General features: G+C 58.0%; 43 protein-coding genes and 1 tRNA gene (2 of these 44 only partly in view). 20 read left to right on the forward strand and 24 right to left on the reverse strand.

From position 1 onward, the window contains the following. From Q362_RS0111620 to Q362_RS24855, 4 genes are all read right to left on the reverse strand, one after another. Positions 1-2,288, reverse strand: partial view of a translocation/assembly module TamB domain-containing protein gene (locus tag Q362_RS0111620; protein WP_028318831.1) — the 5' portion only. It extends 1,174 nt beyond the left edge of the window; the window shows 2,288 of its 3,462 coding nt (coding positions 1-2,288); the start codon lies at positions 2,286-2,288; the stop codon falls past the left edge of the window. Further along, a complete protein-coding gene (locus Q362_RS0111625) occupies positions 2,288-4,045 on the reverse strand; it encodes an autotransporter assembly complex protein TamA (RefSeq protein ID WP_169737414.1) in 1,758 nt (585 codons plus the stop codon). The genes Q362_RS0111620 and Q362_RS0111625 overlap by 1 nt, the downstream gene beginning before the upstream one ends. Positions 4,046-4,310: 265 nt before the next feature. Further along, positions 4,311-6,902, reverse strand: coding sequence for an ATP-dependent chaperone ClpB (gene clpB / locus Q362_RS0111630; RefSeq protein WP_028318833.1), 2,592 nt, complete (start codon positions 6,900-6,902; stop codon positions 4,311-4,313). A 194-nt stretch (positions 6,903-7,096) separates the two neighbouring features. After that, complete coding sequence (locus tag Q362_RS24855) at positions 7,097-7,429, reverse strand: IscA/HesB family protein (protein ID WP_342670239.1); 333 nt, start codon at positions 7,427-7,429, stop codon at positions 7,097-7,099. A gap of 330 nt (positions 7,430-7,759) precedes the next feature. On the opposite strand from Q362_RS24855, the gene Q362_RS0111645 reads away from it, so the two are divergent. Both Q362_RS0111645 and Q362_RS0111650 read left to right on the forward strand, forming a co-directional pair. Next, complete coding sequence (locus tag Q362_RS0111645) at positions 7,760-8,848, forward strand: 6-phosphofructokinase (protein ID WP_028318836.1); 1,089 nt, start codon at positions 7,760-7,762, stop codon at positions 8,846-8,848. Positions 8,849-8,865: 17 nt separating this feature from the next. Further along, positions 8,866-9,510 carry an endonuclease III domain-containing protein gene (locus Q362_RS0111650; RefSeq protein ID WP_028318837.1) on the forward strand — a complete coding sequence of 215 codons (645 nt, stop codon included), beginning with the start codon at positions 8,866-8,868 and terminating at the stop codon, positions 9,508-9,510. An 11-nt stretch (positions 9,511-9,521) separates the two neighbouring features. On the opposite strand, the gene Q362_RS0111655 is transcribed toward Q362_RS0111650, so the two are convergent. The 3 genes from Q362_RS0111655 to rnr form a co-directional block, all read right to left on the reverse strand. Beyond that, positions 9,522-10,313, reverse strand: coding sequence for an RNA methyltransferase (locus tag Q362_RS0111655; protein ID WP_028318838.1), 792 nt, complete (start codon positions 10,311-10,313; stop codon positions 9,522-9,524). A 22-nt stretch (positions 10,314-10,335) separates the two neighbouring features. Next, positions 10,336-10,839 carry a hypothetical protein gene (locus Q362_RS0111660; RefSeq protein ID WP_028318839.1) on the reverse strand — a complete coding sequence of 168 codons (504 nt, stop codon included), beginning with the start codon at positions 10,837-10,839 and terminating at the stop codon, positions 10,336-10,338. A gap of 168 nt (positions 10,840-11,007) precedes the next feature. Further along, positions 11,008-13,203: a ribonuclease R gene (gene rnr / locus Q362_RS20365; RefSeq protein WP_051554195.1), complete on the reverse strand. Its 2,196-nt coding sequence runs from the start codon at positions 13,201-13,203 to the stop codon at positions 11,008-11,010. 172 nt (positions 13,204-13,375) lie between these two features. On the opposite strand from rnr, the gene Q362_RS0111670 reads away from it, so the two are divergent. After that, positions 13,376-15,481: a RelA/SpoT family protein gene (locus Q362_RS0111670; RefSeq protein ID WP_028318840.1), complete on the forward strand. Its 2,106-nt coding sequence runs from the start codon at positions 13,376-13,378 to the stop codon at positions 15,479-15,481. 128 nt (positions 15,482-15,609) lie between these two features. Here the strand turns inward: Q362_RS0111670 and aat are convergent, their stop codons facing one another. Beyond that, a complete protein-coding gene (aat, locus tag Q362_RS0111675; RefSeq protein ID WP_028318841.1) occupies positions 15,610-16,299 on the reverse strand; it encodes a leucyl/phenylalanyl-tRNA--protein transferase in 690 nt (229 codons plus the stop codon). 600 nt (positions 16,300-16,899) lie between these two features. Between aat and Q362_RS0111685 the strand changes: the two genes are divergently transcribed. Both Q362_RS0111685 and ispH read left to right on the forward strand, forming a co-directional pair. Beyond that, the gene (locus Q362_RS0111685) at positions 16,900-18,213 is read left to right on the forward strand and encodes an AAA family ATPase (protein ID WP_169737415.1); all 1,314 of its coding nucleotides are present in this window, start codon (positions 16,900-16,902) and stop codon (positions 18,211-18,213) included. Positions 18,214-18,268: 55 nt separating this feature from the next. Continuing rightward, on the forward strand, positions 18,269-19,189 hold the full coding sequence (gene ispH, locus Q362_RS0111690; RefSeq protein WP_028318843.1) for a 4-hydroxy-3-methylbut-2-enyl diphosphate reductase: 921 nt from the start codon (positions 18,269-18,271) through the stop codon (positions 19,187-19,189). 49 nt (positions 19,190-19,238) lie between these two features. Here the strand turns inward: ispH and Q362_RS20370 are convergent, their stop codons facing one another. The 4 genes from Q362_RS20370 to Q362_RS0111710 are packed head-to-tail and all read right to left on the reverse strand — an operon-like array spanning position 19,239 to position 23,586. Then, on the reverse strand, positions 19,239-20,156 hold the full coding sequence (locus tag Q362_RS20370) for a divergent polysaccharide deacetylase family protein (protein WP_169737416.1): 918 nt from the start codon (positions 20,154-20,156) through the stop codon (positions 19,239-19,241). A gap of 13 nt (positions 20,157-20,169) precedes the next feature. Continuing rightward, complete coding sequence (locus Q362_RS0111700; RefSeq protein ID WP_169737417.1) at positions 20,170-21,186, reverse strand: polyprenyl synthetase family protein; 1,017 nt, start codon at positions 21,184-21,186, stop codon at positions 20,170-20,172. Beyond that, positions 21,183-23,165, reverse strand: a complete 1,983-nt coding sequence (locus Q362_RS20375) for an ATP-dependent DNA helicase (RefSeq protein WP_051554202.1) — start codon at positions 23,163-23,165, stop codon at positions 21,183-21,185. The genes Q362_RS0111700 and Q362_RS20375 overlap by 4 nt, the downstream gene beginning before the upstream one ends. Then, positions 23,158-23,586 carry a HEAT repeat domain-containing protein gene (locus tag Q362_RS0111710; RefSeq protein ID WP_051554204.1) on the reverse strand — a complete coding sequence of 143 codons (429 nt, stop codon included), beginning with the start codon at positions 23,584-23,586 and terminating at the stop codon, positions 23,158-23,160. The genes Q362_RS20375 and Q362_RS0111710 overlap by 8 nt, the downstream gene beginning before the upstream one ends. Positions 23,587-23,749: 163 nt before the next feature. Here Q362_RS0111710 and Q362_RS0111715 point away from each other — a divergent pair, with 163 nt between their 5' ends. Then, complete coding sequence (locus Q362_RS0111715; RefSeq protein WP_035216534.1) at positions 23,750-25,582, forward strand: hybrid sensor histidine kinase/response regulator; 1,833 nt, start codon at positions 23,750-23,752, stop codon at positions 25,580-25,582. A gap of 100 nt (positions 25,583-25,682) precedes the next feature. Here the strand turns inward: Q362_RS0111715 and Q362_RS0111720 are convergent, their stop codons facing one another. From Q362_RS0111720 to Q362_RS0111755, 8 genes are all read right to left on the reverse strand, one after another. Beyond that, entirely contained in the window at positions 25,683-27,035 is a 1,353-nt protein-coding gene (locus Q362_RS0111720; RefSeq protein ID WP_028318847.1) for a hypothetical protein, read from the reverse strand. Positions 27,036-27,280: 245 nt separating this feature from the next. After that, complete coding sequence (locus Q362_RS0111725; protein WP_157470061.1) at positions 27,281-29,050, reverse strand: FG-GAP repeat domain-containing protein; 1,770 nt, start codon at positions 29,048-29,050, stop codon at positions 27,281-27,283. Positions 29,051-29,258: 208 nt separating this feature from the next. Beyond that, positions 29,259-29,684: a cereblon family protein gene (locus Q362_RS0111730; protein ID WP_051554206.1), complete on the reverse strand. Its 426-nt coding sequence runs from the start codon at positions 29,682-29,684 to the stop codon at positions 29,259-29,261. Next, positions 29,644-31,221 carry a uroporphyrinogen-III C-methyltransferase gene (gene cobA / locus Q362_RS20380; protein WP_035216545.1) on the reverse strand — a complete coding sequence of 526 codons (1,578 nt, stop codon included), beginning with the start codon at positions 31,219-31,221 and terminating at the stop codon, positions 29,644-29,646. Before cobA ends, Q362_RS0111730 begins: the two co-directional genes overlap by 41 nt. A gap of 20 nt (positions 31,222-31,241) precedes the next feature. After that, the gene (gene hemC, locus Q362_RS0111740; RefSeq protein WP_028318850.1) at positions 31,242-32,186 is read right to left on the reverse strand and encodes a hydroxymethylbilane synthase; all 945 of its coding nucleotides are present in this window, start codon (positions 32,184-32,186) and stop codon (positions 31,242-31,244) included. Between the two features lie 66 nt (positions 32,187-32,252). Next, a complete protein-coding gene (locus Q362_RS0111745) occupies positions 32,253-33,203 on the reverse strand; it encodes a GSU2086 family protein (RefSeq protein WP_028318851.1) in 951 nt (316 codons plus the stop codon). A 40-nt stretch (positions 33,204-33,243) separates the two neighbouring features. Beyond that, complete coding sequence (locus Q362_RS0111750) at positions 33,244-33,828, reverse strand: D-sedoheptulose-7-phosphate isomerase (protein ID WP_028318852.1); 585 nt, start codon at positions 33,826-33,828, stop codon at positions 33,244-33,246. Between the two features lie 100 nt (positions 33,829-33,928). Continuing rightward, on the reverse strand, positions 33,929-34,603 hold the full coding sequence (locus tag Q362_RS0111755) for an adenylate kinase (RefSeq protein ID WP_028318853.1): 675 nt from the start codon (positions 34,601-34,603) through the stop codon (positions 33,929-33,931). A 354-nt stretch (positions 34,604-34,957) separates the two neighbouring features. Between Q362_RS0111755 and Q362_RS0111760 the strand changes: the two genes are divergently transcribed. The 14 genes from Q362_RS0111760 to Q362_RS0111810 all read left to right on the forward strand — a co-directional run bounded on the left by Q362_RS0111760 (position 34,958) and on the right by Q362_RS0111810 (position 54,235). After that, entirely contained in the window at positions 34,958-36,262 is a 1,305-nt protein-coding gene (locus Q362_RS0111760; RefSeq protein ID WP_028318854.1) for a homoserine dehydrogenase, read from the forward strand. A 28-nt stretch (positions 36,263-36,290) separates the two neighbouring features. Beyond that, a complete protein-coding gene (locus Q362_RS0111765) occupies positions 36,291-37,523 on the forward strand; it encodes a cofactor-independent phosphoglycerate mutase (RefSeq protein WP_028318855.1) in 1,233 nt (410 codons plus the stop codon). Continuing rightward, complete coding sequence (locus Q362_RS0111770) at positions 37,520-37,990, forward strand: acyl-CoA thioesterase (RefSeq protein ID WP_028318856.1); 471 nt, start codon at positions 37,520-37,522, stop codon at positions 37,988-37,990. The genes Q362_RS0111765 and Q362_RS0111770 overlap by 4 nt, the downstream gene beginning before the upstream one ends. Positions 37,991-38,027: 37 nt before the next feature. Continuing rightward, positions 38,028-38,104, forward strand: a tRNA-Met gene (locus Q362_RS0111775). A 500-nt stretch (positions 38,105-38,604) separates the two neighbouring features. After that, on the forward strand, positions 38,605-39,624 hold the full coding sequence (locus Q362_RS0111780; protein ID WP_028318857.1) for an NERD domain-containing protein: 1,020 nt from the start codon (positions 38,605-38,607) through the stop codon (positions 39,622-39,624). Positions 39,625-39,876: 252 nt separating this feature from the next. Continuing rightward, the gene (locus tag Q362_RS23600) at positions 39,877-40,383 is read left to right on the forward strand and encodes a hypothetical protein (RefSeq protein ID WP_157470063.1); all 507 of its coding nucleotides are present in this window, start codon (positions 39,877-39,879) and stop codon (positions 40,381-40,383) included. Positions 40,384-40,438: 55 nt separating this feature from the next. Further along, positions 40,439-41,152, forward strand: a complete 714-nt coding sequence (locus Q362_RS23605; protein WP_157470065.1) for a hypothetical protein — start codon at positions 40,439-40,441, stop codon at positions 41,150-41,152. A gap of 196 nt (positions 41,153-41,348) precedes the next feature. Next, positions 41,349-44,546, forward strand: a complete 3,198-nt coding sequence (locus tag Q362_RS0111785) for a hypothetical protein (protein ID WP_028318858.1) — start codon at positions 41,349-41,351, stop codon at positions 44,544-44,546. A gap of 559 nt (positions 44,547-45,105) precedes the next feature. After that, the gene (locus tag Q362_RS23610; RefSeq protein WP_157470067.1) at positions 45,106-45,306 is read left to right on the forward strand and encodes a hypothetical protein; all 201 of its coding nucleotides are present in this window, start codon (positions 45,106-45,108) and stop codon (positions 45,304-45,306) included. Positions 45,307-45,387: 81 nt separating this feature from the next. Continuing rightward, positions 45,388-47,772, forward strand: a complete 2,385-nt coding sequence (gene hsdR, locus Q362_RS0111790) for an EcoAI/FtnUII family type I restriction enzme subunit R (RefSeq protein WP_028318859.1) — start codon at positions 45,388-45,390, stop codon at positions 47,770-47,772. Between the two features lie 25 nt (positions 47,773-47,797). Beyond that, positions 47,798-49,264 carry a type I restriction-modification system subunit M gene (locus Q362_RS0111795; RefSeq protein ID WP_028318860.1) on the forward strand — a complete coding sequence of 489 codons (1,467 nt, stop codon included), beginning with the start codon at positions 47,798-47,800 and terminating at the stop codon, positions 49,262-49,264. Next, positions 49,261-50,688: an AlbA family DNA-binding domain-containing protein gene (locus tag Q362_RS20385; protein WP_035216537.1), complete on the forward strand. Its 1,428-nt coding sequence runs from the start codon at positions 49,261-49,263 to the stop codon at positions 50,686-50,688. The genes Q362_RS0111795 and Q362_RS20385 overlap by 4 nt, the downstream gene beginning before the upstream one ends. Further along, positions 50,681-52,360: a restriction endonuclease subunit S gene (locus Q362_RS0111805; RefSeq protein WP_028318861.1), complete on the forward strand. Its 1,680-nt coding sequence runs from the start codon at positions 50,681-50,683 to the stop codon at positions 52,358-52,360. The genes Q362_RS20385 and Q362_RS0111805 overlap by 8 nt, the downstream gene beginning before the upstream one ends. A 9-nt stretch (positions 52,361-52,369) precedes the next feature. Beyond that, complete coding sequence (locus tag Q362_RS0111810; protein WP_028318862.1) at positions 52,370-54,235, forward strand: ATP-dependent nuclease; 1,866 nt, start codon at positions 52,370-52,372, stop codon at positions 54,233-54,235. 118 nt (positions 54,236-54,353) lie between these two features. Here Q362_RS0111810 and Q362_RS22850 read toward each other — a convergent pair whose 3' ends face one another. From Q362_RS22850 to Q362_RS22860, 4 genes are all read right to left on the reverse strand, one after another. Then, positions 54,354-54,596: a hypothetical protein gene (locus Q362_RS22850; RefSeq protein WP_084312632.1), complete on the reverse strand. Its 243-nt coding sequence runs from the start codon at positions 54,594-54,596 to the stop codon at positions 54,354-54,356. Between the two features lie 19 nt (positions 54,597-54,615). After that, positions 54,616-56,133 carry a relaxase/mobilization nuclease domain-containing protein gene (locus Q362_RS22855; RefSeq protein ID WP_084312634.1) on the reverse strand — a complete coding sequence of 506 codons (1,518 nt, stop codon included), beginning with the start codon at positions 56,131-56,133 and terminating at the stop codon, positions 54,616-54,618. Continuing rightward, positions 56,105-56,488, reverse strand: coding sequence for a plasmid mobilization protein (locus Q362_RS0111840; protein ID WP_169737418.1), 384 nt, complete (start codon positions 56,486-56,488; stop codon positions 56,105-56,107). Before Q362_RS0111840 ends, Q362_RS22855 begins: the two co-directional genes overlap by 29 nt. 193 nt (positions 56,489-56,681) lie before the next feature. Next, positions 56,682-57,671, reverse strand: the 3' portion of a protein-coding gene (locus tag Q362_RS22860; RefSeq protein ID WP_084312636.1) for a YfjI family protein. The gene runs 507 nt beyond the window's last position; only the last 990 of its 1,497 coding nucleotides appear in the window; its start codon lies off the right edge, out of view — the gene reads right to left on this strand; the stop codon is at positions 56,682-56,684.

A 57,671-nucleotide genomic window follows, 5' to 3' on the forward strand; every position in this document is an offset into this window, starting at 1 on the left:
AGTACGCCGTTGAGGTGGATCATCTGGTCGGTCAGCATGGTCAGGGGGCTCAAATCCTGAAGATTGAGCCGAAGGGTAGCGCTCATCGGCGCCTGCAGAAGGGTCTCCGGGGAAAACGGGTCACCTGCCGAGGTCAATTCGGCCTGGATCGTGCCGTTATCCGTGAACTCGCTTGCCAGGACCGCTTGGAGCCGATTGCCGGCATACCGGGCGGTGAGTCCGTTTTTTTTCCAGGCCACCTGATGAGTGTCGCCGTCCGGCAGGGGAATGCGCAGATGCATATCGTTACAGGTGGCGGTGAATTTTCCATCCAGGAGGCGGGCTTGCTGACCGGTCAGGTCAAAGTCCGCATCGATTCGACCGGTGAGCGGCCAAGTGAGCATCCAATCCGCCGACAGGATCTCCAGGGGCAGGGCGGAGCCGGTGCCATGCGCATGCCAGTTGAGGGGGGAGGGCTGCCATGTGCCGCCAATACAGAGGGAGCCGGCGGATGCCGACTGCAGGCACCAGGGTTCGACTTCGACCTTGCTGGCGGAAAGCGTCAAGGCAACGGGCTGCCGCTGCTGCCAGTCGCCATACTGTCGGCTGGAGAGGTGGCTTCGGTTCAACGTCGCCTGCCAGCGGCTCTCCTTCCAGGCGCCCTGCAAGGCGAGGCCGGCGGAAAATGCCGCGTTCTCGCCACGCAGTTCAAGGTTGTGATCCTCCATCGAACCCTTGAGCAGCAGGCGGCTCGAATCCATAACCACTGTGCCCAGCCGCAGCCGCTCTGCCCGGGCCGAGACTTCGAGAAGGTCGCTACGGTCCAGGACACCCCTGGCTTCCATGCGGAGTGTCCCGAGACCGTACGTGCCCATGGCGAGATCGCTGCCGTTCACCTGCGCATCGATCCGTGGCTTTTCCCGGCTGCCGGTGATACGGGCGAGGGCTTTGATCGATCCCCGGGCGCCCGGCCAGAGTTCGGCCAGGTTGTTCGAGTCGAGCCGGAAGTCGAGGTCGACGGCCTCGTCGACCGTGCCGCTGGCCCGCAGCACCGAGTTGCCGCTCTTGATGCTGAGATGGGGCAGATGGAGCCGGTTGCCCGTCAGCGACAGTTCGCCGTTGCCGGTCAGGGGAAAGCCGCGCAAGGTGCCGTGGAGGGAGGGCAGGGTGAAGGACGCCTGCATCCCCTGGGCCGTGGCTTGGCCGGAGGTGGTCAGCGAACCACTGAAGTCGCCCGGCCAGTCGGCAAGAAAAAGTCCGGGATTCAAATGGGTGCCGCTGACCTCCGCCTGCCAGGAAAAGAGCGGATTCCAGGTCAGGCCACCCTTGGCGGCAAGCCGGGTTTCGCCGTGGGCGAGGTTCAGGCTGTCGACGGCCATGCCGTTGCCGTCGCCCCGGATGCTGGCGGTGAGGGTGCCTGCGTCCGCAAGCGCAGGCAGGCCTGCCTGCGACTGCACCTGCAGGATGTAGTCGTCCAGGCTGCCCCGGCCATTGATCACCACGCGGGAGAAGCGCTGTTCCGGCCAGTCCCGGCGGATGGCGGCCAGGGTCATCTCCGGGATGGTCAATTGCGCCCGCCAGGTGGTGGCGGCGAGGAGTTGATCGAGGCGGCCGTTGAGATGGGCGGGGAAGGGGGCTTGGGTGTCGGTCTCGATGTTCAGTGCGTTGAGCGGACCGTTGACGGCGCTCTGCCCGGCAATGGGTTCATAACCTTCCGGATGTGCCTGGAACCGCGCATTCAGTTCCAGGGGATAATCGCCGTCGGTGCGCAAGCGTCCCTCGGCCTGGAACGTGAGCGCATCGCTGGTCAGGGACAGATCACCGACATGCAGATCCCTCCCTCGGAAGGAGAGATCGTTGATCGTGGCCCGGGCAACGGCCCACACCTCGTCCTCGCCGGAGAAGATGGCGATTCTTTCCGCCGAGATGGCGTCAAGCGCCAGGTCAAGGGGCAAGGCAAAGGGGGTGAGGATCGTCTCGCCCGTGCCTTCGCCCAGCACAACCCGCACGTCCGCCCCCTGAATGGTACGAATGCGGAGTTTCCCGTTCGCCAATTGCGCCGCATCCCAGTCCACGTCCAGGGTGCCGACGGACACGGTATCGATCCCGTCGGCATAGCGGATCTCCTGCAGATGGATCGGTCCGAGCAGGGTGCCGGAGGCGGCGCCGATGGTGAGGATGCCCGACGACAGCCGGCTGCCGACCAGGACCAGGCAGCGGAGACCGGTCTCGGTGCCGGCCAGGAACGGGATGCCGGCGAACATGAGGAGGAAAAGCAGGCCGACAAGACGGCGCAGCCAGGTGCCCATCACAGATCGGCCCCCATGGTGAAGTGAACGCGCCAGCTCCCGTCCTCGTCCAGGGACTTGGCCACGTCCAGGCGGATCTGGCCGAAAACGCCGTTCCAGCGCAGCCCGACGCCGGCACCCGAATGGAAGGTGGTCTCGGAGAAATCGTTCATGACGGAACCGCTATCGTAAAAAATCGCGCCGCTCCAGGCATCGAAGAGCGACCGTTCCAATTCCACGCTGTAGGTGAGCAGGTTCTTGCCGCCGAGAATATTGCCGCCGGCATCGACCGGGCCGATTTTCTTGTAGCCGTACCCGCGCACACTCTGGTCGCCGCCCGCGTAGTAGCGCAGGGTCGGCGGCAGGGCATAGATGTCGTCCACCAGGGTGGTGCCGATCTCGCCGCGACCGAGCAGGCGCCACTGGTCGAAGAAGGTGTAGATGGCCTTGGTGCGCAGGGTCGACTGGAGAAAGGTGGTGTCGGCGAGCACGTTCTCCTCGCTGCCGATCACGGTGGCGGTGAAACGGATACCCCGTTTGGTGGTGATGCGGTCGTCGGCCCAGAACACGCTGCCCTTGAAGCCGGGAACGACGAGCGAATCCTGGGCGGTTCCCCCGGCGCCGATGCTGTAGCGCTCGTCGAGGAATTGGGCGTAAGTGGAATATTCGCCCCATTCCCGGAAATGATCGTGGCTGACGGTGGCGTTCAACGTTTTGATGTCGGTGTTGTCGAACTCCTCGGTTTCGTACTTGCCGGTGAGGGCCAGCCGGTCTTTTCTGGGATCGCCGATGGGGATGGTGTAGGTGCCGCCGAGGTTGCTTTTCCATTGTGCCGGCTGCAATTGGATATCCAACTGGTGGCCGAACCGGTTGACGAGGCGGTTGGTGTATTCCAGCGTGCCGCGGGCGCCTGTGTCGGTGCCGTATCCCAGGCCGATGCTGTATTTGTGCGTCAGATTGGGGGTCAACGCCACCCTGACCGGCACCCTGCCGGCGACGGCACGGTCGGGATCGTATTCGAGATCCACGGTCTTGAAATAGCCGACATTGAACAGGGATTGCCGCAGCCGGGTCAGGGCCCTGGGGGAAAAGGGATCGCCCTCGCGGACCGGGGATATTTTGCGCAGGAGTTCGTGGTCGATGACGTCGGTGTCAAAGGTGAGGGGGCCGACGAGGTAGCGGGGGCCGGTGTCGAGATTGAGCCGCATGGAGGCGCTCAGCGTTTTTCTGCTGATCGCCACCCGGTTGTTCCGGAACGCTGCCCGGTGATAGCCGTTTTCCAGGGCAGCGGTGACCAGTTTGTCCTTGCCGTCCTCGTAGATTTGATGATCGAGCGCGTCGCCCCGGTGAACCGGGAAACGGCGGATCGCCTCTTTGAGAGCGGCGTCCTGCTCGCCCGGTCCGGACAGGGCGATGGTCACTTCCGTGACCGTGACCGGTGGGCCGGCCGCCACCTTGATCTCCACATGGCGGCTGCCGTTTTGCGACCACTGGCTGGTCGTGATGTCCGGGGTGTAATAGCCGAAGGGCTCCAGGGCCTTGGCGGCTTCCGGCCGCGCCTTGCCGTACAATCGGTTGAAGACTGCCTCCGAGGGCGTTTCGTTGTCCGGGAACCGGGTCAGCGAGAGATGGCTGCGGATATTCTGGCGCTGTTGTTCGGTGAGGTCACCGGCAATGTCCACCGTGATGGCCGGAGGGGCGGCAACGGCATGGGCACAGGTCCAGACGGTCAGCAGCAAGGCGGTCAGGAACAGGCGGCCGGACAAACGTACCGGCACGGCACGGCATCGGTATCGCCACGCCCGGAACGGACGATCTCTTCTCTGCTTCGGACGGAAGAACAGAAGGGCACGCTGGCGCAACAGGGAGAAAACCATGCCGGAGTCTCTGCCGCAACCGGTTTACGGGATACCGTGATCCCTGACGAGACAGGTGAGGGGATGTCTGCCGAGCATGGCGCACTCTACTGTGTCATGCTTTTTTTTGAAAGAATTGTTTTGCGCAGCCTCCCGGGATGGAGGCCGCGCAAAGCCGGTCGGACGTTTACTGGCGGGTGAAGGTCAGGCGGTTGTCCTGCTGCCGGTCGATGAGGATGTGGTCGCCTTCGGCGAAACGGCCCTCCAGGATTTCCAGGGCGAGCGGGTCCTCGATGTACCGTTGGATCGCCCGTTTCAGCGGCCGGGCACCGAAGGCCGGGTCGTAGCCGGTGTCGACCAGGAACTGCTTGGCCTCTTTGGTCAGGGTCACCTTGAACTTGCGCTCGGCCAGGCGTTGCGCCATCCGCCTGATCTGGATGTCGACGATGGCGGCCAGGTTGTCGCGGGTCAGGCCGTGGAAGGTGATGATCTCGTCGATGCGGTTGAGAAACTCCGGCTTGAACTGGCGGTGAAGCAAATCGTCGATCTGCCGCCGCATGGTTTCGGGGTCGGTCTGGGCCATCTCCATGATGATATGACTGCCGAGGTTGGAGGTCATGATCAGGATGGTGTTCTTGAAGTCCACGGTCCGGCCCTTGCCGTCGGTCATGCGGCCGTCGTCCAGGACTTGCAGCAGGACATTGAACACGTCCGGATGCGCCTTCTCGATCTCGTCGAGCAGGATGACCGCATAGGGCCGCCGCCGCACCGCCTCGGTGAGCATGCCGCCCTCGTCATAGCCGACATAGCCGGGAGGGGCGCCGATCAGGCGGGCCACCGAATGCTTTTCCATGTACTCGGACATGTCGATGCGGATCATGGCCTGCTCCGAGTCGAACAGGAACTCGGCCAGGCTCCGGGCCAGTTCGGTCTTGCCTACGCCGGTGGGGCCGAGGAAAATGAAGCTGCCCAGCGGCCGGTCCGGGTCCTGGAGCCCGGCGCGAGCCCGGCGCACCGCGTTGGCCACGGCGACGATCGCCTCCTTCTGGCCGATCACCCGGCTGCCCAGGGCCTCCTCGGCATGCACCAGTTTTTCCTTTTCGCCCTCCAGGAGCCTGTCCACCGGAATGCCGGTCCATTTGGCCACCACCGCGGCCACGTCCTCGGGAGAGACCTCTTCCTTGAGCATCTGGTGCTGCTGCTGGATCTCGCTCAGGCGGGCGTTGGCCGCCTCCAGTTCCTTGGTCAACTGGACGATCCGGCCGTAGCGGATCTCGGCCACCTTGCTCAGTTCGCCGGCCCGCTCGGCCCGCTGTTCCTCCATGTGGGCCTGATCGATCCTGGCCTTGATGTCGCGGATCGACTGGATGATGTCCTTTTCCAGGGTCCACTGGCCCTTCATCGCCTTGAGCGAGTCGTCGAGGTTGGCCAGATCCTCGCGCACCTTGGCCAGGCGCTCGCCGGAGGCCGGGTCCTTCTCCTTTTTCAGGGCCTCCTGCTCGATTTCCAGCTTGATCTTCTTCCGCTCCAACTGGTCGATCTCGGTGGGCATGGAGTCGATTTCGATGCGCAGGCGCGAGGCGGCCTCGTCGATGAGGTCGATGGCTTTGTCCGGCAGGAACCGGTCGGTGATGTAGCGGCTGGACAGGCTGACCGCCGCCACGGTGGCGGCATCCTGAATGCGGACGCCGTGGTGCACCTCGTATTTCTCCTTGATGCCGCGGAGGATGGCGATGGTGTCCTCCTCGCTGGGCTCCTGCACCATGACCGGCTGGAAGCGCCGTTCCAGGGCGGCGTCCTTCTCGATGTACTTGCGGTATTCGTCCAGGGTGGTGGCGCCGACGCAGTGCAGTTCGCCCCGGGCCAGGGCCGGCTTGAGCATGTTGGAGGCGTCCATCGAGCCCTCCGCCGCGCCGGCGCCCACCAGGGTGTGGATCTCGTCGATGAACAGGATGATCTCGCCCGTCCGTTTTTCCACCTCCTTGAGCACCGCCTTGAGCCGGTCCTCGAACTCGCCGCGGTATTTGGCCCCGGCCACCAGGGAACCGAGGTCCAGGGCGATGACCTGCTTGCCGTTCAAGGTGGAGGGCACGTCGCCGTTGACGATGCGCTGGGCCAGACCTTCGACGATCGCGGTCTTGCCCACGCCCGGCTCGCCGATCAGTATCGGATTGTTCTTGGTCCGGCGCGACAGCACCTGGATGACGCGGCGGATCTCCTCGTCCCGGCCGATCACCGGGTCGAGCTTGCCCCGACGGGCGACATCGGTCAGGTTGCGGGCGTATTTTTCCAGGGCCTGGTATTTGTCTTCCGGATAGGGATCGGTGACCCGCTGGTTGCCGCGCACGGTCATCAGCGCCTTGAGGAAGGCGTCGTCGGTGATGCCATGGCGGCCCAGCATGGCGCTCGCCTTGAGCGACCGGTCGGCCAGCATGGTCAGGAACAGGTGTTCCTGGCTGACGTACTCGTCCTGCATGTTGGCCGCGGTCTTGAAGGCCTGCTCCAGCAGGTTCCTGAACGCCGGCGAGGCGTAGGTCTGGCCGGCCCCGGCGCCGCTGACCTTGGGCAACGCGTCGATCAGCTGGTTGGTCTCGCTGAGGACGATGCTCGGGGTGACGCCCATCTTCTGCAGCACGGGCACCACCACCCCGTCGGGCTGCTCGAGGATGGCCTTGAGGAGGTGTTCGGGCTGGAGTTCCTGGTTGCCGGCCGTCTGGGCCAACTGCTGGGCCGCTTGAATGGCTTCCTGTGATTTGAGGGTGAATTTGTCGAGTTGCATTCTTCTCTCCTTCCCCGCTGCCCGCATCGGGCCCGCAGGGTGTTGATATCGTTATTCGGAGGAGACGATAAGCTTGAAAACAACCGGGTCAAGATTTTGGCACGATCGGTGAATGTTTTTCGGGCCAGGCATAAAAAAAGCCCCCTGCCGAGATCGGCAAGGGGCTGGTTGACGCGGAAGAACAGCCGGCTGAATCAGCCGCAGGAGCCACCGCAGGAACCGGAACTGCAACTGCCGCCACCACCGAGGGGGTTGGCGGAGGTGATGGCGAAACCGGAGCGGTAGCCGGCTTCGATGAAATCGACCTTGACGGTCCCGCATTTTTCCAGCAGATCTTCGTCCACCAGAAATTTCAGACCGTCTTCCTCGAATGCCTTATCGCTGTCTTTTGGCTCATCCAGAGCCAAACCAAGTGACGGGCCACTTCACCCACCCTGCATCAGTGCGACCCGAATGGCAGAACTGATCTTGTTCTGCTCCAGGTAGGCTTTCAAATTATTTACAGCAAGCGCTGTGACTTCAAACATTTACGCCTCCTCAAAAGTTTAAATGCTCCTTTTCCCGAGGGATAGGGAGTGGTACGGGTATGGCTGCAAGAGTAAGGCGCAATCAGGTTCGCGTCAACCATTGATGCGCCCGAAGGCGGCAACCACAATGAAAAGAGGGGGCAATGCCTGCATTCGGCTCCGAGAAGGTCCGCATAAGGCCATGAGGACAACCGATCGGAATGATGCGGAAAAAATCGGTGCGCCGCGCGGTTCGGATGGAAAAAGATTGTCAAAGTGCAGGTGTCCTTCTACAATTATAGATTGTATATTGAGAGCACGACGGCAAAAAATTTCACCTGCGGGAACATCATGCAAAAGAAAATACTCATATCGACCGGCGGCGGCGATGCACCGGGTTTGAACGCGGTCATCTTCGCCGTGGTCAACTCGGCCACCAGGAAAGGCTGGGAGGTCTACGGCAGCAGATCCGGATACGGCGGGCTCATCGACCGGGATGATCTCGTCCGACTGATGCCCGAGGATGTGGAGGGCATTCTGTCCCAAGGGGGCACCATTCTCGGCTCCACCAACAAGGGCAACCCCTTCGCCAAACCGGTGGAGAACCTGGCGGGCGAGATCCAGATTGTGGATATCTCCGATAAAATTCTGGCCACGTTCAACAGGATGGGCTTTTTCTGCCACATCGCGGTGGGCGGCGACGGCAGCCTGGAAATCGCCCATCGCTTCGCCCAGAAGGGGATGCCGGTGATCGGCGTGCCCAAGACCATCGACAACGATCTGGAGGCCACGGACCGGACCTTCGGTTTCGACACGGCCGTGTCCACCGCCACCGATGCCATCGACAAGCTGCATTCCACCGCCAAATCCCACGACCGGGTGATGGTGGTGGAGGTCATGGGGCGCGATTCCGGCTGGATCGCCCTGTATTCCGGCATTTCCGGCGGTGCCGATGTCATCCTCATCCCGGAGATTCCCTTCAAGCTCGATGCCATTTGCGCCAAGATCAGCGACAACGAACTGCACGACAAGCACTATTCGATCGTGGTGGTGGCCGAGGGCGCCCGGGCCGAGGACGGCGAGGTGATCAGCAAGGGGCAGGGGGAACTCGGCCGCTCCGAGGTGGTCCTCGGCGGCATCGGCGAGTGGGTGGCCAACCAGATCCGGCAGCGCCTGGGCAAGGATACCCGCTCGTTGGTGCTCGGCCACCTCCAGCGCGGCGGCTCGCCCACCACCTTCGACCGGCTGCTGGCCCTGCGCTTCGGCGCGGCGGCGGTCCGCATGGCCGAGGCCGGCATCTTCGATCACATGGTGGCCTGGGTGCCGCCGACCATGACCGCGGTGCCCATCGCCGAAGCCATCCGGCGGCGAAAGAAGGTCGATCTGGAGGGCGACAAGGTACGGACCGCCCGCGATATCGGCATCTGCCTGGGCGACTGAGTCCCCGCGTCCGTTCCATGCGCACCGCCGACCGGCTGCACGCCTTCTACGACCGCATGCTGTCCCGCCTGGGATCGCAGCACTGGTGGCCGGCGGAGACCCCCTTCGAGGTGATGGTGGGGGCCGTGCTCACCCAGAACACCGCCTGGAAGAACGTTGAGCGGGCCATCGCCAATCTCAAGGGGGCGGGGTTGATGTCGCTGGCGGCGCTGTCCGCCCTGCCCACCGGGCTCCTGGCCGAATACATCCGGCCGGCCGGTTACTACAACATCAAGGCCGGCCGGCTCCACAACCTGCTGCATTTCGTCACTGCACGGCACGGCGACGATCTCGGCGCCTTCCTCGCCCAACCGCTGCCGCAGTTGCGCGAGCAACTGCTCTCGATCAAGGGGATCGGCAGGGAAACCGCCGATTCCATCCTCCTCTACGCCGCCGGGCTGCCGATCTTCGTGGTCGACGCCTACACCCACCGCATCCTGGTGCGCCACCAGGTGATCGACGAAGAGGACGACTACGACGCCATCCAGGAGTTGTTCATGGACAGCCTCGATGGTGATGCGCAGCTCTACAACGAATACCACGCCCTGCTGGTGCGGATCGGCAACGTCTACTGCAAAAAAAAGAATCCCGACTGCGCGGCCTGCCCGCTGCAGGGAATGTAAGCGTTCGGGGCTTATCGGACGGTTTTTTCTCCGGCGCGATCCTGGTCAGCAGGCAGGTCCGGGACTTGGCGGCCGTGCCAGAGCAGCTTGCGGCAGATGCCGCGGATCATGCTGGCTTCCTTCTTTTTCAGCTGCACCCGGCCGAGGAACTGGCGGATATTGCGCATCCAGTAGATGCGGTTGGTGTCATGGAGGAAGGTGATCTTGCCCAAGGCTGCCTCGATGTGCTCGTACATGCCCTCCAGGTCGAAGGAATTGGCGAACTCCGACCTGGGCACGGCGGCGAAGGGGTGGGGGTGGACGGCGGTGTACAGCTCGTAGCAGTGGATGGCCACCGCCTGGGCCAGATTGATGGACGAGAAGCCGGCGGTGGGGATGGTCGAGGCGAACTGGCAGAGGTCGAGGTCTTCGTTGCTCAGGCCCGTACTTTCCGGGCCGAACATCAGGCCGATGCGGTTGCCGGCCACAAGCGGCGCGATTTCAGTCATCACCTCGCGCGGGGTCTGGTCCTCGGGGCGGTGCCGTCCCTGGCGGGCCGTGGTGCCGACGATGCAGTGGAAGGGCGCCGCCGCCTCCGCCGTGGTCCGGCAGGCCCGCATCTCCCGGATGAGGTGGGCGGCCTTGTGGGTCGCCATCTTCAGCATCCGTTCCTCGTCGAAGTGGTCGTCGCTGACCACAACGAGTTCGCCGATGCCGAAGTTGGAGGCGATCCGGGCCGAGGCGCCGATGTTCTCCGGATACTTCGGCCCTACCAGGATGATCCCGGTTTGGCCGAGGCGCTCGCACAACGATTGTCGGTTCACGTGGACGGGGTCCGGCCGGCGATCAGTGGCCGGTGGATTGCTCCAGTTCCAGGGGTTTTTTGGAGGATTTGTCCGAACCCGGACTGCTGTTGGTCATCCGTTTGAAAAAGGGGATGATGCCGCGCTCGGCCCGTTTGATTTCCTCCTCCGCCTCCCTGACCGTAATCTGCCAGGCCGGGGCGAATCCGGGCGATTTCTCGAACATGATCTCGATCGCTTTCTGATATATCTGCACCTGGCGCAGTTCCTGGCGGCCGGGCTTCTGATTGAGCACCTGGACCATGTTGCGCAGGTTGTCCCGTTCCTGCCTGAGCTTGTCGATCTCGCCCTTGCGCCGTTCGTTTTCGGCGGAATCGATTTCCAGCTTGGTGTGCAGGTGCTCGCGCAGTTTTTTCAGGTTGGTGTTCAGTTCCCTGGCCTTCAGCCATCCCCGTGCCCAGAGAATGGCCGCGATCAGCAAGCCGATGCACAGGCCGCGCAGAAAGGGATTGGAGAACACTTCCCCGATCCAGCTCGTATTTTCCATGATCTCTCCCTCGGAGGAAAAAGGATGCGGACCAGGTTCGCCGGTTCCGCATTTCGCGATATCAAGCGGTGTTCAAGGCCATCATTCTTATTTGAATCGCCATGGTTCGTCAAGCAAAACCAGGGTGGTTCGCCCCGACGTGCCGGTGGCTGCCGCCAGGGGAAACCTTCATTGGGGCGCCAGTGAAAAAGACAGTCGTTTTGCCGCGAGATCGACCTGTTCGAGCCGGACCAGCACGCGGTCGCCCAACTGGTACATCCGGTTGCTGGCCTCGCCGATGAGGCGATAGCGGCGGCTGTCGTGCAGGTAATAGTCGTCGGTCATGCCGGTCAGCGGCACCATGCCGCTGATATACGAATCGTCCAGGGAAACATAGAGGCCAAAGGCGGTGACGCCGGAGATGACCGCGGCAAAGATCTCGCCGATCCGGTCCATGAGCAGGAGGCAGGAGCAGCGGGCATGGACGTTGCGTTCGGCATCGATGGCCCTGCGTTCGCATTGGGAGAGATGGAGACCGGCCTCGGCCAGGTCGGTTGCCTTGCCGGGCACCGGCCGGGCGCTGTCCGAGGCGTGTCCCGCCAGCAGGGCGCCGAGCACCCGGTGCGCCACCAGATCGGGATAGCGGCGGATCGGCGAGGTGAAGTGCAGGTAATAGGGGGCGGCCAGGCCGAAATGGCCGCTGTTGTCGGGGGAATAGCGGGCCTGCTGCATGGTGCGCAGCAGCAGATTGTTGACGATGTACTCGGTGGGGGAATTGCGCGCCTGTTTGATGATCTGGGCGAACCAGGCCGGATTGACCTCGGCCTGGGGCAGATGGAAGCCGAGCGCCTTGGCGGCATCGGTGAACGATTCCAGCTTGGCCGGATCGGGATGCTCGTGGATGCGGTAGAGCACCGGCCGCCTGACCTTGGCCAGGGTCTCGGCCACTGCCTCGTTGGCCGCCAGCATGCAGTCCTCGATCAGCATGTGTGCCTGGTTGCGTTCGGCCAGACGGATGGCGGCCACCTTCTCCCCCTCCAGGGTCACCTCCGGTTCGGGGATGTTGAATTCCAGGCTGCCGCGTTCGATCCGGCGTTTTTTCAGGAGTGCCGTCAGGGCGCGGGCCTGCTCCAGCATCGGCACCAGTTCGCCGTGGGCGGTGCGGGCCTTTTCATCGTGCAGGTACAGGATTTGGTTGACCGTGGTGTAGGTGAAGCGCTGCCGGCTCCTGATCAGGCTTTTGGTATAACGTTCGCCGGTGCGCCGGCCGGTGGCGTCAAAGGTAAGGATGGCCGTGAAGGCCGGCCGGTTCTGATCCGGCACCAGGCTGCACAGGTCGTTGGCCAGCCGTTCGGGCAGCATGGGCAAAACCCGGTCCGGCAGATAGACGCTGGTGCCGCGCAGATAGGCCTCCCGGTCGATCGCCGAGCCGGTCCGCACGTAGTGGCTGACATCGGCGATGGAGACGTAGAGGATGAAGGCCTCGCCCTCTCGTTCGACGCAGATGGCGTCGTCGAAATCGCGGGCGGTTTCGCCATCGATGGTCACATGGGGCAGATGGCGCAGGTCCTGGCGGTCGCCGGTACAGGTCGTCACCGGCACGAGCCCGGCCGCCTCGGCCTCGACCTCGGCCGGGAACGGCTCTCGCAGCCCCGCCTGGATGACGGCCATGCGGATCTGGACGCTCGGGGCGCGGGCGTCTCCGAGCAGTTCGACGATCCGGCCGGTCGGCCCCTGCCGCTCCGAGCCGTAGTCGACGATGTCCGCCACCACGGCCATGCCGTCGCCGGCCGCCAGGGTATCGCCCCGGCGGATCAGAAGCGTTGCCGGAAAGCGGTCGTCATCCGGGGTGACGTAACCGCCGGCGCCGCTGGCGGTGAAGATGCCGCAGATCCGGGTGAAGGCCCGGCGGAGCACCTGCATGACCCGCCCCTCCCGCCGACCCCGGGAAGAACCGGTGACCGCCACCAGGATGGTGTCGCCATGGCTGGCACCGTTCAGGTTGTGCGGGGCGATGTACACGTCCTTGCCGCCCTTGGCCTGTTCACCCTCCGGCACGGCGTAACCATAGCCCTTGGAGGTGAGGTCGAGGGTGGCCCGCAACCGTTCCAGGCCGGCGGCAAGGGCAAAGCGCCGTCCTTTCTTCTCGACGACACGATGCTCGAAAAGATACCCCAGCACGGCGCGCAACGGGAACAGTTCGTGGCGCGAAAGGTGGAGCGCCTGGGCGATCTCGGTTTCGTTCATGGGCTCGTCCTGCCCGGCGAGCACCTTGAGGACGGATGCCTGCAGGGAAGGTGGCGCGTTTTTTTCCGGTCCGGGCGACCGCCGTTTTTTTCCGGGCGATCCCGGTGGTTTCCGTCTGCGGATAAATCGTCTGGCCATCTCTTTTCCGTTGATTGTTTGATGAATACCATGAAATTGAATGCAACGCGGATTTCCCTTTGTTCGCGGGGAGGGTGTCTGCTATAACGGTGCGAATCCGCGCGGCTGCAACGACCATACACCATTTTGGCGGTAAGAAAAGGAAAAGCCTGAATAATGGGCACGACTTCAGATGCAGTACGTCAAATACGATCTTGATGCATACCGCCAGGTCATGCGGTCGTTCATCGGCGACGGGCCGGAAACGGGCGTGTTCTGGAATGCGCTCGATTTCGCCTACCAGGCCCACGGCAACCAGTGGCGGCGTTCCGGCGACCCCTACATCATGCACCCCTGTTCGGTGGCCCGGATTCTGGCCGAGGAGTTGGATATCCGCAATCCGGAAATCCTGGCCTCCGCCCTGCTCCACGACACGGTCGAAGACGTGGAGGCCATCACCGGCGAGGTGATCCGGGAAAAATTCGGGCCCAACGTCGAGGCCATCGTCGAGGGCTGCACCAAGGTCACCCATTACACCGGCGACCGCCAGAGCTTCAAGAAGCTGGTGCACCGCAAGATCTTCAGCGGCGCGGCGGCCAAGCTGGAGGTGATGCTCGTCAAGCTGGCGGACCGGCTCCACAATCTGCGCACCCTCTCCAGCATGCCCAGGGACAAGCGGCAGAAGATCGCCGACGAAACCCTGGACATTTACGCCCCGCTGGCCACCATTCTGGGGCTGTTCGCCATCAAGCGGGAGTTGTACAACCTGGCGCTCGCCTACAAATTTCCCAGGCAGGGCAGCAAGTTGCAGATGCATATCAACAACCTGCGCAACGATCCCGAGGTGCTGCGGATCGTCGACAACGTGCAGAAGGCGATGGAACGGGAAGGGCTTGCGGGCACCGCCACCCTGCGCACCAAGGGACTGTGGGGCTACTACGATGTCCGCAACCGCATTCTGATCAAGGAAATCGAGATACCCCAGGAGATCCTGATTCTCATGAAGACCCGGGGCGGCTGTTACCAGGCCCTCGGCGTGCTCAACGAAATCTATCCGCCCATCCCCCGCACCATCCGCGATTTCATAGCCAACCCCAAACCGTCCGGGTACCAGGGACTGCATGCCCGTCCCAATATCGACGGCCGGAAATACCTGTTCAAGATCCGCACCGAGGAGATGGCCCGCCGCGCCCAGCGCGGCATGGTCCGCGACTGGGGGGGCGACAGCAAGGCCAGCACCCGCTTCTTCAAGGAAATCCAGGAGATGTTCGATATTCTCGGTAGCGACGATTCCGTCAGCTACCGGGATATGATCGCCGCCAGCGGCCGCAAGGAGATCTACACCTACACGCCTCAGGGGGATCTGATCTGCCTGCCGGTCAATTCCATCCTGCTCGACTTCGCCTTCCGGGTCCATACCGCCATCGGCCACACCTGCATCGGCGGCATGATCGGCAAGCAACGGGTCGGGACCGACTATCAACTGCGCGACGGCCAGGTCATCAAGGTCATCCGCCAGGAGGGACAGGTCAATTTCGACCCCGCGGTGCAGATCCTCTGCCAGACGCCGAAGGCCCGGTCCGAACTGGCCAAGGCCTTCCGCGTGCGGCGGGAACAGGTCTGCCGCCAGATCGGCGCCTCGCTGCTGGCCCAGGAACTGCGGCGCTACGGCGTGCCGTACGAGGTGATCGAAAAGGAGGGCATGGCCGATATCCTCGCCTATTTCGACATCAGCTCCATGGAGGATCTGTTCCAGCAATTGGGCGAGGGCCGGGTGCGGTTGCGGGAACTGATCTACGAAATCCGCAACGGCCTGTACGTCGGACGGCCGACCCTGTTCCAGCCGACCGGCATCTTCAACCGGGTGGACCTGACCACGCTCGATCCGGTGGTGATCAAGTCGTCGGCCTGCTGCAAGCCCGGACCGCTCGACAAGGGGGTGATCGGGCTGCTCAGCGAGCGCGGCCTGTCCCTGCACCGCAAGGACTGCACCCAGTTACGCAAAATCAATTTTCAGCGGGAAGATGCGGTGGAGGTCCGCTGGAAGCTGAAGAGCACGAAAATCGAGAAGACCCAGCGGATCATCGTCATGCAGGCGACCCGCAACCGGCTGCTCATGCTCCTGTCGGTGGCACCCGAAGAGATGAAGATGATCGACATCGTCTATCTCGGCAAGGGGACGGCACCGATGGGCGACTGGGAGGTCCATTTCCAGGTGGTCAATCTTTACGGGCTGAAGAAGGTCGCCCGCCATTTTTCCCGTTCCGGCCTCCGCTTCGAATTCGAGCTGGAGCAGTAGGGGCTGCGGCCGGGCTTCTCTCCTTTCGTCTTCCCCCTGTCACCGGGAAGACGTTCATGCCGCCGGCGGCAGCGATAGACCGGTTATCCTGTCCCCTTGACCTGGACGGGCCGATTCCGCCCCCTCTCTCAGGGCAGCGGCCAGCGCCATTTTTTCTGGGGCAGGCAATGGTCGATGTGGGTCTCCAACTGTACCTGGAATGTTTCCCGTGAGAGTTCGCGGGCGCCGAAGCGCAGCAGATGGTCGGTGGTCATCTGGCAGTCGATCAGGGCGATGCCCAGGCGAAGGGTATGCTGCACGAGCGTTGCCAGGGCCACCTTGGAGGCGTCGGTGATGCGGGTGAACATCGATTCGCCGAAAAAGATCCGGTCCAGGCAGACGCCGTACAACCCCCCGGCCAGTTCGCCGTCCCGCCAACACTCGATGGAATGGGCGAAACCGAGTTCGTGCAGGCGGATGTACGCCTGCTGCATTTCGGGAGTGATCCAGGTGCCGTGTTCCCGGCGCCCGGAGGCGGTGGCGCAGGCGGCAACCACCTCGGCAAAGGCGGTGTCGGCCGTGACGGCGAAAGGGCCGGCCTTGAGGAGGCGCGCCAGCCGTCGGGGCAGGTGGAATTCGGCGGGAAAGAGCACCAGCCGGGGGGCCGGTGACCACCACAGGAGCGGATCCCCCTCGGAAAACCAGGGGAAGATGCCCATGCTGTAGGCCGTGACCAGCCGGGACGGATGCAGGTCGCCGCCGATGGCCAGAAGGCCGTCGGGTTCGGCGAATTCGGGTGAGGGGAAGATCGGTTCGTCGATCAGGCGAAAAACGGGCATGGATTCCTGAGCCGGGCAGACGTGAACAATAAATGCCGCAAATCCTACCGCGACCGCGGAAAAAGGCAAGCCCGAAGGGGGCCGCGCGCACAACGGGGAACGGGCGGAAGCAGGCAAGCCCGAAGGGGGCCGCGCGCACAACGGGGAACGGGCGGAAGCGAAAGGGCGGCGCGGCGATCCGGTCGTCCGGCGCGGAACCGTCTTGAAAAACACGGTCGGCGGGCGATGGTTCCGGAATGATGGCATGGTGTTCCCGTTTTCGGAAATTGTGGGTGATTTTTCCGGCATGTTGGATATTTTGTCCTGTGGCCGGGCCGGAATCGGGGCGGAACGATGGGCCGTGTCCCTCTTTTTCATCCGTCCGCGAAAAGAGGGGAGAGCGTGAAAAAGGGGTTTACAGGAGAGGCCAACTCATTGATAATTGCTTGAACCTGTTGACAATCCACAGAGGGGTAGAGCAGCGCGATGTACCTTGAACATTTCCATCTGACCCAGCCTCCTTTTGCGGAGGAACCGGATCCGGAGGTTTTCTTTCCGGAGGCACGGAGAGAGGAGATTTGTCAGTCGCTGATTCTCGATGTCCTTGCCGGGAAACGGCTGGTGAAACTGGTCGGCCGGGAGGGGGCGGGCAAGACCTTGCTGTGGCGGACGATGGCCGAGCGGCTGCCTTCCGAGTATGCCGTGATCTTTCTGGACAATCCCATCGGCACCTTTGACGAACTGGTTCGCTTGATCTGCCTCGATTTGGGCATGGATCCCAGGAGCACGGAACAGGATACCGATTACCTCGAGGTCCTGCACCGCCTGCTCGCCAGAAAAAAGACGGAACAGGGCAAGGTGGTGCTGATTGTCGACGAGGCGGAAAAACTCCATCTCGCCACGCTGGAGCGTTTTCTGGTCCTGGTGGGCGACAGCCCCGATGACCTCGAATGGACGACGATTCTCGTCGGCGGGCCGGACCTCGACGCGCATCTCGAGCAGCTGGCCGTTTTTCGCGCCACCATCGATGTCCATGCGGGGTATGCACTGGAGGAACTCACCGAGAGCGAAACCCGGCAGTATCTCCGCTTCCGCCTCAATGCCGCCGGGATGCGCCGCGAGCAGTTCGAGGATCTCTTCACCGATGGGGCGGTCGCCCAAATATTCGACGAGGCGCGCGGCAACCTGCGCCTGACCAACATCCTCGCCGAGGAAATGCTCCAGGCCGCGTGCGCCGACAAATCGTTCATGGTGCTGCTCGAGGGGGTCGAACCGGAGGATCAGGAGGAGCGGCCGTCCTTCCACTGGGAAAACAGGATCTTGGAGCTGTATGAACTGCTTCGCTACAACAGGTTCATCTCCGGCGCGCTGGTCGGGGCCGTGGTGGCGGTCCTCCTCACCGGTTTTCTGTTGATGGGCAGGGACGGCGATCCGGCGCCGGCCGAAGCTCAGCCCCAGGTCGCGGCGGCAACGGAGGGAGAGGCAACAGGCGGCCAGCCCGCGTCATCGAGCGATCCGGTCGCAGCGCCGGCAGTTCCCGTATCGGCTGTCACCGTGGCGACCCGGCCGGAGACCACTGCCGCGACGGTCCGGCGGGATGGCGGCGGTTTGTTCCGGGAGCGGTTGGCGGCCAGCGCCAGTTGGTTGACCGGGACCCGGAAGGGGAAATACACCATCCAACTGATGATGCTCACGTCGAATCAGGCCCAGACGAGCATCGCCCAGACCCTGACCGGGGACGATTTCTACTCGATCCGCGAGCAGTTGTTCATCTTCCGCAAGAAATCGAGACCACCCACCATCTTTGTCTTTCATGGCCTGTACGACAGCCTGGATGCGGCCAGGGAAGCGCGGAACAACATGCCGGTTTTTCTCCGCAAGCACCACCCCTATCCGCTCGCTGTCGACGATGCCATGAAGAAACTGAGCAACTGAAGCGGTCCTTGCGGCCGCATCCCGTCATCGCCCCATCATCGTGCCACGAGTTCCCATGGACATTGTACTCGCCAATCCCCGCGGCTTCTGCGCCGGTGTCAACCGGGCGATCGCCATCGTGCATCAGGCCCTGGAGCGCTACCAACCGCCGGTGTACGTGCTTCACGAGATTGTCCACAACACTCACGTCCTCGAGGAACTGCGGCAGCGGGGGGCGGTCTTTGTCGAGGAACTCGAGCAGATTCCCCAAGGCGCCGTCACCATTTTCAGCGCCCACGGCGTCTCCAGGGCGGTGGAGGATCAGGCGCGGGCACTGGGGTTGCGGACTATCGACGCCACCTGTCCGCTGGTCTCGAAGGTGCACCGGCGGATGAATCGGCTCCACGAGATGGGGTACGATGTCCTGGTGATCGGCCACAAGGGGCACCCCGAGGTGGAGGGCACCTGCGGCCAGGCTTCGGGGCCGGTGCATGTCCTGTCCACGCCCGCCGAGATCGCGGCCCTCGAGGTGGCCGATCCGGCCAAGGTCGGGTATGTCACCCAGACCACGCTCAGCGTCGACGACACCGCCGAACTCCTCAAGGCCCTCCGCCTTCGCTTTCCCCTGATCGCCGAGCCCGAGCGGACCGACATCTGCTATGCCACCACCAACCGCCAGGCAGCGGTGCGGCGCCTGGCGGACATGGTCGACCTGGTGCTGATCGTGGGTTCGAAGAACAGCTCCAACTCGAACCGCCTGCGGGAGGTGGCCCGCCTCCGGCACACCCCGGCCCATCTCATCGACGATGCCGGCGAGATCGATCCCCGCTGGTTCGCGGGCGTGCATCGGGTCGGAATCAGTGCCGGCGCATCTGCGCCCGAGCATCTGGTGGCGGAGGTGGTCCGCTGGCTGCAAGGGCACGGGGCCGGCGTTGTCAGCGAAATGACCGGTCAGGAGGAGCGCGTCAGTTTTCTGGTGCCGGATCTGCACGTTTGACTGGTGCCCGCATCGGCGGGGAGGGCTAGGCGGTCCGGCCGGTTTTCTGTCAATGGAGCAGCCGGCTGACGCCGACCAACTCCACCGGCTGCAGGGCCTCTTTGCCGCATTGGGTGAGGGCGGTGAGCATGGCCTGGTTCGGATGGCCGATGCCGATGGCCTGTCCCTGGCGTTGCGCCAGCGCGGTCAACTGATGGAGCTGGCGGCAGATGGCTGCCGCCTCGTGCTCGTTGTCGAGAAACAGGTGCCGCCGGGCCGAGGGCAGGTGCAACCGACGCGCCACGGCCAGCCCCTGCGAGTCGGGAGTGGTGGCGGAATCGACGAAATACAGGCCGCGCGCCTTGAGGGTTTCGATCACGACCCACATGCCCTGCGCGTTTTCAGTAAACAGCGACCCCATGTGATTGCTGGCGCCGGCCGCATGGGGGATCGCCGCCAACATCGCCTCCACCTTTTCCCTAATCCGATCCGGGCCGTCGGCCTTCAGCAGGGTTTCGGGCTCGAGTCGCCATTTTTTTTCCTTGGGTTCCATCGGCAGGTGCACCAGGATGTCGCGCCCGCTTGCATGGGCCAGGCGGGCCAGTTCCCCGGCATGGGGCGCATGCGGCAGAAAGGAGAAGCTCAGGCGGGATTCCAGTTGCAGGAATTGGCGGCCGAGCTGCAGGCTGTAGCCCATGTCGTCGATGATGATGGCCACCATGGGGCGGGTGGCCATCTGCGGGGAGGCGGGTGGCGCGATGGAAGCCGGGGCCGCTGCCCTGTGTTCGGCCGGAACCGGTTGGTCGGGCCGCTCGGGAGGAGACGCGGCGGGCGCTGCCGGCTCCGGCAGGGACTGGACAGCCGATTGCCGGCCTGTTGCCGGATCAGCGGTTGTGGCCTCGTCGTTGCGGCAGCCCGCCAGGGCAAAAAGGCCCACGGCAACGAGCAGGAGGCAGCGGTTGCACCAACGGCAGGCAAGAGAAGACACGGGAAGGGGCGGACTACTTGTTGCGGGCGAGGATGTAGAGGGCCAGTTCCCGCAACAGCCGGATACTCTCATCCTCGCCGCCTGCGCGGGTGACGGGCGCGAGGGCGGCGATCGCCCGGTCGATCAGACGCCGGGCTTCATCGGCGGCGCCGGCAAAACCGTCGTAGCGTGCGATCAGGGCCACCACCTGCCGGTAGGAGGCGGGATCGGTCCGGTCCGAGGCGAGCAGTTCCTCGATGCTGTGGCGGTCCGTTTCGCTGGCCTGCCTGAGGGCATGGAGCAGGGGCAGCGTCATCTTGCCTTCCACGAAATCGTTGCCGGTCTTTTTGCCGGTGGTGCCCGGATCGCCCTGGAAATCGAGGAGGTCGTCCACGACCTGAAAGGCGGCGCCGATCAGGTCGCCATAGGCGGTCAGCGCCTGCACGCGCCGCTCGTCCGCGCCGGCAAAAAGGGCGCCCACGGCACAGGTGGAGGCGATGAGGTTGCCGGTTTTCTGGCGGATCACCTCGAAATACTGTTGTTCATCGCTCTTGGTGTCGCCGACCAGGCGGAGTTGCACGAATTCGCCGTTGACCATCGACAGGGTGGCGGCGCAGAAGATTTCCAGCCCGCTCGGGCCGGCGAGCCGGCCGATCAGGTACATGCTGCGGGCATGCAGCCAATCGCCCGCCAGGATGGCGGCGGTCAGCCCGAAACGGGCCACCACCGTGGCCTGGCCCCGCCGTTGCGCCGCCCGGTCGATGACGTCGTCGTGCACCAGGGTGGCCACATGGAGATATTCAAAGGCAGCGGCCAACAGGTAGAGATCGTTGTCGTCCCGGCCGCAGCAGCGGGAACTGAGCACGGTGAGCAGGGGGCGGATCCGTTTGCCGCCGGTGAACAGGGTGTACCGGATGACCTCGACGAGCAGGGGATCGCATCCGGCGAGTGCCGTTGCCAGGTCGTCACGCATCACGGCCTCGACCCGGCCGGCGATGGCTGCGGTCGCGGTGCGCAGGTCCGCAGTCTGCCTGGGTGTTGGCGGGGTCATGCTGGCCGTCCGCATTGCGCGGTCTCGTTCCGGAAAAAGGCCGCCACATCGTCCAGGTCCCGGGAAACGGGGCTGGGCGGCAGGCTGCGGCGGAACTGCCGGCCGTATCCCTTGCTGAACAGCCGGGTATCGAGGATGGCGATGACGCCCCGGTCGTCGGCGGTGCGCATCAGTCTGCCCACCCCCTGGCGCAGGGTCAGGATGGCGCGCGGCACCTGGTAGTCGTTGAACGGATTGCCGCCCAAAGCCTTGATTCGATTCATGCGGGCCATAATAACAGGGTCGCTCGGGACTTCAAACGGTAATTTGTCGATGATGACCAGACTGAGCGCCTCGCCGGGCACATCGACCCCTTCCCAGAAGCTGGACACGGCCAGGAGCACCGAAGCGGTCTCCCGGCAGAACCGGTGCAGCAGCACGCGGCGGGGCGCCTCGCCCTGGATGAGCAGGGGATAGGACAGCCGGTCGCGGAGGGCGCGGTAGGCCTGGTCCATGGCGGCCAGCGAGGTGAAAAGGGCTAGGGTCCGCCCGCCGGCGAGACCGATCAGGTCGGCCAGGCATTCGTGCAGGGCCGCGGAATATCCCGGCGCCGTCGGTTCGGGGAAGGGAGTACCGGGCACGTAGAGCAGGGTCCGGCCGGCATAGTCGAAGGGCGAGGCCAAGGAGAGAGTCGGGGTGTCCGCCGGCAGGCCGAGCCGTTCGAGGACATAGCGGAAGTTGCCGCCGGTGGTCAGGGTCGCCGAGGTGAAGACGCAGTGGCGGACCTGGGTGAAGAGGGCGTCGTGCAGTTCCGCGGCCACATCCACCGGCGTGGCGTACAGGGTCAGGTTGCGGTCGGTCCGCTCGTACCAGTAGGTGTGGCCGATCTCCTCCGGCGCCACGTCGTCGAAGCGCTCGACGGTGATTTTTTCGAGGCGGCCAACCAGTTCCCAGGCGCGGTCGGCGTATTGCGACCACGGTCCTTCTCCGTCCGGAATGGTTTCCAGGGACTGGACGAGCCGCTCCAGGGCCGTTTTCAGATCGTCGTGCAGGGCAGCGACTTCCGGATGACCGGTGAGCACCTCCTGGAGCGGAAACCGTCCCTTGTGTTCGGGAAAGGCGGCGGTGAACCGTTCGGCACTACCCTTGAGATGGCCGGCCGCGGCGAGAAGCCCCTCGCTCCGGGTGCCGGGGAGGTCGGCGGCGCTGCTGCGCTCCACGTCGCCGCACAGATCGAGGACCTGGAAACGGGAAAAGGTGAAGCCGAAAAAGGTGGTGGCCACGTTCTCGACATGATGGGCCTCGTCGAAGAGCACGGTCTCGTAGCGGGGCAGCACCTCGCCGTACCCGGTCCTGCGCACGGCGAGATCGGAAAAGAGCAGGTGATGGTTGACGATCAGCAACTGGCTGGCGGCGGCATCGCGGCGCAAGCGGTTGAGCAGGCAGCCAGTGGCTTCCGGGCACTGGCTGCCGAGGCAGAAATGGGACTGGCAGCAGATCCGCTGCCACAGCGGCGACCCGGACCCGAGCCAATGCAGTTCGGAACGGTCACCGTGCACGGTCTCGCCGAGCCAGGATTCGATGGACTCTTCCTCGCCACCGGCAAGGAGGTCGGCCTGGCCGGCGGCCTGAAGCTGGCGCCAGCGGTAGAGGCAGAGATAGTTTTGCCGGCCCTTGACGCACAGCGCCTTGAGGTCCGGGGCGATCCGTTCCCGGATGAACGGGATCTCGCGCTGGAGGATCTGGTCCTGGAGATTGCGGGTGTTGGTGGAGACCACCACCCGCTGGCCGCTGAGCACGGCGGGAATCAGGTAGGCCAGCGTCTTGCCCAAGCCGGTTTCCGCCTCGATCACCAGGCAGGACGCCCGGTCGGCGGCATCGTCCTCCGGTTCATCGAGCAATCGGGCCACCGCCTGCGCCATTTCCAACTGACCGGGCCGGTATTGATAGGGCGCCAAGTGGCGGGCCAGCAGGCCGTCCGGGCCGAAGACTCTATCCATGTCCGGTGGAATCCAGAATGTCGCGCACGACTTCGACAACCTGGGGCGACGGGTCGTGCAGCAGGGGGGGCAGGACGGCCAGGGCCTCGTCGGTGGCAATGGTGCCGAGGACGCTGGCCGCTTCCCCGCGCACCCGGGCGAGGGGATGGCACAATTGCACGGTCAGTCCGGGCACGGCCAGGAAAAGATGTTCGGGGCAGATCGCGGTCAGATGCTCGAAGAGGACGGCCACGCCGAGCCGGACCGCATAGCGCTCGTCCTCGAGCAATTGTCCGGTCCAGGCAAGATAGCGGGGTTCCTGGCGCACCATGGCCACGATGTTGTCCACATGCCCCAGGGCGAGGAAGTCGGCGATGACCTGCCGCACGACATCGTCGCTGATCTCGGACGATTGGGAGGTGGTGGGAGACTGATCGGCCATGGGACATTCTGATTCGAAAAAGACGGTCCCTGTCCAATACCACGGGCGGTCCGGAGGGGCAATCCGAGAATGGCCGGAGGGGTTGCTTGACACAATTTTTTTTCGTGAGTAGAAAAGTGCGAAAGAAACGGGCAAATACAGATAACCCCACCGTGGCCGGACCATGATCGAACCGCAGCTCTCTCCGCCTCCTTCGGCTGTTGCCGAGGATGAATTGCTTGACGGGGACGAGTGCATCGTCATCGTCGACGATTTTCCCGACATTGTCGGCCTGGTCCAGGATTTTTTGGGGCAGCGGGGGCTCGCGACCGTCAATGCCGGTTCCGCCGACGCGTTGCGCCGCCAGTTGGCCGAACGCAAGGTGGCCCTGGTGCTTCTCGATATCGGTCTGCCCGATGCCGATGGCACCACGCTTTTGCCGGAGTTGAAACGTGATGACCCGGATCTGGCGGTGATCATGCTGACAGCGGTCACCGACCTGCAGACCGCGCTCGCCTGTCTTCGGTACGGTGCCGACGATTACCTCACCAAACCGGTCCGCTTCACCGATCTTCTGACAACCGTGCACCGCGTTCTGGAGAAGCGGCGCCTGACCATTCGCAATCGTCTCTACCAGCGACAGATCGAGCAGGCCACCTTCCGCATCCGCTTGGCCCATGCGTTGGCCGTGAAGATGAATACCGCCTACCTGAGCACCACGGAACTGGACGAGATCCTCCATGCCATCCTTGTCGGGATCACCGCGCAGGAGGGGCTGCAATTCAACCGCGCGTTTCTTGCCCTCTTCGACGAATCCGGCATCCTTCTGGAAGGCCGGCTGGCGATCGGACCCGGCAGCCGCGACGACAGTCGGCCCACATGGCCGGGATTGGCAATGGGTGAGGGCGAACTGCCCGCTCTCGCGTCCGGCGCCCAGGCGTATGCCCAGGAGGCTCATGCCGAGATCAACCGGATTGTCCGCGCCCTGCGGGTCGAGGCGCGGAACAGCAACCACATCTTGATCCGCGCGGTCCGGGACCGGCAGCCGATCAACGTGATCGACGGCCAGTGCACGCATACGGTGCCCCTCGAACTCCTCGGGCTCCTTCAGGAAGACAGCTTCGTGGTCGTGCCGCTGTTTTCGCCCAGCAGGGCATTGGGCGTGATCATTGCCGACCATTTTGTCAGTCGTGCCCCGATCGACGAGGTGCAGATCCATGCCCTCGAGAGTTTTGCCAGCCAGGCCAGCCTGGCCATCGAGCATTGCCGACTGTATATGGCCATGCAGCGCAAGATCAAGGAACTGGAAGAGGTGACCAGCGAGCTGCAGAAAAACAAGGACCTGCTGGTGGAGACCGAGCGATACTCGGCCCTGGGCCACATGGCGGCGCAACTGGCCCACTCCATCCGCAACCCGATCACGGCCATCGGCGGAACGGCGCGACTGCTGGCCCGAAAAATCGATAACCCCGAGTGGTTGCAGTTTCTGTCCATGATGGCGGGGGAAGCGGAAAAAATCGAGAAAACCCTGGAGGACCTGTTTAATTTTGTCGAGCGGAGCAAGCCCGTGCTGGAACGCACGCATCTGTTGCCGTTGATCCGGAAAGCCCTCCTCCTGCACTTCAATGCACTCAACGACCGGAAGATACGGAAAACGGTTCTTTTCCCGGAACACGACCCGCTGGTCAAGGTTGACCCCCGGCAGATTCAGCAGGCGCTGGTGCACCTGATCCGCAACAGTATCGAAGCCATGCCGCAGGGAGGCGAGCTCACGGTGGAAGTTGTGGAGAAGGAAGAGCAGGTCGTGATTATTCTGACTGACACCGGTCTGGGGATGAACCGGGAAAACATAGGGCATGCCACCGATCCTTTCTACACTACCAAGATCATCGGCACCGGCATGGGCTTGGCGTTGGTGCGACGAATCGTCGAGGATCACGCAGGGGAGTTGGTCCTGGAAAGCGAGGACAACGGCGGGATGCAAGCGAGAATCGTTCTGCCTTCCGCCTCGAGGTAGATCAGGAACAGCCGGGCTTGAAATGGGAAGAAAAAAAGAGGGGAAAGGACAACGTCCTTCCCCCTCTTTAGTCTGACGAGATTGAACCTTTGAAACCGTCTTAGAACTTGAGCTCGAAGCGGCTCATGGCAGCAAAAGCTGCATCGTCTTCTTGCATGTAGTCATACGCAAAATCCGGAATCAGGTAACCGGCGGAGAAATAGACATCCGCACCTTTGCTGATGGTGTATTGCAGGATGGCGGAAAGCTCCCAGGCGCTGTCGAGAGCTTCACGGTTATTTGTGCCAGCCCATGCACCTTTGGGACCCTCGCCCAGCGGATTGGTTCCAGACCAAGCGTCAATATCCGCATAGACAATGTTACCGGTCAGCTTGAGATCTTCTTTGATTTGGTAGGAGGCCACCAGGCCGGCCCACAGCCAGTCGCCACCCGCACCAATGCTATAGTTGGAGATTTTACTGTTATCCTTGGAGCCGAGCATGACAAAACCGAAAGCAGTGTCCGGCTGGAAGCCATCCTGGGTGAAACCGATGTTCAGACCGATGTTCAGCTTGTCGATCTGATAGTTCGGGAAAATATAGCCGCCAAAGCCGGTATCGTCGGAGCCGATGTTATCGACCTTAGTAATATCCAAGTTGCTATCATCATACCAGGAGTTGAACCCGTTGATATCGCTGCCAGTGACCGCGAGTTCGCCATAAAAACCGAACTGCCCGCTCTTGCCGGCGGCATAAATGGAGCCGAAGAAGCCCTCGTTGGCTTCAAAAACACCAAGGGTTTCCACACGTTCATCCGTTTGGTAACCGACCATGCCGCCGATGGTCCAATCCTTGTTCAGCTTGGCCTTGGCGTGGACACCAAAACGAATTTCGTCGTTATCCTCGTTTTTATCCTGGGGGCTCACATCGTCACTCTGAGCCTCTTCCATCCACTCGACAAAGGGGTTGATCTCAACGTTGTCGACCTTGACGATGCCACGGAAACCGGTCAGATGGACATCGTCGTAGAAGAAGTTGTAGGTCGTCGGTTGGGGACCATAGGTGGAACGATATTTACCGACTTCCAGAGTGAACATGTCGCTGAAGGGAATACCGACATAGGCCATGTCGACCCAGATGTCACCGGATTTCGAACCGAGAGGCGAAGGATCAGTGTCGTTGTCGCCCATCAGGCTCTCGTACATACGGATGCGGGCCTTAGCATAGGCGCCGCCGGCAGCGGTGCCGGTGACGTTGAGGCGGACACGGGAGTCCATGTTGGTTTGCGAACCATAATGGCCGACATTGGGGCTCTTATTGCCATAACCATCTTTGTATTCGTCGCTCATGTACCACAGACGGACACGGGCGTCACCGGTGATCTTGACACCCGGTTCGACAGCGGCGGCGGAAGCGGTCGAGGCAATGCCGCTTACCAGCATCAGGGCCGCGCCTGCAACAAGTACTTTCTTCATATTCCTCTCCTTTTTCTGTTGTTCATTGCATGTTTCCCAGCAACGGGAAACCTTTTCCCTCAATGAGTTATGGCTGCACGGTATAGTAAGTTTGCCTAGCCGTCAAGTTTTTTTTACCGCAGGTAAAAAAAATTTTACTATCATTTTGTTCGAAATGTCGAGCATCTCAGCACAGATGTTTCCTGTCACCGGGAGGTTGCCGGACATTTTTGATACTCCCGGCAACGGATGGCAAGATTTCCTGGTCATTCGGCAAGATCACCGGTTACGGCGGGTTGATCTTGCAGGTATAACTGGCTGTGAGGCTTGACCTTGAAAGTGTAACAGTTGAGATAGGTTGAGGAGCCGTGCCAGAACACGAAGGGGTAGCTGGTTTCCGCCTCGGCGAAGTACACGCGGTACTCGGTGCTGCCCTTGTCGGCACCGGCGACCTGGTAGTTGGCGATATAGCCGGGAATTTTCCTGCTCTCCCAGAGGCGGACCAGGCTGTTGCTCTCCCAGGTCAGGGCGGAGAGCGAGCCGCCGTCGAAATAGCGGAGATTGGGCATGAACGGCACGGTTTCCAGGCGGTTGCGGCCGACCAGAATATCGTTGATGCCGTCGCCGTCAAGATCGGCCACCACGATGCGCGTCCGTACCCAGGCCGTTTCCTTCTCGGAGAGCGCCGCATTGTTGGGGCTGGTCAGGGTTCCGAAAAAGTTGTTGCTGGCTCCGAACGCATCGGGGCTGGTCCAGCGCAGGGTTCCCACCGTATCGTAGAGTTGCAGGCGATTGTTGTTGCCGAGGGCAATGGTGACCTTGGAACCGCCGCCTTCGATGTCGGCCTGGACGAAGTCAAAGATGTTCACTTCCTTGGGCAGGTTCAATCGCGCCCCTTCCGTCAGGCTGTTGTCCGGGTTGAGCGTCATCTGGTGGATATTGCTGCCGCCCAGGTCGTCGCTCAGGCTGCTTTGACCGATCAGGACGGGTTCCTCGCCCTGCGCCCCCATGGTGCGCAGGTACCAGGAGACGTGTTCGAAGAGAAACGTCATCTTCTTGCCGTTCCATTCCAGGGCGGAGGAGTCGGGCAGATCCTGGTTGCTGCCGCTGATATAGATTTCCTGCAAGCCGTTTTTGTTCACATCCCCCAGGGTGACCGAGTGATAACGGATGTGATTGGGCAGGTTGACGGTCGCCAGCATGCGGAACTGGCCGTCGTCGTTGCGGTACAGTATCAGGCTCGATGTGGTCAGCAGCACGATCTCTTCCTTGCCGTCCCCGTCCAGATCGCCGACGTTCATGTCCATGGTCTCGACGGGAATGCTTCTGCTGCGGAAGGTGTTGACCAACTCGAACGGGCCGCCCACCTCGAGCCCGGTGGTCATGCCGGCAAGGTGGCCCTCGCGGTACGCCCGGTCGGGATGCGCGGTCTGAAAGGCGCTCGTGCCGCCGGGTTGAGCGGGGCCGGACTTCATCTCGGGGCGGGGTTTGTCAAAGACGGCGCCGCTGATGTCCCAGGCCAATTCATCGATGGCTGTCATGGCGTCGTCAACGGCGTTGAAGCTTTGCAGGAATCGTTTCGGCGTCTGCCCCGACGTCTGTGTGAAGACATAGCCGGTCAACTCGAACTGATTGCTCTTGGGAGCCAGCGAACCGATGATGAGATAATCGGCCCCGGATTGGCGGAGCTGCTGGGCAAAGGCGACGTGGTCGCCGGATTTGAGCGATTTGGCCATCCGCTCGGAAGCCGTTCCTTGCGCGATGGCGGCGACGTTGGCCCGCGCGGCGAGCCTGCTGGCCAGGGTGCTGGCAAGCCCGTTGCGCAGATAGGTATAGGAGCCGGGAATTTCGACGTCGAAGGGGAGAACGATCACCTGCGGTTTGGCCGGCGCCGGGGATTTGGCCGGTGGGGCCGGCGTCGCCGGAGCCGAGTGTGCCGCCGTGGCAAAGAGCATGCAGCAGCCCAGCAGGAAGGTCACTAGGAATCGTGTCCGGTGCAAGGCGGTCAAGGGTGTGCGCAAAGAGAGAACATTCACGGTAAGTGCTCCTTTCTCAATTAAAAGAAGGGGATGTCAGCAAAGACCAGAGGGTATTGTTGACCGTGCCGATGATAGCACAAATTTCTCAAATTTTCTGTGTTTTGGACAAAAAGGGAAGAAAAAACTGAGCGGAGACCGGAAAAACGCGCCATCCGGGGGAATGCGCTGAAGGGTGCCCCTTTCCGGGCCGATCCGGTCGATCCGGTCAAGTCAGCCGGGTGGCGATCAACCCGTAGAACGAATCGTCGTTGCTGAACAACCAGCCCAGATGGGTGTGGCAGACGGCACAGAGCACAATCTGCCAGCGGTAGCCGGGAAACCAGGTGAACTCGGCGGATGGGGCGCTGCGGGGCGTGGTTCCCGGTGCCGCGCGGAAACAGCGGATCTCGAAGGCGATGCCGGCGGGATTGAAAAAGGCGTGCTCGTGGCGGCCGTTGACCGTGGTGGCCTGCTGCCGGCGGGTGATTTCGGTGCCACAGACGGCGCAAAGGATGGCCTCATTCTCCCGTTTTTTCGACGAGTCGCCCGGATGAGCGGTCGGTGGTCGGCCCACTGTGGCGGCCGGCCGGCGGCTGCGGCAGGCATGCGGTTCAACCGGCTTGGCGTGCTGCGGTGCGGTAATGGGCGACAATCGCTTGCACCATGTCGCTGATGGTATACCGCTCGGGCTGGATGTCGACCGACAGACCGTATTCCCGGATGGTTTCGGCGGTGATCGGCCCGATGGCGGCGATGGTCACCCGGTCGAGCAGCCGGTGCAGTTCCTCCTCGTTGGCGGCGTCGATCAGGGTGAGGAAGTTGGTCACGGTCGAGGAACTGGTGAAGGTGAGCACGTCAATCGAGCCCTCGAGCAATTGATCGCGCAATTCCTCTTTGGGACCGGGCGGGGGGACGTTGCGGTAGACCGGCGCAATGGTCACCTGGGCGCCGGCATCGGCGAGCATCTCGGGCAGGATTTCGTTCGCCCGTAGGGCCCGGGGCAGGAGGATGCGGTTGCCCTGCACCTCGGTCCGGAGCAGTGCCTCGGCCAGCCCCTCGCCGGTGAATTTCTCCGGGAGCAGGTCCGGCTTGATGCCGTATTTTCGCAATTCTTCTGCGGTGGCTCTGCCAACCACGGCAATGCTGATCCCGGCCAGGAGGCGGCTGTCGTGGCCCAGGGCGAACAGCCGCCGGAAGAAGTGGGTGACCGCGTTGATGCTGGTAAACAGCAGCCACTGGTAGCTGCCGATCTCCGCAATGGCCGCATCGACGATGCGGTAATCGTCCACCGGCTCGATGTGGATGGTGGAATATTCGAGCACTTCCGCGCCCTGCTCCTCCAGTTGGGCCACCAGGTCGCTGGCCTGCTCTCGGGTACGGGTGACGACGATCCGCCGGCCGAACAGCGGCCGCTTCTCGAACCAGTCGATGGTGGAGCGGAGCTTGACCACCTCGCCGACGATGATCAGGGCCGGGGGCTTGATGTCGGCCTGCTGCACCACATCGCAGATGGTGGCCAGGGTCCCGACCACCGAGCGCTGCTGCGGGGTCGAGGCCCAGCGGACCACCGCCACCGGCGTGTCCGGCGAACGGCCGTGATCGATCAGTTTGCGGGTGATGCCGGGCAGGGTCTTGATGCCCATGTAGATGACAATGGTGCCTGCGCCGGTGGCCAGTTTCTCCCAGGAAATATTGGAAAATTTCTTGGTCGGGTCCTCGTGGCCGGTGACGAAGGCCACCGAGGCGGTGTAGCCGCGGTGGGTGATGGGGATGCCGGCGTAGGTGGCGGCTGCGGTGGCCGAGGTCACGCCCGGCACCACCTCGAAATCGATGCCCTCGGCTACCAACTCCTCGATTTCCTCGGCGCCCCGGCCGAAGATGAAGGGATCGCCGCCCTTGAGCCGCACCACCATCCGGCCCTGTTTGGCATGGTCGACCAACAGTCGGTTGATCCCTTCCTGGGTGAAGGCGTGCAGGCCGCCGCCCTTCTTGCCGGCGTAGATCAACTGGGCGTTTTTCGGTACATATCCGAGCAGTTTTGGGTTGGCCAGGTAGTCGTAGACCACCACCTCGGCATGTTCGAGCAGGTATTTGCCGCGCAGGGTGATCAGGCCGGGATCGCCGGGACCGGCTCCAACGAGATAAACTTTGCCGGTCGCGGTTTGGGGGGAAGATGTGTTAGTCGTCACGGAGGTGGTCTTCTGCAAAATTATTCGGCGGCCGGCGAGCCGGCGCAATAGACGGCGTCGAGGATGGCCTTGCCTCCCCTGGCCAGCAGGGTTTCCGCCAGGGCGGTACCGAGTTCGGCGGCCTGTCCGGCCGGGGCGCTCGCCTGATCGCGGATCAGTTCGCGGCCGTCGACGCTGGCGATCAGGCCGGTCAGGGTCAGGGTATCGCCAGCCAGGGTGGCATGGGCCCCGATCGGCACCTGGCAGCCGCCTTCGAGGCGGAGAAGGAAGGCCCGTTCGGCGGCCACGGTCACGGCGGTGGCCGGATCGTGGAGAAACTGCAAGCCTGCCAGCAGTTCGGCGTCGTCCCGGCGCAATTCAATGCCCAGCGCGCCCTGGCTGATGGCCGGGAGCATCTGCGCCGGCTCCAGCAGGGCGGTGATCCGGTTTGCCAGGCCCAGGCGGTGCAGGCCGGCCCCGGCCAGGATGACGGCGTCGAACACGCCCTCGTCGAGCTTGCGCAGCCGGGTGTCGATATTGCCGCGCAGATCGACGATGGCGAGATCGGGTCGCAGGGCCGCCAGTTGCGACCGGCGCCGCAGGCTGGAGGTGCCCACGGTGGCGCCGGCGGGCAGGGCCGCGATCGAGTCGTATCCGACCGAGAGGAAGGCGTCCTTCGCGGTCTCGCGTAGTGGGATGATGCCGATATGCAAGCCGGCCGGCAGCTCGGTGGGCACATCTTTCATCGAGTGCACGGCCAGATCGACCTCGCCCGCCAGGAGAGCATCCTCGATCTCCTTGACGAAGAGCCCCTTGCCGCCGACCTTGGCCAGCGGCACGTCCAGGATCCGGTCGCCCTTGGTGGTGATTTTAACCAGTTCCACCCGCACGCCGGGATGGGCCTGTTCGATCCGGTTCTTGACCCAGGTGGATTGGGTCACCGCCAGGAGGCTGGCGCGGGTCCCTATGCGCAGCAATGTTCTCATGCACCGGTCCTGTTGCGAAAAAATCGATCCGAGGAAAGCAGTAGCGGCGATATACCGCCTGCACGGTTATTTGTCAATTTCGTCGACAAGGGCGGCGGCCAGCAGCGGCAGCATCAGTTCGTGGTGGCCGGTGAAATGGAAGCCCTTGCCGCCCTCCAGGGTGGGACGGTGGACCACGTTGGTCGCCGGGCGGTAGTGGCGGATGAAGTCGAAGTTGGCGGTGGTGAAACACTTGACCTGATGGCCGAGGTTGCGGACCACGGTGAGCGCCTTGAGGAAGACCTCGGGCAGGAGCACCGCCGAGCCCACATTGAGGTAGACGCCCCCTTCCAGTTCGCTGACCAGGCGGCAGAAGACCCGGAAATCGTGGTGGCCGGCCTGGCCGATGGCGCCGCCGTCCGCCGAGGGATGGATATGGATGATGTCCGTGCCCATGGCCACGTGCACGGTTATTGGTATTTTTAATTGGGCGGCCATGGCCAAAAGGCTCTGGTCGTTGTGGGGGAACCGGTTGGCCAGCAGGGTTTCGCCCACGGCGTGGCCGATGCCGATGCCCCGCCTGGCCCCGTCGACGATGGCGCCGTTGAGTACTTCGCCGGTTTCCTTGGCGGCACCGAAGGCACCGGCACCGAGGACATCGGCCACTTCCTCTGAGGTCCGGCCGACCATGGCGATCTCGGCGTCATGGATGATGCCGGCGCCGTTCAAGGCGATGGCGGTGAGGATACCCCGCCGCATCAGATCGATCAGGATCGGATTGAGCCCCACCTTGATCACATGGGCGCCCATGCCGAGGATGACCGGCCGGCCCTGGCGTCGGGCCGCCGCGATCCGCTGCACCAGATCGGGGAAGTCGGCGCCGGCCAGCTGGGCGGGCAGGGCGGCCAGCAGCTGGCGCACGGTCATGCCCGGTTGGACCGGCGAGGCGAAATCGTCGACGCTGACCTTGGAGTGGCGGCCATGGACGGAATAGGTGTGCAGACCGCTGAAATCAAGGGGAGCGGGATAGTTTGCCATGGATGGTTCGGGGAATGCGGAGGAAAAACGGAAGGCAGCGTCAGGAGGCGCCGAACATCTGGCGTTCGACGATCTCGCAGACCACATGCTCCAGCCACAGGTGCGTTTCCTGGATATGGGGGGTCGAATCCGAGGGCACGTTGAGCACCAGGTCGCAGATGGCGGCGAGATCGCCGCCCGGCCGAACCGTGCCGCCGGTGAGGGCCACGGTTTTCATGCCGATGTCCCGCGCCGCCTGCATGGCCTTGACCACATTGGCCGAGGTGCCGGAGGTGGAGATGCCCAGAGTCAGGTCTTCCGGCTTGCCCAGGGCCTGAATCTGCTTGGCGAAAACCAGTTCGTAGGAAAAATCGTTGGCAATGGAGGTGAGCACCGAGGTGTCGGTGGTCAGGGCCAGGGCCGGCAGGGGACGGCGGTTGATGAGGAAGCGGTTGACGAACTCGGCGGCCAGGTGCTGGGCGTCGGCCGCGCTGCCGCCGTTGCCGAAAATGAGCAGCTTGCCGCCGTCCTCGAACACTTCCCGAATCCACTCGGTCAGGCGGATGATGTCGTCTGCGGCCTCCTTGACAAAGGCCTCCTTGGCCATGATGGACTGGACCAGATTGGTCGAAAGCAGTGTATTCATGTCCCCCACCATATAGAAAAAGCCGGGGCTGTCAAACAAAAAAACGTTTCCGCGCCAGGAAGGCGCGGAAACGTTTTTTCGTGAATATGGGCCGATCCGCTTATGGCAACTGCTGCATGATCAGGGCGGAGACTTCCTTGATGTTCTTGGAGCCGTCAATGGAAATCACCGGGGTGCCGGCCAGTTTCTTGAAGTAGTTGACCGCGGCCATGGTACCGGTCTTGTCGTCGTAGTAGATGTCGTGGCGCTTGTTGATGGCGCCCTCGTCCTGATCGTCGGCGCGGGCGGACAGATCGCCGCCGCAGACGCGGCACACCAGCTTGCCGTCTTTCTCAACCGGCTTGATGGCCTCGAAGGCGATGTGGTTGGGATGGTTGTTGTCGTTGGCGCAGAGGCGGCGGCCCATGATGCGGTCCTTGGCGATCTGGCGGTCCAGCATGATCTCGACCACGTAGTCGAGCTTCATGCCGGCATTCTTCAGGGCCTTGTCCAGCGCTTCGGCCTGGGCCAGCGAGCGGGGGAAACCGTCGAGCAGCCAGCCTTTTTCCTTCGATTTGGCAAGGGTTTCAAGCACCATCGGAATGGTGATCTCGTCGGGCACCAGGTCGCCCCGATCGATGTAGGCCTTGGCCTTCTTGCCCAATTCGGTCCCGCCCTTGATATGCTCGCGGAAAATGGCGCCCGATTCGATGTGGTCGATGCCGTATTTTTCCTTGATGATGGCGCCCTGGGTGCCCTTGCCGCTGCCGTTCGGACCGAAAGTCAGGATGTTCATGCCGGATTCCTCCATGTCTTGTTCAGAGAATTGTTAGGTAACGCCCTTATATTGCAAGAAAAAGATCGGTTCGAAAAATGAATGACCTCTCATTGGCCGATGAATATACCGTACCTTGGTTGAATGCGCCATGAAAAATGATGGTTTCGATCAGGCGAAGTGATGAGCGGGGCAAAACACAGGAATACGCCCCGATAGTGCCAGAAAAATGGCAGCATTGCGGCAGGCGGCGCGCGGCCGGCTTGGCCCGCGCGGCGGGAGGGGCCGGAGCATATTTTTTGACAAGGCGCCGGAAAGAGGGTAGAAAACGGCGCAGACGCGTCTCTTCTTCAATTTTTTCGGGTGATGACAGGTATGAAGGAAATCAGGGTCGGATTGATCGGGTTTGGCACCGTGGGCAAGGGATTGGCGGAAGTGCTGCTGTCGCAGCAACAACGGCTGGCCAGGCGAACCGGCATGTCCATCCGCCTGGCGGGCATCGCGGATCACAGCGCCACCGGACTGCCGGAGCGATTCAGCGGCATCCCGTTGACCAAGGACGGCATGGACCTGATTAACAACCCGGATCTCGACATCATTGTCGAGCTGATCGGCGGCATCGAGCCGGCCAAGACCTTTGTCATGCAGGCCATCGCGGCGGGCAAGCACGTGGTCACCGCCAACAAGGCCCTCTTGTCGCAGGAGGGCGCCGACATCTTCGCCGCCGCGGCCAAGCAGGGGGTCGAGGTGGGCTTCGAGGCCAGCGTCGGCGGCGGCATCCCGGTGATCAAGGCCCTCAAGGAGGGGCTGGTGGCCAACAAAATCCTCTCGATCATGGGGATCATGAACGGCACCGCCAACTACATCCTCACCCGGATGACCGACGAGGGCATCCCCTTTGCCGAGGTGCTCAAGGAGGCGCAGAAGCTGGGATTTGCCGAGGCCGACCCCACCTACGACGTCGAAGGCATCGACACCGCCCACAAGCTGGCCATCCTGATGACCATCGCCTACGGCACGCCGATCACCCACAAGCAGATCGCCACCGAGGGCATTGCCCAGATCGAGCCCATGGACATCGAACTGGCGCGGGAATTCGGCTGCCGCATCAAGCTGCTGGCCATCAGCCGCAACCACGGCGACCATGTCGAGGCCCGGGTGCACCCCACCATGGTGCCGCAGAACCACCTGTTGGCCTCGATCAACGGCGCTTTCAACGCCATCCATTTCCAGGGCGACACCGTGGGCAAGGTCCTGCTGTACGGGCTCGGCGCGGGCATGATCCCCACCGGCAGCGCCGTGGCCGCCGACGTGGTCGACATCGCCCGCAACATCGCCTGCGGCTCCATCGGCCGGGTGCCGGCGCTGTCCTACCTGCCCGATCAGATGCAGGTCCGCCGCATCACCCCCATGGACGAGTTGCAAGGGCCCTACTATTTCCGCTGCACCGTGCTCGACCGGCCCGGCGTGCTGGCCTCCATCGCCGGCATCCTCGCCAAGCACGAGATCAGCATCGAGTCGGTGATCCAGAAGGGCCGCAAGGAGATCGGCGCCGTGCCGCTGGTGGTCGTCACCCACAGTGCCAAGGAATCAGCGATCCGCGCCGCTTTAGACGAGATCGGCCGGCTCGACAGCGTCACCGCGCCGGTGGTCAAGATCCGCATCCTGGAGGAGGAGTGAGCCCCCGAGGGTGCACTCGTCTGACGCGATGAAATATATTCTTCTGATCGGCGACGGCATGGGCGATGTGCCCGTTCCGGCCCTGGGCGGGCGCACGCCCCTGGAGGCGGCTGACACCCCGACCATGGACCGGCTGGCCCAACAGGCCGAGATGCTCCTGGTGCGGACCGTGCCCGAGGGCTATTCGCCGGGCAGCGACGTGGCCAACCTGTCGCTCATGGGCTACGAGCCGGAGCGATACTACACCGGCCGGGCGCCGCTGGAGGCGGCCAGCCTGGGCGTGGAGCTGGCGCCGGCGGAAACCGCCTTCCGCTGCAATCTGGTCCATGTCGACCGGCCGGGCGACGGCCGCCTGATCATGATCGACTACAGCAGCGGCCACATCACCACCGGCGAGAGCCGGCAGTTGATCGAGGCGCTCCAGGCCGAATGCGGCAACGATCTGCTGCGCCTCTATCCGGGCGTGAGCTACCGCCATCTTCTGGTCTATCGCGGCGAGGTGCCCGCCGGCTTCACCACCGTGCCGCCCCACGATCATTCCGATCAGGACGTGGCGGGATTTTTTCAGGCATACCGGCAGATCGAGGCTTTTCCGCCGCTGCTGGCCAGGGCCGAGCGCATTCTGGCCGACCATCCGGTCAACCGGGAGCGGCAGCGGCAGGGCAAACGGACGGCCAACGCCATCTGGCTGTGGGGCGAGGGCAAGCGGCCGGCCATGGCGACTCTGGAGGCCCGTTTCGGCATCCGGGGCGGCCTGATTTCGGCGGTCGACCTGCTCAAGGGATTGGGTGTGCTCGGCGGCCTGACCGTGGTCGATGTGCCCGGCGCCACCGGCTACCTCGACACCAACTACGAGGGCAAGGCCCAGGCGGCGCTCGATATTCTGGAGAAGGACGATTTCGTCCTCGTCCATGTCGAGGCCCCGGACGAGACCGGCCACCAGGGCCTGGTGGAGGAGAAGGTGCGGGCGGTGGCCGATTTCGACCGGCGCATCGTCGCCCCGATCGTCGAGACGATGGAACGGCGCGGCGAACCCTTCCGCCTGGTGGTGACCATGGATCATTACACGCCGATCCAGCGCCGCACCCACGAGGACTGGCCGGTGCCGATGTTCCTCTACGATTCCCGTGGTCTCGCCGTACCGTCCAACCGGACCTACACCGAGGCCAATGTACTCGCCGCGGTACAGGAAAGCGGGCAGGCCATGCTCTCCGGCGCGGCCTTTTTCCGGCGCTTTGTCGAGCGGGAGGTGCACCAATGAGCAAACTGGAGGTCAGCCTGGCGGAACCGGTGTTCACCACCACCTACCGGGTGATCTACGGCGACACCGATGCGGCGGGCGTGGTCTACAACGCCAACTATCTCCGCTATTTCGAAATCGGCCGCACCGAGATGATGCGCGCTTGGGCCCTGCCCTACAGCGCCATCGAGGAACTGGGCTGCATCCTGCCGGTGACCGAGAGCTACCTTCGCTTCAAGGCGCCGGCCGCCTACGACGACCTGCTCACCATCGCCACCTCGCTGGTCGAGGTGAGCAAGGTGACCTGCCGTTTTCATTACGCCATCTCCCGGCAGGAGACGGCGGACCGGGCGACGCTTCTGGTCAGGGGATTCACCGTGCATGCCTGCGTCAATCGCCAGGGAAAACTGACGCCCTTTCCGCCAGTTGTGCTGGAAAAGATCAAGGCGATCTTGGAAAAGAGGACGCCAAGCCAACAGAATGGTTGACTTTCCAGCCCCATCGGGTATTATCGCCAGACCGTGACGCGGGGTGGAGCAGTCTGGTAGCTCGTCGGGCTCATAACCCGAAGGTCCTAGGTTCAAATCCTAGCCCCGCTACCAAGAAATTCAAGGGTTTAGATCATTTTGGTCTAAACCCTTTTTTGTTTTTCCTACCCTATTCCTACCCTCGCTCAAAATTTCCTCGCGCAAATTTATTCTGGTTAAACGATATAAATCTTGGGTGTATGTGAAAAATCGGTATAAAATTTCCTTAAACTTGACCAAGGGTTAGAACCCACCTGGGCTATTGTCATCCTTCGCCTGGACCAACCCCAAAGATATCCCCCGGTTGTTCGGGATGAAGCAAACAAGGTCGTTACCGAAGCTGTAGAGGCCTCTCGTATGCTAAATGCCAGGCGGCCCAATCAAATTTTCTGGAAATGGGTATCCCTTTTGGTTCGGAAATTAAATTGGTCGGTACCGATATTACCACCACCACGACCTTAGAGCGGAAAGCTTCTTATCAAGGTCAAAATTATTCCCTTATCATCCGATCCTGTCAGTTGGCCCGGACACTAGGTCGGACAGAAGAGATTTCGTAATACCATCTAGGAGAAATGATGATTCTTAAGGAGAAAGTAGAGCACGTCGGGCAGGACGAACGATCAAAAGCCGGCTATCAACAGGAGAAAGACGTTGCGTTCTATTTGCGGCGCGAATTTGGCAACGACCCTTCGATTCTGATAATCAACGATCTGCGCTTCGAATACAATGGGGAACGCGCTCAGATTGATCATCTTGTGATTCACCTATGTGGATTAGTTGTGATCGAGTCGAAAAGCATTTACGGGGAGGTAAAAGTGAACGGCCATGGGGAATGGTCGCGCAGCTACCGAGGCGAATGGTACGGAATGTCATCTCCTGTGCGACAAGCGGAGTTGCAGGTGGCATTACTGAAGAATTTGCTAAGGGACAACGTCGAGAAGTTTCTCGGTCGACTTCTAGGGCTTCAAATACAGATCGGTGGGCGTGACTGGAGGTCGCTCTGTGCGGTATCCAGCAGTACGATTCTGCATCGGGACGAGATGCCTAGGGAGATAACCGATCGGGTGGTAAAGAGCGAGTTTATAGCAGAAAAAGTACTAAAGTTGGTGGGTTCTCGCATGAAGAGTCTCGTTACGGCGAAACCACGTTTTAGTCAGAAAGAGATCAAGGGAATCGGTGAGTTCCTTCTCAAATGTCACCTGGGCGATGCTCAAACATCTCCCTTGACAGCAGAGTTGGCGGCACATCAATCGCAGATCACACCAGTTCAGGTCAAGCCAAATCGGAAATTTCAACCGCAGCAAATGAACCCAATTCCTGGGAAGCCAGAGCAAAAAATGTCCCATCAGATACCATCTAATCATGCCTGCAAGAAGTGCGGCGAAACAGGCAATCTTCATGGCCAGTATGGCAAATTCGGCTATTACGTCCGCTGCGGCTCATGTGGGACAAATACCTCTATGAAAGCAAACTGTCCGTCATGCCAGTCGCATCAAGTTCGAATACACAAATCAGGCCCGGTGTATACCTCGACATGCCAGAATTGCGCTCATGAATGGGTTGTTTTTCAGCAACCTAACATAGAAAATTGGTGACAGGCCTGCCTTATTCAGTTGAATTAATCGGGAGTTAAAGTTTATTGGAAGTCATGACAGGTTGGGGAAAGACACTGCTTCTTTAATCACAATCACCCTGTCACTTATTGCCTTTGTTTTTTTCATGAATCTAACCAGGGTTGTTGTTTTAAATCACTAAAATTATGTGAATAAGCAATAGGTTTTGCGGTTGAAAATTTGATATAATAATTGGCCTATTCATACTGTTGGCCATCAAAAAGAAAGGAAAGCATGAGTGTATATCAATTAAGATATTGGAATTCGCTAAAGGAATTTAAGACCCATGTTTTATATTTACATAATTATGCATCACATTGCGAATGGTGGGATAAAGCTATTAATATATTTCTGGCAATAACTTCGTCTTCAAGTATCGCAGCTTGGGCTATTTGGCAAAAACACCAAATAGTTTGGGCAGTAATTATCGCACTTTCACAGATAATTACTGCAGTAAAACCATTTCTTCCCTTTAAGCTTCGTTTAAAGGCGGTTGCTGATCTCAATGACAGAATCCAGGAAATTTCATTAGAATGTGAGAAAGGATGGTTTGCTGTAGCTGAGGGTGAGTTAACAGAGAAAGAGATTCATGAACAGTGCATCAAGCTTCGAAATGACGCCTTGATGGCGGAAAGAAAATGTTTAAAAAACATTGTGCTGCCGAAAAATAAAAAACTTTTGAAAAGAGCAGAAGAAGATGCAGATCTATATCTTACTAAAAACTACCACAAAGGGATTTGAGAAATGGCAGAAGAAAGAGACAGAGGCTTAGATTGGAGTAGACCTGAACCTATGAGTGAAGAGGGTAGAGGTTTACCCATCACAAACACAACCACACCAATTCCTGAAGTTAAGCCACCAAAGCAATCTGACAATACTAACAGCGGTACCAATAAAAAAGAAGAATAATTGGGCCAACAACCTGCTACACCGGACCCGCAAACAGCGCGGGCCCGGTGAGCAGCACGTTATATTTCTAGCCGATATGTCGAAAAAGAATGATAATCTATTATTAACCTATCAAGTTTTACATCTTTCCCAGATTGACTTAAGCCAATCTGCATTCTATGCAGACCATCTTTGCTCACAACAAATGCATCATGAGTCTTGGGAAATCCATTGGAAAGAGTATTGGCACCAAATGGCTTATATGACCGCGATGATCATTTCTTATAGTCGTCCGTTTTCGCCTGGTCGAGGATTTTCAAATTTTCCAAGCAAGTTGCTAAAGGATTTAACCGTAGATGAAAAATCACTACATGAGCAGCTTCTGAGCTTAAGAAATAGAATTTATGCACACACAGATTTAGATTTAAAAAAGGTAAGGCCTATAATACACAATGGAATTCCAACGGCAATTGAAGCGCATCCTCAGTTGCGGATGACTGCGAGTGAAATTAAAAATGTACGTAAATTGATTCAAAAAATTAGCATTGCCATTCAGGATAAAATATCGGAAATATCGAGTAATAACAAAGAAATGTTCATCGTTTATGAAGACGAAAAATAATAATATAATAATCTGCTGCAAGGGACCTGCGTAAGCTCGCGGTTTTTCGAAGTTCACCTTGTTATCATGCTCAAAGATTTATCGACGTTTGTAGCTGTAAAATCCGCAGGCCCCTGAGCAGCACGTTATAGAGTGGAAATAATAAGTCCGCTTATGACCCAAAGCGGACATTTTAGGATATGTAAGATAGATAGTGATGATAGAAGAAAATGAAATTCGCACGGAGAAAATCTCACCCTCTCAATTTATGAGAACTCTCCGGCCTGAATATTATTCAGATACAGAAGATCGGATAGCCTATCTTCTGGACGCTCCTACCTTAGAATACCATCTAAATTCCATTACTTCCCGCAATCAAACACATGACTTCGAAATCTTTTGTCGGAAACTCTGCGAACGGACGGTTTGTCCAAACTTGCGCGCGCATACGGGGCCGGATGGTGGCGGCGACAGCAAAGTAGATACAGAAACTTATCCTGTTGCTGAGGAAATCGCCGCGTTATTTTACATCGGTGAACCAAAAGCCGCACAGGAAAGATGGGCTTTCGCATTCAGCGCAAAAGAGAATTGGAAAACCAAGGTAAAAGACGACGTAAAGAAAATCGTTGAGACTGACAGAGACTACAAAAAGATATTCTTCGTTACGAGCCGGTTTGCCAAAGACAAAGACCGTGCAAATATGGAAGATACTCTTTCAAAAGAATACGGCATCTCGGTTACGATTCACGACCGATCATGGATCGTAAAAGAAATCATAGAAAATGACCGTAAAGACATTGCCTATAATTACCTGAAAGTCGGTGAAGCCAAAGATGATCCGCTAAGACTGGGGCCAACGGACTATTCACGGACACAGCAACTGACAAAAATTGAACAGTCCATTGATGACCCTGATGCCTTTTCAGGCATGGAACAACAGCGGGTTACAGAAGCCCTCTTGGCGGCAAAGCTCTCCCGGAACATGGAACGTCCACGCCACGAAACAGACGGAAGATTTCTCCGAGCTATCCGACTGGCAGAGGCAGACGGTACTTACCGGCAAAAGCTGGAAGCCAAATACGAACATATTTGGACGGCATTCTGGTGGTTTGATGATTTTCAGTTTTTAAAGGATTCATATGAAACCTTTGAAACGCTGGCGCTTAAATCCGATCATGCTTTGAATCTGGAATTTTTAAGCAATCTGCTTCAACTCTTCGTAAATTCCGTTATTCATGACCATATGTCCCGCGATGAATGCAGGCTGGAGGAGCGCACAGGTAGGCTCAAGGACGCGTTAAAAAAGATAGCAACAGATATAGATCGTCCCAATAACGCACTTGAAGCGCAAACCTCTCTCCTTATTATCCGGATGAACCAAGTTATGCTTGATAATAAGCACGAGGAATTGGCCAGCGTCTGGAGCGATTTTTCCGCAACCTTGGAAAAAGCAAGCGGGCTTGGTGAGTATAAAGCTGACCGGTTGGTGCAAATGGTGGAGGTCGCCGGAAATGTGGCAGGAAATGTTCCCGCTTACAACGATCTGGTAGAAAAAACGGCAGAATTTGTTTCCAAACGAAAAAGTGAAGCCGAAGGCGCTCTGATACTCCTTAAACGGGCACAGAAGCTGGATTTTGATGATAACTTTGAAATGATCCGCCTGCTTGGAAAAGCCGCTATAGGGCTGACAAAAAAGGAGTACACGGACCATCTCATCGAAGCCCTTCAACTGTTGATGCTTGCCTATCGGAGTGCTGGTCTGTTGTGGGCAGCGCGGGCAAGCTGTGCCTTCCTTGCCGCATCCCTTGTTATGGAAGGCGAAGAAGACAGTGAATTGCCAGTTAGCTTTGTTCCAACGATGAAAATCTGGGCGTGGATAGCGCTGGAATTGTGTCATATTCCCGATTTCCTCTTTGCGATTCAATTATTAAACGGCGCTCTGGCCACTCTTCCATTGACAGACGATTCGAAAGAAAAGGTCAGCGAAGATATTCGGGAATTAGATATGGCGCTGGGCAGCCTGTTTCTGAATTTGGCTGAACCCGATCTTCGTAATCTGGAGAAACTGCCGGATATCCTTGATACTCTCGGATTATTTATGGCGCGGTCTGCGCTTCTTTATACTCTCGGCCATGCCGATGTTTTACGGGCCGACGGCAGCTTACCTGAGGATGAATCCGATGAAGATGCAAACCGCATTTTTTCAATGCTCGCAAGCCAGCCTGTTGCACAAAATCTGCGCGCCTCTCTTGCCCTGAACACCGAAGAGCCGCAGACTTTAAACACAACGATTCTGGGTATGACCGTTGAAATCCATATTGAAGGCAGCACTCAATCCGTCCTTATTGCGGAAGCTGTTTTGGGTTCTTTGGAGGCCTTCTTTGCCACCGCGATTGAACAGCGCATTGTTCCTCATACAGAAAAATTACGGGTTAATGTGGTGGAAAGCGCTAAAGCATCCGAGCCATCTTTTGAGATGAGCGCCATGGATATAACCGGCACTATCACCTGGCCCATTGATCTTTCTCCCAGTAGCTTTGAAAATCAAAACGAGATTCATAAATTCTGGGCGGAAGTATCAGGCTATGTCCTCGCTACATGTTGCATCATTGAAGACGCAGAGGAATTTCTGAAAAGGCTTTTTGCCGATGAGGCGGTACAGCACAGGATGACGATGGTGACGCTTGCTTCTACCAGTTACCACAGGGTAGCGACGCGCAGCATTTCCCGAATAGCAGACTGGCAAGATACAATACAAAAATCCTACGAATTACGTAGCGAACGCCCGACTCTAAACCTTGTTCCACTTACAGAAGAAGATGATAAAACAGAATCTCAAAGTGACAGGCCGCCGATGCCGAAAGATCACCGGGCATTTAGCGTTAGATCTGTCATTGATATTCATGCTTGGGATCAAGCACAGTGGAGAGGAACAGCTTATGCTCAATTCAGCCCTTCCCAACCACCATGTATGGCGTTTCTTTTTGAAAATGAGGAAGGTGGCAGAAAAATTTTTGATCGCTGGTTGGAACGGTTCGGCACACAGGATAAAAATGAAGAAATTTCTTTATCCATCATTCAGCGATTGCCGGAACAAAACGAACATCACTATTGTGTTCTGATAACCTCCAAATTGCCCGAAACGAGCAGCTTCAAATCACATCAAGTGATGACAATGGCCAGTAGGTCTCTAACTATGACGCCAGACAATGGTACTAATTTAGAAAGATTTCTAAAATCATACCGTCACTTTGGAGCATTCTACATATTGCCCGCCTTATTAGGTGATTCAGGAACCCCCGAATTGGTCTTTGATCTCGCAATATTGAAGCACAATCTTACTGTTAAACTAGCAGCAAATGTTGGAGAACATGACCTTGAATCAATGGCACTTCGAATTCGCTGTTTTTCCTAGAGTTTTAAAGGGCATTCTATGTCCGCTTTTGGCCGAATTTGGACATAGCGATGGTGCACTCACGTATAATCGGGTAGCCGGGGGAATCTTGATGCTTGGGCCAATGTTCTGCCGAGTGTGCGAATACGAGGAAGTTGTGGCTGCCACGACTAATCTCTTTATTTTCAGTTTTCTCTTAATAGCCATCATAATACTGCGAATGTTCTATTCCGATAGTTACGATATCTCCTGTAGACCATGATTGATAATAAGAAACTTTCCGATCCAAGGATATAAGGAAGAGTCTTAACTTGACCATCGCAAAAAATATCTCAGGTTGCCGATGGTAAGATATACTAGATGGCTGTAAATACTGTCCCTGGAGCTCCGGCGTTTTAATAGTTCTTAGTCAATTTTTTTTGGAGAAACTTGCCTGATATTTAAGTGTGATTCCATGAAATTGCACAACTTTCATTAATAAATCGGGTATTTTTTTGTCATGAGTCAGCATGCCTGCAGGTTATTGTGACTTTTACCTATTTTTAAATAGATAAGAATTAAAAGGGATGAGGAGTAAAGGATGAAAGCTAAAAATTTGCCGGAAAAATATGAAGGATATAACGTCCCAGATCTTCTAAACATATTAAAAGAGCTGCAATCTAAAGAAGGAACTACAGCACCACGTGAAATGATTACTACCATGGGCAAGTTTGTTAAAGAATATCGGCTTGCTCCAGTCCACCAAGTGCATGAATCAAGGATAGATGGAAAGGGCTTGTAATAACTTAAAACGAAGGATTGGAATAATAAACTGCTTCTCATTTAAACAATCTGAGAGAAGATCCCAAACAACAACTCGCTAATGGATAAAAAGCAATTTACCGAGCGTGATATCTGCACCAAATATATTACTCCTGCTCTACAACAGGCCGGTTGGGATGTCGAAACTCAGATAAGGGAGGAATATCCACTTACCAAGGGCCGTATCATTGTTCGCGGCAAACTGCATACCCGAGCTAAGCACAAGCGTGCCGACTACGTCCTGTTTTTTAAGCCTAATATCCCTGTTGCTGTCATCGAGGCCAAGGACAATAATCACAGCATTGGTGATGGCATGCAGCAGGCTTTGGGGTATGCAGAAATGTTGCAAGTTCCGTTTGTGTTCAGTTCCAACGGCGATGCTTTCCTTTTTCACAACAAGATTGCCCCGGACGGCATCCTCGAAAGTGAGATCTCTCTCCAAGAATTTCCATCTGCGGAAACATTGTGGCAATGGTGGGCAAATCATCAAGGTCTCAACAACCAGCAAAACAAACTGGTCACCCAGGATTATTACAGCGACGGCAGTAACAAAAGTCCTCGGTATTACCAATGGCTTGCCATCAACAAAACCATCGAAGCCATTGCTCTTGGCCAGAACCGAATCTTACTGGTCATGGCGACTGGTACGGGCAAAACTTTCACCGCTTTCCAGATTATCTGGCGGCTTTGGAAGTCAAAAACCAAAAAACGTATCCTCTTTCTTGCCGACCGCAACATTCTGGTCGACCAGACCATGACCAACGATTTCAAGCCATTCGGCTCGGCCATGACGAAGATCCAGAGGCGCCAGGCCAACAAATCCTACGAAATTTATCTCTCGCTCTACCAGGCTGTGACCGGAAACGAAGAAGAGAAAAATATTTATAAACAGTTCAGTCCAAACTTTTTTGATCTCATTGTCATTGATGAATGCCATCGAGGCAGTGCTGCTGCCGATTCCGCCTGGCGCGAGATCCTTGAATATTTTTCTTCCGCAACACAGATTGGTCTCACTGCCACTCCAAAAGAAACCAAAGAGGTCTCCAATATCGACTACTTTGGAGACCCAATCTATACCTACAGCCTTCGGCAGGGAATCGACGATGGTTTCTTGGCCCCATATAAGGTTGTACGCATTGACTTTGACAGGGATCTCAGCGGCTGGCGACCCGATCAGGGGATGGTTGATAAATTTGGCAACGAAATCGAGGATCGAATCTATAACCAGAAAGATTTCGACAAGTCTCTGGTCATTGAACCCCGAACCCTGTTGGTGGCAAAAAAGATCAGTGAATTTCTCAAGCAGACCAACAGATTCGATAAGACAATCGTTTTTTGCGAAAATATTGACCACGCCGAACGCATGCGCCAGGCCTTGGTCAATGAAAATGGCGACCTGGTGGCGCAAAATAGCAAATACGTCATACGCATCACTGGCGACAACGAGGAGGGCAAGATCGAGCTCGATAATTTTATCTTTCCCGAGAGCCCATATCCCGTCATTGCCACCACCTCCAAACTCATGACCACCGGTGTTGATGCTCAGACCTGCAAACTGATCGTGCTCGACCAGCGCATCCAATCTATGACTGAGTTCAAGCAAATAATCGGACGTGGCACTCGCATCAACGAAGATTACGGCAAATACTATTTCACCATCATCGACTTCAAGAAAGCCACTGAGCTTTTCGCCGATCCAGATTTTGACGGTGATCCAGTGCAAATCTATGAACCTACGGGAGATGATCCACCGGTGCCTCCGGATCTCTCAATCATTCAGGAAGGTGGGGATGGCATGCCCTATCTAGAGTTCGAAGATAGCGTGGAGTGGACGGGCGTTGCCGAACCCGACCCAGAAGAAGGAGAAAATACCGTCCGCCGTTATGTCGTATCCAACGTCGAAGTAAAGGTCGCCGCCGAGCGGGTTCAATATTTCGATGCAAATGGCAAACTGATTACCGAATCCCTGAAAGAGTACACCCGCAAGGCACTGACGAAGGAATACACTTCCCTCGATGATTTTCTTTGCCGCTGGGGTAGCGCCGAGAAAAAACAAGCCATAATTGATGAGCTGTCAGAGCAAGGGGTTTTCTTCGATGCTTTGGCCGATGAGATTGGGCAAAAGTCCGGCAAAGAATTTGACCCGTTTGATCTGATCTGCCATGTTGCTTGGGATATGCCGCCTCTGAGTCGAAAAGAACGAGCTGAGCAGGTAAAAAAATGTAATTACTTCACGAAATATGGGGAACAGACCCGCCGTGTGCTGGAGGCTTTGCTTGATAAATACGCCGATGAAGGTGTCACCCATATTGAAGAAACACAAATCCTCACCATCACCCCTTTCACCAACTTCGGCACCCCAATAGAAATTATTCGCGGTTTTGGTGGATTGCAGCAATACCAACAGGCTGTGAACGAATTGGAACAGGCGCTGTATAGCGCCTGATGAACAAGAAAAGGAGTTAAAGACAGTGTCATTGAACACTCTTATCAAAGCCATTCAAGACATCATGCGCAAGGATGTCGGTGTCGATGGTGATGCCCAGCGCATCAGCCAAATGATCTGGCTGATCTTCCTGAAAATTTTCGATGATAAAGAACAGGAATGGCAGCAAACCGTGCCCGGTTATAAATCGCCGCTGCAAAATCGCTTTCGCTGGTCGAGCTGGGCCAAAAATTCAGAAGGTATGACCGGTGAGGAATTGATCGACTTCGTCAATAACGATCTTTTCCCGGCACTCAAGAAACTGGCAAATACTGCCGGTGTCTCCCTGCACGGCAAGGTGGTCGGCTCAGTCTTTGAGGATGCCTACAACTACATGAAGTCCGGCACCCTACTGCGCCAGGTGATCAACACCATCGAAGAGGATGTGGACTACAACTCCTCGAACGACCGGCACCTCTTCAATGAAATCTATGAAAAGATCCTTGCCGATCTGCAATCTGCCGGGAACGCCGGCGAATACTATACCCCACGCGCCGTTACCCAGTTTATGGTCGACATGCTCGATCCGCAGCTCGGCCAGATTATTCTCGACCCGGCCTGCGGCACCGGTGGTTTTCTTACCTGTACCATCGAGCATCTGAAAAACCAGGTGAAGAACAACGACGACCGAAAACAACTGCAGGAATCCACCCTTGGTGTGGAAAAGAAGCCGTTGCCGCACATGCTCGCCATGACCAATATGATGCTGCACGGCATCGATGTGCCCAGCAACATCATCCATGACAACACCTTGAGCCGACCGCTCAAAGACTACGGCCCTCGCGACCGAGTGGATATGGTCATCACCAATCCCCCGTTTGGTGGTATGGAAGAGGACGGCATCGAAAACAATTTCCCGCGCAAGTACCAGACACGCGAGACCGCCGACCTCTTCATGGCGCTGATCATGCATCTCTTGAAGCCAGCCACCGGCAAGGCTGCCGTGGTGCTGCCGGACGGCTTTCTTTTTGGTGAAGGTGTCAAGACCACTCTCAAGCGTGAACTGTTGGAAGACTTCAACCTCCATACCATCGTGCGCTTGCCCAAAGGCGTGTTCAGCCCCTACACCAGTATTGCCACCAATATCCTCTTTTTTGAGAAAGGCGGGCCGACCAAAAATGTCTGGTTTTTCGAACACCCCTATCCTGAAGGGTACAAGTCCTACTCCCGATCCAAGCCCCTGACCATTACCGAATTCGATCTCGAAAAAGCCTGGTGGGGTGGAGCCGAACGGAAAGGGCGCAAGACTACCGAGCAAGCCTGGAAGGTCTCGGCGCAGAAGCTTATCGAGCGCAATTACAACCTCGATTGCAAAAACCCGCACGAGGAGGAGGTCAACCACCGCGACCCGGAAGAACTGATGGCCGAGTACCAGCAGATCGTCAAGCAATTGGCAGCGGCGCAGCAGGCGCTCAAGGCCGAACTGATGGCCTGCCTTGGGGGCAAGGCATGACCGAAGACTTGAACCCTCTGCTGCAGGCGGGCGAAGGGTATCACACCGAGTTCAAGCAAAGCCTCGACAAATCGTTTGTCGAAGAAGCTTGCGCCTTTGCCAATTCAGGTGGTGGCAGGATTTTCCTTGGAGTCGCCGATAACGGCGTTATTCAAGGGGTCGACACCGGCAATGTCATGCGTTCGCGCGTGCAGGACACGCTGAGCCAGATCGAGCCCCGGCTTCACTGTGAAATCGAAGCGATTGGCGATGTCCTCGTCGTCAATATTCCCGAGGGGACGGAAAAGCCCTATGGCTGTTCCAAGGGGTTCTTCATGCGCATGGGCGCCAATTCGCAAAAGCTCACCCGCAATCAGATCATTGAATTTTTCCAGAAGGAAGGCCGCATCCGCTTTGATGAACTCCGGCATGCCAAGGCCATATATCCCGACGATTTTGACTCGGAGGCCTTTACCCGCTTTCTGAAACTGGCAGGCATCAGCCTAAGCATCGACCGAGAGACCCTGCTGCGCAACCTCGATTGCCTGACGGCCGATAACCGGTTCACCAATGTGGGCGTCCTTTTTTTTGCCAAAGATATCGATTTTCTGCTCAACCATGCCAGGGTCGTCTGTGTGCTTTATCGGGGCAGTGAGAAGGTCGACATCCTCGACAAAAAGGACTTTACCGGCAATATCGTGGCCAACATCGATAATGCTCTGCTCTTTGTGAAACGGCATACCAAGGTGCGCCTGAAGATTGAACATTTACAGCACGAGGAAATCCCCGATTACCCTGAGGTCGCTCTACGGGAAGCCATTGTCAATGCCGTTTGTCACCGTGACTATTTTGACCAGCGCGCCAATGTGCAGATCGATGTCTTTGCCGACCGGGTAGTGATCTCCAACCCCGGCGGTCTGCCCAGCGGCCTTTCTCCGGAAGAATTCGGGACCAAAAGCGTGGCCCGGAATCCCCGCATCGCTTCCTTGCTGCACCGTATTGACTATATCGAAAAAGTCGGTACCGGCATCATGCGGATTCGTCAGGCGGTCGCCGAACATGGCGGTACCGAACTGGAACTGCGCTACAACGATTTTTTCACCGCTATCTTTCGCTTCAAAACCCAAGATACCGGACAAGTCGCGGGGCACGTCGAGGCCCCTGATGGGGCCCAGTCGGAGGCCCAGTCAAGGGCCCAGTCAAAGGCCCAGTCGCTGCAGGTGCTCTTGGCATTGGCGCGGGAAGGGGAAGCTTCCGCTAAGGGGTTGGCGGAGAAGCTGGGGCTGCAGTCCAAGACAGGGGCATTGAAGCGAACGTTGCAGGAATTGCTCGCACAGCAGCAGATTGAATACACTCTCCCCGGAAAACCCAGCAGCCGCCTGCAGCAATACCGTCTCACCGAGAGCGGACGAGCGCGGTTACACCAGGAGGGTGGCGATGCATAAGCAAACCGCCGACCTGCTGGAGCAGCACTTCGATACCGCCTTTGCTGCACCCGACGGTATCAAGAAGTTGCGCGAGCTGATTCTGACCCTGGCCATGCAGGGTAAGCTGGTAAAGCAAGACCCGAACGACCCGCCCGCCAGTGCACTGCTGCAAGAGATCGAAGCCGAAAAAGAGCGCCTGGTGAAATCAGGTAAAATCAAAATACCTAAGCCGTTGCCGCCGATTAAGCCGGAGGAAATACCCTACGAACTGCCGCGGGGGTGGGAGTGGGTGCGGTTGGGGGAAATAACTGAATACAACGGTCGAAAAAATATCTCGGGTGATGAGATAGCGCCTAATACATGGTTGCTTGATCTCGAAGACATTGAAAAGGGAACGTCTCGTATACTGTTCCGAGTAAAGTTTTTAGAGCGCCAGTCAAAATCTACGAAATCCACCTTTCAGAAAGGTGATGTGCTTTATGGCAAACTACGACCGTATCTCGACAAAGTTGTGGTCGCAGACGTTGATGGAGTTTGCACGACTGAGATTGTGCCCATCGTGCCGTTCAATGGTATACATTCTGAATTTCTCAGGTGGCTGCTAAAGCGACCGGCATTTTTAGCCTATGTTAACTCATTAATGTATGGCGTCAAAATGCCAAGACTTGGCACTGATGACGCTGTAACGAGCCTTCATCCACTTCCCCCGCTCCCCGAACAACACCGCATCGTTTCCCGTATCGACGAGTTGATGGCGCGGTGCGATGCGCTGGAAAAGTTGCGCAAGGAGCGGGAGGAGAAGCGGCTGGCCGTTCACGCCGCCGCTGTCAAACAACTGCTCGAAGCAAAGGACGGCTCTGCCTGGGGCTTCATTGAACAGCACTTCGGCGAACTCTACGCCGTCAAGGAGAACGTCGCCGAACTGTGCAAGGCCATCCTCCAACTCGCCGTCATGGGCCGCCTCGTCCCCCAAAGCCCCAACGACCCCCCCGCCAAAGAACTCTTGAAAGAGATCGATGCCGAAAAACAGCGGCTGGTGAAGGCAGGTAAGATCAAAACACCCAAGCCCCTGCCACCCATCAAGCCGGAGGAAATGCCGTACGAACTGCCGCTGGGGTGGGAGTGGGTATATCTGCAAGATGTTTTTGGATTTGTGACTGACGGTGATCATCAGGCACCACCAAAGTCGGACTGCGGAATCCCGTTTCTTGTAATAGGCAATCTGAATTCAGGGAAAATTAGTTTTGATGGTTGTCGATACGTACCACAAGATTATTACGAAGCACTTGATTGGGGTAGAAAACCAGCAAAAAATGACATTCTGTACACAGTTACGGGTTCTTATGGAATTCCCATTCAGATTATAGGGGAAGAGCGGTTCTGTGTTCAACGGCACGTGGCTATTTTAAAATCGCTGAAACACACTCCATTTCAATATATTTGCTATCTTCTCAGGTCCGCATATGCACTCAATTATGCAACGACCATAGCGACAGGAATCGCCCAGAAAACCGTCCCATTGATGGGGCTCAGACGTATGCTTATTGCTCTACCCCCACTCCCCGAACAACACCGCATCGTCGCCCGCATCGACCAATTGATGGCCCTGTGCGACACGCTCGACCAGCAGATCGACGCCGCCACCAGCAAACAGACCGAGCTGCTGGATGCCATAATGGCTCAGGTATAGGGGAATACCATGCGCCTGATATCGCTCTATATCGGCCAGTACAAGAACCTTCGGGATTTTTCCCTGAGCTTCGACGGCGGCAGCTTTATCGATGTCTTTGTCGGCAAGAACGGCACCGGCAAGTCCAATCTGTTCGAGGCGCTCATCGAGATCTTCCGCCATCTCGTCGAGTTCGATCGTGACAAGGCCGCCTGCGATTTCAATTACCGCATCGGCTTCGAGATCAACGGCAAGGCCACTGAGATCGGCTGGAACTCAGGAACGCTGATCATAGACGGCAAAGAGAGAAAAACCATCGGTAAGACGCCGCTGCCGGATAATGTGCTGATCTACTACTCCGGCCACAATGACACCGTGGCAAAGCTGGTCGAGCAGTATGAAGATGCCTTCCGCAGACGCATCAAACGTGCCGATTTTGACGAGGCCCGCTATTTCATCGGCATCGGTCCGGACTACAAAGAGCTGCTGATGGCCGTGCTGCTGATGCAGCCCGACACCTGCAAGGCGCGGCAGTTCATCTGCCAGAAGCTCGGCATTGAAACCGTGGCCTCAGAAGCGAAGGTGGTGCTGGAACGCCCCGCCTACGCCGCCGCTTCCCGTTTTGACATCGAATTCAATGATGAAACCGACCGCTACTGGCAGCCGGAGGGAATCACCAAAACCTTTCTCGACCGGCTCCATGGCTGCATCAACACCGCCACCGGCGGCCCGGTGCGTTCCGAAGGTTATTTTGCTTCTGATGACCGCTATATCCTCTATTTCGATCTCGCCAAAATCCGGCAGGAATTTTCCGACCTCAGCCCCCAGGAATTGTTTCGCCAGTTCGACAACCTAAAGACGCTGGGGATGCTGGCCGAAATCACCATCCCCTTGCAACTGACCGGCGGCGTGGATGCCACCATCGCCCACTTCAGTGACGGCCAATTCCAGTCGGTGTACATCTACTCCATCGTCGAGCTGTTCAAGGATCGTAACTGCATCACCTTGCTCGACGAGCCCGATTCCTTTCTCCACCCGGAATGGCAATTCGACTTTCTCAAACAGGTCTTCGAGATCACCGATACCACCGCCAAAAACAACCATGTACTGATGAGTAGCCATAGCGCATCGACAATCACAAATGCCAATGAGAGCGTCATCAACCTGTTTGAGTTTGACGGTTCGAATGTCGTTTCAAAGAAGGTCAGGAAAGCCGACGTTATTAAATCGCTCTCTGCGGGGTTGATTTCGTTTTCAGAGAGTGAAGCTCGTTTAAACATTCATCATGTTCTCAAGAATACTACCGGGGCCGTCCTGTTTACCGAAGGAATCACCGATGAAATGATTCTTGAAACTGCGTGGTCAAAGCTGTACCCGACTGAAGAGCGCAATTTTGAAATTCAGAATGCGTTTAGTTGCGGCTTCCTTCGCAACCTGATTAAAGACAATGCGCTTTACCAAAATCATCCAGGTAGAACCTTTTTCTCTGTTTTTGATTTTGATGAGGCATACAACGACTGGAACCAGCTCGGCCAAAATGTGCACACCGATCCATGCCAGTGTTTGGTGAAAAAGCACAATGCTCATGAAAGTTACGCGATGCTTTTACCCGTGCCCATCAACGGGGAAATTCGCAATCAGGTTATCAACCCACATAACGGCGGCAATTACGGAAGCAGGTCGCTACTGACCATCGAGTTGTTGTTTCATGGCGTACCAGGTTTAGAGCAATACTTTGTTGTTGATACCGATCGCACAGATGGCTTTATAAAATTTGTCAGCGATGGTCAGAAAGTAACCTTTGCTCAAGATGTTGTGCCAACAATCCACGCTGATTCTTTCGAAGTTTTTCGCCCCATGTTCGAATTCATCAAGTCGAAATGTCCCTGCGAATAGGCGGAGCTGCCTCTCCCTGAATAAGAAATTTGCAGCGTTGTGGAATGATTTTTCTAAACACAGTAACCGGCTAAAAATGTTAAAATTTTTAACCGGCCTGTCTATTCCTCGTCTGAGATCAAGTCAAAGGAGAGGTGAATACCGGATCACCCAAGGCCTTCATACACTCGATCAATTTTTCATCAATCTGTTCCATGACATCCCATTCAATCCGACCATTTCCAGATGCCGAGCGCATTGCAGTGCTCAATTCAGCCAAAAATGTTGTACGCTTGGGGTAAAGTTCACAATTTTTTAATCCCAATTTCAAACCGAGATTAAACCGTTCCCATGAGTCGTCCTTTTTGTCCTCATTCTGCATAATGTTCTCCTTTCGAGTTTTATCGTGACAAGTCTGTTGATTTTGATTCTCGCGTTTTGCTGGGATGTTGGCGTTCAATCGTTGCAAGGTGTTGTCCAACTCGTTGCAAAGCTGCGCCAATAAGGGCGCATGCTGCTCTAAGTCTGCTATGCGATTTTCCAGGGCCAATATCACGGATGTTGTCGCATCCAGCTTGTCTATCAGGCCTATTTCCAGTTTTTCCAGACTGACGATGAGATGGTGTTCGAGTTCTGTCATGGCTCACTCCACTTTCCAGGCTTGTTGATTGCCCACAACCCAGCCTGGAGTTAAGGTTTTTGAGGTGTTGAGTACCAAGAATTTGCCCTGTTGGTTTTCCATGAAGGAGATGCCCCAGGTCTTTCGTTGAAGCATGACGAGGCTTTGTTCTGCTCTCGTTTTGTCTTCGTTGAGTGCTGTGAGCTCTGATTGCAGGTTGAGCAAGTGGTTGCTGAGCAATAGGGATATCCCCATTGTTCCCAGAACCAATCCAGCCACGATCCCGATCCCGATCAGAAAGTTGCGATACCATGCTTTTGCGAGGCTTTTGTCCAAGACCAGCAATTTGTGTTCGATCTCGTTGAGGATCTCGCCGCATTTTACTGAGATCTCTTGGCTTTTCAGTTGCATATCGTGTTCGATTGTATGCAGAGCGTTTTGTGATAATGCGTTCAAGTTCTTGCTCAAGGTCTCTAATTCGAGCTGTGATTGACGTTCCAGTTCTTTCCTGTCCTGTTCCATTTTGGATTGCAGCCGTTTGTTCAATGCTCCAAGATTCGTCATAAACACCTCCTTTTAAACGATATTTCTTGCCGTTTTCCGGTAAGATAAACGTGATGTAATTTTTGCCGGATCGATTGATTTCCAATCCTATCTCTTGTAAGGATTGCAGCACATCAACACGGTTTTGAATGAAGCCTTGGGCAATTCGTTCCTCTACATAGGCATGAACCGCTTCTCTGGGATCTTCCTTTTCGGGCAGCCCAACGCGTTTGCGCCGGGCATTGATCAAACCTGTATTTCCAGGTTGCCGTGTCCGGGCTCGAGCGGGATCATCTGGCCGAGCCCATTGTTCACGTTCATTGAAGAGATCGCGTAAAACGTCAAACTCCTTCTGCCAGCCGGGGGGAAGGGCGTTGAACGCCTTGCCGGTATTCAATTCCATGCGCGGGATCACAAAGTGCAATTCGTGGTGGTTGGCATGTTCATGGCGAACCCAGAGGATGTTGTAAGCGTCGGCCTCCAACCCGGCGAACGCTACTTGTTCAAAAGCGTCCATCACATCCTGTTCTTGCCTGAGACTCACCTCGTCATCGGGATGCCATGACAAAACCCCAGCGCTGAACTTCCAGGCTCGTCCTTGTTTCCCCACATCATCGATCAGATTTTTTGTAATTTCCGGATCACCTCGTAAAACCGTGGGAGGCAGTTCATCTCTGCCTTGATAATGATCAGAAGTGACATAATTGACTGGCCCATGCCCACCACCTTTACCGTGAGGAAATGCTTTGATTATCACGATGATTCCTCTCCGTTTCGGCAGTGTAGGCCACCACCTCGCGCCGCAATGATTCGAGCTCAGCGATAACCCTTATGGCATCCAATTCATGTTTATAAACGTTGGCCCAGCGAGCAATTTGATTCAAGTTGTTCCCGAATTTGGCAAGCTGCCTAATTCGTTCTCGTTCCACCTCCTTGGGCCTGATGCGGAATTGGCCGAGCCGTTTACGGATAAGTTCGGAAAGTGAAATTCCTGCATCTAAAGCCAAGGTTTCAAATTGATTTTTTTCATCCGGTGTGACCCGGATTTTAATAAAGAGTTGTCGAGGCATTTTTTCTTTATTTGGAGTTTTGCAGGGTTCGAAGGGGTGCAACCCCTCGCCAGCCCCGTCGACCCTGTGGGTACAACGGGTAGGCTGGCCTTATGAGCATAACGAGGGGTAAAACGTTAACTCAGAGCTAGTGCGCAATATTCGCAATATTCGCAAAAAAAAGGTGCGGTGTGCTTATTGGCTAATGTTTTTGCGAATTATGCGAATATTGCGAGTGAGGCTCTCTTGGAGTGTTTCACTGTTGTACTCCAAAGGAAAAAGGATTCACGATGTAGATTCGAGCTGGCCTTCCTCGTGGTTTTTTTACTTCAGCATGAACCGGTTCAACGATGTAGCCTCGTTCCTCAAGTATCTGCAAGCCTGGTTGAACGAGTGCCATCTTTGGCCAGCGGCCTTTTACTTTTTCCAGGCAGGCGCGGGTTGTAAATGACTCGACACGCTCTCGAGTGATCCATTTCAAAATGGCCTTGGCGCACTCCATAGCATCATCTGTGCCCATGAGATTTAACGCGACCCTGGTGTGCTCGGTAATCAGGCGAGCAAGTTGTACCGCTGCTTGCAATGTCGTTTCGGAAAGCAAATGGTTTTGCGGTTCTTCATGAAGTGTGACATGGCAGAGAGCAGCAAGCCGTAGAGCCTGTCCGGGCAGCTTGCCGCCCCAATCACGGATGCTGGACAAACTACCCCCTTCGGCAAGAGCTTGTTCAGTTTTTTCCGCGAAATTGAGCCAGGCGCTCAACGCTTTCTCGCCCAGCTGCAATTCGTAGGGTAGCTGTTGATCCTGGTTGTCTTTTCGCCAGGGTAGTGCGATTATCTGGCGAATGGTTTTGAAATATGTCTGTTGGAGATCGTTTGGGATGGGGTTGGTGCGAAATGTCCGGGAGCCGACCATGCTATTGGGCACCAAAAAGAGCAATCTTCCAATGAGCCCTCGTCCTTTGAATGACGAATTTTGTGCTAATCCTCTCAGTACATCGGGTTGTGCAGACAGGATTAAGGTGAGAGCAGGATCATTCAGAATGATTGGGCTAGAATGGCGTCGATCAATTCGGACTGATTCACCGTTCCACGCCTTGAGTACTACATCAAGATTGGGAACTCCGCTTGAATATCGACCGGCCAATGTGTCGAAGAAGCCTCCTTCAGCCTCTATCATTGCAATGCGTTGGTTGTTTTCTGCCATAAGCGCTGCAAGCGCTTCGGGTGTTGTGTCGTCAGCAAGAAA

Source organism: Desulfobulbus elongatus DSM 2908 (assembly GCF_000621145.1).
Taxonomy (GTDB): domain Bacteria; phylum Desulfobacterota; class Desulfobulbia; order Desulfobulbales; family Desulfobulbaceae; genus Desulfobulbus; species Desulfobulbus elongatus.

Excerpts from the sequence above, each read along its gene's own strand:
- Q362_RS0111765 (WP_028318855.1), top strand. The coding sequence starts at position 36,291 with ATGAAATATATTCTTCTGATCGGCGACGGCATGGGCGATGTGCCCGTT.
- Q362_RS0111780 (WP_028318857.1), top strand. The coding sequence starts at position 38,605 with ATGATTCTTAAGGAGAAAGTAGAGCACGTCGGGCAGGACGAACGATCA.
- Q362_RS0111715 (WP_035216534.1), top strand. The coding sequence starts at position 23,750 with ATGATCGAACCGCAGCTCTCTCCGCCTCCTTCGGCTGTTGCCGAGGAT.
- Q362_RS0111785 (WP_028318858.1), top strand. The coding sequence starts at position 41,349 with ATGATAGAAGAAAATGAAATTCGCACGGAGAAAATCTCACCCTCTCAA.
- Q362_RS20385 (WP_035216537.1), top strand. The coding sequence starts at position 49,261 with ATGACCGAAGACTTGAACCCTCTGCTGCAGGCGGGCGAAGGGTATCAC.
- Q362_RS0111750 (WP_028318852.1), bottom strand. The coding sequence starts at position 33,828 with ATGAATACACTGCTTTCGACCAATCTGGTCCAGTCCATCATGGCCAAG.
- aat (WP_028318841.1), bottom strand. The coding sequence starts at position 16,299 with ATGCCCGTTTTTCGCCTGATCGACGAACCGATCTTCCCCTCACCCGAA.
- Q362_RS0111700 (WP_169737417.1), bottom strand. The coding sequence starts at position 21,186 with ATGACCCCGCCAACACCCAGGCAGACTGCGGACCTGCGCACCGCGACC.
- Q362_RS0111660 (WP_028318839.1), bottom strand. The coding sequence starts at position 10,839 with ATGGAAAATACGAGCTGGATCGGGGAAGTGTTCTCCAATCCCTTTCTG.
- Q362_RS0111745 (WP_028318851.1), bottom strand. The coding sequence starts at position 33,203 with ATGGCAAACTATCCCGCTCCCCTTGATTTCAGCGGTCTGCACACCTAT.
- Q362_RS0111720 (WP_028318847.1), bottom strand. The coding sequence starts at position 27,035 with ATGAAGAAAGTACTTGTTGCAGGCGCGGCCCTGATGCTGGTAAGCGGC.
- Q362_RS0111650 (WP_028318837.1), top strand. The coding sequence starts at position 8,866 with ATGCGCACCGCCGACCGGCTGCACGCCTTCTACGACCGCATGCTGTCC.
- hsdR (WP_028318859.1), top strand. The coding sequence starts at position 45,388 with ATGGATAAAAAGCAATTTACCGAGCGTGATATCTGCACCAAATATATT.
- Q362_RS23610 (WP_157470067.1), top strand. The coding sequence starts at position 45,106 with ATGAAAGCTAAAAATTTGCCGGAAAAATATGAAGGATATAACGTCCCA.
- Q362_RS20375 (WP_051554202.1), bottom strand. The coding sequence starts at position 23,165 with ATGGATAGAGTCTTCGGCCCGGACGGCCTGCTGGCCCGCCACTTGGCG.
- rnr (WP_051554195.1), bottom strand. The coding sequence starts at position 13,203 with ATGGCCAGACGATTTATCCGCAGACGGAAACCACCGGGATCGCCCGGA.
- Q362_RS0111770 (WP_028318856.1), top strand. The coding sequence starts at position 37,520 with ATGAGCAAACTGGAGGTCAGCCTGGCGGAACCGGTGTTCACCACCACC.
- Q362_RS0111810 (WP_028318862.1), top strand. The coding sequence starts at position 52,370 with ATGCGCCTGATATCGCTCTATATCGGCCAGTACAAGAACCTTCGGGAT.
- Q362_RS0111645 (WP_028318836.1), top strand. The coding sequence starts at position 7,760 with ATGCAAAAGAAAATACTCATATCGACCGGCGGCGGCGATGCACCGGGT.
- clpB (WP_028318833.1), bottom strand. The coding sequence starts at position 6,902 with ATGCAACTCGACAAATTCACCCTCAAATCACAGGAAGCCATTCAAGCG.
- Q362_RS23600 (WP_157470063.1), top strand. The coding sequence starts at position 39,877 with ATGAGTGTATATCAATTAAGATATTGGAATTCGCTAAAGGAATTTAAG.
- Q362_RS0111760 (WP_028318854.1), top strand. The coding sequence starts at position 34,958 with ATGAAGGAAATCAGGGTCGGATTGATCGGGTTTGGCACCGTGGGCAAG.
- Q362_RS22850 (WP_084312632.1), bottom strand. The coding sequence starts at position 54,596 with ATGCAGAATGAGGACAAAAAGGACGACTCATGGGAACGGTTTAATCTC.
- Q362_RS0111755 (WP_028318853.1), bottom strand. The coding sequence starts at position 34,603 with ATGAACATCCTGACTTTCGGTCCGAACGGCAGCGGCAAGGGCACCCAG.
- hemC (WP_028318850.1), bottom strand. The coding sequence starts at position 32,186 with ATGAGAACATTGCTGCGCATAGGGACCCGCGCCAGCCTCCTGGCGGTG.
- ispH (WP_028318843.1), top strand. The coding sequence starts at position 18,269 with ATGGACATTGTACTCGCCAATCCCCGCGGCTTCTGCGCCGGTGTCAAC.
- Q362_RS0111670 (WP_028318840.1), top strand. The coding sequence starts at position 13,376 with ATGCAGTACGTCAAATACGATCTTGATGCATACCGCCAGGTCATGCGG.
- Q362_RS0111805 (WP_028318861.1), top strand. The coding sequence starts at position 50,681 with ATGCATAAGCAAACCGCCGACCTGCTGGAGCAGCACTTCGATACCGCC.
- Q362_RS0111710 (WP_051554204.1), bottom strand. The coding sequence starts at position 23,586 with ATGGCCGATCAGTCTCCCACCACCTCCCAATCGTCCGAGATCAGCGAC.